The 56,280-nt window shown below is 60.4% G+C and carries 51 protein-coding genes and 1 tRNA gene; 25 read left to right on the top strand and 27 right to left on the bottom strand.

The annotated features are described in order from the left end of the window. The first annotated feature begins 92 nt into the window (after nucleotides 1–92). Nucleotides 93–518, top strand: a complete 426-nt coding sequence (locus B9N88_RS20955; protein ID WP_027605927.1) for a VOC family protein — start codon at nucleotides 93–95, stop codon at nucleotides 516–518. Between the two features lie 73 nt (nucleotides 519–591). On the opposite strand, the gene B9N88_RS20950 is transcribed toward B9N88_RS20955, so the two are convergent. The 5 genes from B9N88_RS20950 to rpsU all read right to left on the bottom strand — a co-directional run bounded on the left by B9N88_RS20950 (nucleotide 592) and on the right by rpsU (nucleotide 9,098). After that, a tRNA-Ile gene (locus B9N88_RS20950) sits at nucleotides 592–668 on the bottom strand. A gap of 15 nt (nucleotides 669–683) precedes the next feature. After that, on the bottom strand, nucleotides 684–4,427 hold the full coding sequence (locus B9N88_RS20945; protein ID WP_027605926.1) for an EAL domain-containing protein: 3,744 nt from the start codon (nucleotides 4,425–4,427) through the stop codon (nucleotides 684–686). Between the two features lie 121 nt (nucleotides 4,428–4,548). After that, entirely contained in the window at nucleotides 4,549–6,399 is a 1,851-nt protein-coding gene (rpoD, locus tag B9N88_RS20940) for an RNA polymerase sigma factor RpoD (protein WP_027605925.1), read from the bottom strand. A 67-nt stretch (nucleotides 6,400–6,466) separates the two neighbouring features. Beyond that, on the bottom strand, nucleotides 6,467–8,437 hold the full coding sequence (dnaG, locus tag B9N88_RS20935; protein WP_027605924.1) for a DNA primase: 1,971 nt from the start codon (nucleotides 8,435–8,437) through the stop codon (nucleotides 6,467–6,469). A 445-nt stretch (nucleotides 8,438–8,882) separates the two neighbouring features. After that, nucleotides 8,883–9,098 (bottom strand): 30S ribosomal protein S21, encoded by a 216-nt coding sequence (gene rpsU / locus B9N88_RS20930; RefSeq protein ID WP_002551877.1) that lies wholly within the window; start codon nucleotides 9,096–9,098, stop codon nucleotides 8,883–8,885. A gap of 203 nt (nucleotides 9,099–9,301) precedes the next feature. Between rpsU and tsaD the strand changes: the two genes are divergently transcribed. After that, complete coding sequence (tsaD, locus tag B9N88_RS20925; protein WP_027605922.1) at nucleotides 9,302–10,327, top strand: tRNA (adenosine(37)-N6)-threonylcarbamoyltransferase complex transferase subunit TsaD; 1,026 nt, start codon at nucleotides 9,302–9,304, stop codon at nucleotides 10,325–10,327. Nucleotides 10,328–10,360: 33 nt separating this feature from the next. Here tsaD and plsY read toward each other — a convergent pair whose 3' ends face one another. Continuing rightward, nucleotides 10,361–10,930: a glycerol-3-phosphate 1-O-acyltransferase PlsY gene (gene plsY / locus B9N88_RS20920; protein WP_027605921.1), complete on the bottom strand. Its 570-nt coding sequence runs from the start codon at nucleotides 10,928–10,930 to the stop codon at nucleotides 10,361–10,363. Nucleotides 10,931–11,002: 72 nt separating this feature from the next. On the opposite strand from plsY, the gene folB reads away from it, so the two are divergent. Beyond that, the gene (folB, locus tag B9N88_RS20915; protein WP_027605920.1) at nucleotides 11,003–11,356 is read left to right on the top strand and encodes a dihydroneopterin aldolase; all 354 of its coding nucleotides are present in this window, start codon (nucleotides 11,003–11,005) and stop codon (nucleotides 11,354–11,356) included. Further along, on the top strand, nucleotides 11,347–11,877 hold the full coding sequence (gene folK / locus B9N88_RS20910; protein ID WP_027605919.1) for a 2-amino-4-hydroxy-6-hydroxymethyldihydropteridine diphosphokinase: 531 nt from the start codon (nucleotides 11,347–11,349) through the stop codon (nucleotides 11,875–11,877). The genes folB and folK overlap by 10 nt, the downstream gene beginning before the upstream one ends. On the opposite strand, the gene B9N88_RS20905 is transcribed toward folK, so the two are convergent. The 11 genes from B9N88_RS20905 to B9N88_RS20855 all read right to left on the bottom strand — a co-directional run bounded on the left by B9N88_RS20905 (nucleotide 11,860) and on the right by B9N88_RS20855 (nucleotide 25,905). Continuing rightward, nucleotides 11,860–13,092 (bottom strand): multifunctional CCA addition/repair protein, encoded by a 1,233-nt coding sequence (locus B9N88_RS20905; protein WP_027605918.1) that lies wholly within the window; start codon nucleotides 13,090–13,092, stop codon nucleotides 11,860–11,862. The genes folK and B9N88_RS20905 overlap by 18 nt on opposite strands. Nucleotides 13,093–13,155: 63 nt before the next feature. Beyond that, nucleotides 13,156–14,721: a SpoVR family protein gene (locus B9N88_RS20900; protein WP_027605917.1), complete on the bottom strand. Its 1,566-nt coding sequence runs from the start codon at nucleotides 14,719–14,721 to the stop codon at nucleotides 13,156–13,158. Beyond that, nucleotides 14,718–15,989: a YeaH/YhbH family protein gene (locus B9N88_RS20895; RefSeq protein WP_027605916.1), complete on the bottom strand. Its 1,272-nt coding sequence runs from the start codon at nucleotides 15,987–15,989 to the stop codon at nucleotides 14,718–14,720. Before B9N88_RS20895 ends, B9N88_RS20900 begins: the two co-directional genes overlap by 4 nt. 113 nt (nucleotides 15,990–16,102) lie before the next feature. After that, nucleotides 16,103–18,025, bottom strand: coding sequence for a PrkA family serine protein kinase (locus tag B9N88_RS20890; protein ID WP_003194732.1), 1,923 nt, complete (start codon nucleotides 18,023–18,025; stop codon nucleotides 16,103–16,105). 285 nt (nucleotides 18,026–18,310) lie between these two features. Next, the gene (gene glpE, locus B9N88_RS20885; RefSeq protein WP_027605915.1) at nucleotides 18,311–18,640 is read right to left on the bottom strand and encodes a thiosulfate sulfurtransferase GlpE; all 330 of its coding nucleotides are present in this window, start codon (nucleotides 18,638–18,640) and stop codon (nucleotides 18,311–18,313) included. A 9-nt stretch (nucleotides 18,641–18,649) separates the two neighbouring features. Then, nucleotides 18,650–19,501 carry a symmetrical bis(5'-nucleosyl)-tetraphosphatase gene (locus tag B9N88_RS20880; RefSeq protein ID WP_027605914.1) on the bottom strand — a complete coding sequence of 284 codons (852 nt, stop codon included), beginning with the start codon at nucleotides 19,499–19,501 and terminating at the stop codon, nucleotides 18,650–18,652. After that, on the bottom strand, nucleotides 19,501–19,881 hold the full coding sequence (apaG, locus tag B9N88_RS20875; protein ID WP_027605913.1) for a Co2+/Mg2+ efflux protein ApaG: 381 nt from the start codon (nucleotides 19,879–19,881) through the stop codon (nucleotides 19,501–19,503). Before apaG ends, B9N88_RS20880 begins: the two co-directional genes overlap by 1 nt. A 103-nt stretch (nucleotides 19,882–19,984) precedes the next feature. Further along, nucleotides 19,985–20,797, bottom strand: a complete 813-nt coding sequence (rsmA, locus tag B9N88_RS20870) for a 16S rRNA (adenine(1518)-N(6)/adenine(1519)-N(6))-dimethyltransferase RsmA (protein WP_027605912.1) — start codon at nucleotides 20,795–20,797, stop codon at nucleotides 19,985–19,987. Next, entirely contained in the window at nucleotides 20,794–21,783 is a 990-nt protein-coding gene (gene pdxA, locus B9N88_RS20865) for a 4-hydroxythreonine-4-phosphate dehydrogenase PdxA (protein ID WP_027605911.1), read from the bottom strand. The genes rsmA and pdxA overlap by 4 nt, the downstream gene beginning before the upstream one ends. Then, a complete protein-coding gene (locus B9N88_RS20860; protein WP_027605910.1) occupies nucleotides 21,780–23,120 on the bottom strand; it encodes a peptidylprolyl isomerase in 1,341 nt (446 codons plus the stop codon). Before B9N88_RS20860 ends, pdxA begins: the two co-directional genes overlap by 4 nt. Beyond that, nucleotides 23,095–25,905 carry an LPS-assembly protein LptD gene (locus B9N88_RS20855; RefSeq protein ID WP_027605909.1) on the bottom strand — a complete coding sequence of 937 codons (2,811 nt, stop codon included), beginning with the start codon at nucleotides 25,903–25,905 and terminating at the stop codon, nucleotides 23,095–23,097. The genes B9N88_RS20860 and B9N88_RS20855 overlap by 26 nt, the downstream gene beginning before the upstream one ends. A gap of 130 nt (nucleotides 25,906–26,035) precedes the next feature. On the opposite strand from B9N88_RS20855, the gene B9N88_RS20850 reads away from it, so the two are divergent. The 3 genes from B9N88_RS20850 to B9N88_RS20840 are packed head-to-tail and all read left to right on the top strand — an operon-like array spanning nucleotide 26,036 to nucleotide 28,501. Beyond that, nucleotides 26,036–27,061: an aminoglycoside phosphotransferase family protein gene (locus tag B9N88_RS20850; protein ID WP_027605908.1), complete on the top strand. Its 1,026-nt coding sequence runs from the start codon at nucleotides 26,036–26,038 to the stop codon at nucleotides 27,059–27,061. Next, on the top strand, nucleotides 27,058–27,732 hold the full coding sequence (gene murU, locus B9N88_RS20845; RefSeq protein ID WP_027605907.1) for an N-acetylmuramate alpha-1-phosphate uridylyltransferase MurU: 675 nt from the start codon (nucleotides 27,058–27,060) through the stop codon (nucleotides 27,730–27,732). The genes B9N88_RS20850 and murU overlap by 4 nt, the downstream gene beginning before the upstream one ends. 1 nt (nucleotide 27,733) lies before the next feature. Further along, nucleotides 27,734–28,501 carry a TerB family tellurite resistance protein gene (locus B9N88_RS20840; RefSeq protein WP_027605906.1) on the top strand — a complete coding sequence of 256 codons (768 nt, stop codon included), beginning with the start codon at nucleotides 27,734–27,736 and terminating at the stop codon, nucleotides 28,499–28,501. A gap of 44 nt (nucleotides 28,502–28,545) precedes the next feature. Here the strand turns inward: B9N88_RS20840 and B9N88_RS20835 are convergent, their stop codons facing one another. Then, complete coding sequence (locus tag B9N88_RS20835; protein ID WP_027605905.1) at nucleotides 28,546–29,520, bottom strand: alpha/beta hydrolase family protein; 975 nt, start codon at nucleotides 29,518–29,520, stop codon at nucleotides 28,546–28,548. Nucleotides 29,521–29,597: 77 nt separating this feature from the next. Here B9N88_RS20835 and B9N88_RS20830 point away from each other — a divergent pair, with 77 nt between their 5' ends. The 14 genes from B9N88_RS20830 to B9N88_RS20765 all read left to right on the top strand — a co-directional run bounded on the left by B9N88_RS20830 (nucleotide 29,598) and on the right by B9N88_RS20765 (nucleotide 44,571). Further along, on the top strand, nucleotides 29,598–31,592 hold the full coding sequence (locus B9N88_RS20830; RefSeq protein WP_027605904.1) for a PAS domain-containing sensor histidine kinase: 1,995 nt from the start codon (nucleotides 29,598–29,600) through the stop codon (nucleotides 31,590–31,592). A gap of 18 nt (nucleotides 31,593–31,610) precedes the next feature. After that, nucleotides 31,611–32,240, top strand: a complete 630-nt coding sequence (locus B9N88_RS20825; protein WP_027605903.1) for a response regulator — start codon at nucleotides 31,611–31,613, stop codon at nucleotides 32,238–32,240. 225 nt (nucleotides 32,241–32,465) lie between these two features. Further along, complete coding sequence (locus B9N88_RS20820; protein WP_027605902.1) at nucleotides 32,466–33,578, top strand: ABC transporter ATP-binding protein; 1,113 nt, start codon at nucleotides 32,466–32,468, stop codon at nucleotides 33,576–33,578. A gap of 43 nt (nucleotides 33,579–33,621) precedes the next feature. Then, nucleotides 33,622–34,662, top strand: a complete 1,041-nt coding sequence (locus tag B9N88_RS20815; protein WP_027605901.1) for an ABC transporter substrate-binding protein — start codon at nucleotides 33,622–33,624, stop codon at nucleotides 34,660–34,662. Between the two features lie 95 nt (nucleotides 34,663–34,757). Next, nucleotides 34,758–36,005, top strand: a complete 1,248-nt coding sequence (locus B9N88_RS20810; protein WP_027605900.1) for an ABC transporter permease — start codon at nucleotides 34,758–34,760, stop codon at nucleotides 36,003–36,005. A 12-nt stretch (nucleotides 36,006–36,017) separates the two neighbouring features. Continuing rightward, nucleotides 36,018–36,842 (top strand): ABC transporter permease, encoded by an 825-nt coding sequence (locus tag B9N88_RS20805; RefSeq protein ID WP_017739612.1) that lies wholly within the window; start codon nucleotides 36,018–36,020, stop codon nucleotides 36,840–36,842. A 119-nt stretch (nucleotides 36,843–36,961) separates the two neighbouring features. After that, complete coding sequence (locus tag B9N88_RS20800; protein ID WP_027605899.1) at nucleotides 36,962–38,110, top strand: iron-containing alcohol dehydrogenase; 1,149 nt, start codon at nucleotides 36,962–36,964, stop codon at nucleotides 38,108–38,110. 84 nt (nucleotides 38,111–38,194) lie between these two features. Then, nucleotides 38,195–38,869, top strand: a complete 675-nt coding sequence (gene rpe / locus B9N88_RS20795) for a ribulose-phosphate 3-epimerase (protein ID WP_027605898.1) — start codon at nucleotides 38,195–38,197, stop codon at nucleotides 38,867–38,869. After that, nucleotides 38,866–39,684, top strand: coding sequence for a phosphoglycolate phosphatase (locus B9N88_RS20790; RefSeq protein WP_027605897.1), 819 nt, complete (start codon nucleotides 38,866–38,868; stop codon nucleotides 39,682–39,684). Before rpe ends, B9N88_RS20790 begins: the two co-directional genes overlap by 4 nt. Nucleotides 39,685–39,754: 70 nt before the next feature. Then, nucleotides 39,755–41,236, top strand: coding sequence for an anthranilate synthase component I (gene trpE / locus B9N88_RS20785; RefSeq protein ID WP_027605896.1), 1,482 nt, complete (start codon nucleotides 39,755–39,757; stop codon nucleotides 41,234–41,236). 10 nt (nucleotides 41,237–41,246) lie between these two features. Next, the gene (locus B9N88_RS20780; protein WP_024077700.1) at nucleotides 41,247–41,840 is read left to right on the top strand and encodes an aminodeoxychorismate/anthranilate synthase component II; all 594 of its coding nucleotides are present in this window, start codon (nucleotides 41,247–41,249) and stop codon (nucleotides 41,838–41,840) included. 9 nt (nucleotides 41,841–41,849) lie between these two features. Next, nucleotides 41,850–42,899, top strand: a complete 1,050-nt coding sequence (trpD, locus tag B9N88_RS20775) for an anthranilate phosphoribosyltransferase (RefSeq protein WP_027605895.1) — start codon at nucleotides 41,850–41,852, stop codon at nucleotides 42,897–42,899. Then, on the top strand, nucleotides 42,896–43,732 hold the full coding sequence (gene trpC, locus B9N88_RS20770; protein ID WP_027605894.1) for an indole-3-glycerol phosphate synthase TrpC: 837 nt from the start codon (nucleotides 42,896–42,898) through the stop codon (nucleotides 43,730–43,732). The genes trpD and trpC overlap by 4 nt, the downstream gene beginning before the upstream one ends. 143 nt (nucleotides 43,733–43,875) lie before the next feature. After that, nucleotides 43,876–44,571 carry a lipoate--protein ligase family protein gene (locus tag B9N88_RS20765; RefSeq protein ID WP_027605893.1) on the top strand — a complete coding sequence of 232 codons (696 nt, stop codon included), beginning with the start codon at nucleotides 43,876–43,878 and terminating at the stop codon, nucleotides 44,569–44,571. Here B9N88_RS20765 and crp read toward each other — a convergent pair. Next, nucleotides 44,568–45,212, bottom strand: coding sequence for a cAMP-activated global transcriptional regulator CRP (gene crp / locus B9N88_RS20760; protein WP_027605892.1), 645 nt, complete (start codon nucleotides 45,210–45,212; stop codon nucleotides 44,568–44,570). The two genes, B9N88_RS20765 and crp, sit on opposite strands and share 4 nt — an antisense overlap. Before the next feature lie 244 nt (nucleotides 45,213–45,456). On the opposite strand from crp, the gene B9N88_RS20755 reads away from it, so the two are divergent. Next, nucleotides 45,457–45,879, top strand: a complete 423-nt coding sequence (locus B9N88_RS20755) for an OsmC family protein (protein ID WP_005792019.1) — start codon at nucleotides 45,457–45,459, stop codon at nucleotides 45,877–45,879. A 62-nt stretch (nucleotides 45,880–45,941) separates the two neighbouring features. Here the strand turns inward: B9N88_RS20755 and coq7 are convergent, their stop codons facing one another. The 6 genes from coq7 to hemJ form a co-directional block, all read right to left on the bottom strand. Continuing rightward, a complete protein-coding gene (coq7, locus tag B9N88_RS20750) occupies nucleotides 45,942–46,589 on the bottom strand; it encodes a 2-polyprenyl-3-methyl-6-methoxy-1,4-benzoquinone monooxygenase (protein WP_027605891.1) in 648 nt (215 codons plus the stop codon). Nucleotides 46,590–46,706: 117 nt separating this feature from the next. Next, the gene (locus tag B9N88_RS20745; RefSeq protein ID WP_010206940.1) at nucleotides 46,707–47,045 is read right to left on the bottom strand and encodes a histidine triad nucleotide-binding protein; all 339 of its coding nucleotides are present in this window, start codon (nucleotides 47,043–47,045) and stop codon (nucleotides 46,707–46,709) included. A 46-nt stretch (nucleotides 47,046–47,091) separates the two neighbouring features. Continuing rightward, nucleotides 47,092–47,880: an SDR family NAD(P)-dependent oxidoreductase gene (locus B9N88_RS20740; protein ID WP_027605890.1), complete on the bottom strand. Its 789-nt coding sequence runs from the start codon at nucleotides 47,878–47,880 to the stop codon at nucleotides 47,092–47,094. 62 nt (nucleotides 47,881–47,942) lie between these two features. After that, a complete protein-coding gene (locus B9N88_RS20735) occupies nucleotides 47,943–48,905 on the bottom strand; it encodes a DUF805 domain-containing protein (protein ID WP_027605889.1) in 963 nt (320 codons plus the stop codon). A gap of 69 nt (nucleotides 48,906–48,974) precedes the next feature. Further along, nucleotides 48,975–49,937, bottom strand: a complete 963-nt coding sequence (locus tag B9N88_RS20730; protein ID WP_027605888.1) for an NAD(P)H-dependent flavin oxidoreductase — start codon at nucleotides 49,935–49,937, stop codon at nucleotides 48,975–48,977. 23 nt (nucleotides 49,938–49,960) lie between these two features. Next, nucleotides 49,961–50,389, bottom strand: coding sequence for a protoporphyrinogen oxidase HemJ (gene hemJ, locus B9N88_RS20725; RefSeq protein ID WP_027605887.1), 429 nt, complete (start codon nucleotides 50,387–50,389; stop codon nucleotides 49,961–49,963). A gap of 135 nt (nucleotides 50,390–50,524) precedes the next feature. Between hemJ and argC the strand changes: the two genes are divergently transcribed. Then, nucleotides 50,525–51,559, top strand: a complete 1,035-nt coding sequence (gene argC / locus B9N88_RS20720; RefSeq protein ID WP_027605886.1) for an N-acetyl-gamma-glutamyl-phosphate reductase — start codon at nucleotides 50,525–50,527, stop codon at nucleotides 51,557–51,559. A 165-nt stretch (nucleotides 51,560–51,724) separates the two neighbouring features. Beyond that, nucleotides 51,725–52,075 (top strand): iron-sulfur cluster insertion protein ErpA, encoded by a 351-nt coding sequence (gene erpA / locus B9N88_RS20715; protein WP_003176443.1) that lies wholly within the window; start codon nucleotides 51,725–51,727, stop codon nucleotides 52,073–52,075. Nucleotides 52,076–52,166: 91 nt separating this feature from the next. Here erpA and B9N88_RS20710 read toward each other — a convergent pair whose 3' ends face one another. Together B9N88_RS20710 and B9N88_RS20705 are read right to left on the bottom strand one after the other, a co-directional pair. Further along, nucleotides 52,167–53,258 (bottom strand): anhydro-N-acetylmuramic acid kinase, encoded by a 1,092-nt coding sequence (locus tag B9N88_RS20710; RefSeq protein ID WP_027605885.1) that lies wholly within the window; start codon nucleotides 53,256–53,258, stop codon nucleotides 52,167–52,169. A gap of 3 nt (nucleotides 53,259–53,261) precedes the next feature. Further along, the gene (locus B9N88_RS20705) at nucleotides 53,262–54,680 is read right to left on the bottom strand and encodes a peptidoglycan DD-metalloendopeptidase family protein (RefSeq protein ID WP_027605884.1); all 1,419 of its coding nucleotides are present in this window, start codon (nucleotides 54,678–54,680) and stop codon (nucleotides 53,262–53,264) included. A 208-nt stretch (nucleotides 54,681–54,888) separates the two neighbouring features. On the opposite strand from B9N88_RS20705, the gene tyrS reads away from it, so the two are divergent. Next, nucleotides 54,889–56,088, top strand: a complete 1,200-nt coding sequence (gene tyrS / locus B9N88_RS20700; protein ID WP_027605883.1) for a tyrosine--tRNA ligase — start codon at nucleotides 54,889–54,891, stop codon at nucleotides 56,086–56,088. The last annotated feature ends 192 nt before the right edge of the window (nucleotides 56,089–56,280 follow it).

Here is a 56,280-nt window from a genome sequence, read left to right as displayed (position 1 = left end):
AATTTTTTGAGCTCGACGCAAAAACTATCGTCTTTTCATCGTTGGGAGCAAGGCTAAACTCGGCTAACTAACGCCCATAGAGGTTTGAACTGATGACACTCGCGCCCTTTCACCTGGCCATTCCGGTATTCGATCTCGCCGCTGCACGGCACTTCTACGGCGACGTCTTTGGGTTGGAGGAGGGCCGCTCCAGCGAACACTGGGTCGACTTCAACTTCTTCGGCCATCAACTGGTGATTCACGAACACCCGAAAACCGCCTCCCAGGAAGCCGCCCACACTAACGCTGTCGACGGCCACGACGTGCCCGTGCCGCATTTTGGCGTGGTGCTGGGCTGGGAAGATTGGCACGCCCTGGCAGACCGTTTACAGGCGCGGCAGACGACGTTTGTGTTGGAACCGCATATTCGGTTCAAGGGACAGGTGGGTGAGCAGGCGACCTTGTTCCTGTTCGACCCGTGCGGCAATGCGTTGGAGTTCAAGGCATTCAGGGATATTGGGCAGTTGTTTGCGAAGTAAGGTTGTAGGCCGCCCCCCACGCAAAACGTCTGTGCCAGACACACAAAAGCCGCGCAATGCGCGGCTTTGGAGTTGGTGGGCCCACACGGACTTGAACCGTGGACCAAAGGATTATGAGTCCTCTGCTCTGACCAACTGAGCTATAGGCCCTCAGTAGGTCGCGGATTATAACGATGGTTTCTCCACTGTGCTATCCGAAAAATCCTCAATGCTCCTGCGAAGGAAGGTCGTCGCAAAAAGCTCGGGCGGTAGCGGCAGGCTGACGATGTAGCCCTGCATCTGTTCGCAGCCTTCAGCAGTCAGGAAGGCTTGCTGCGCGGGGTTCTCCACGCCTTCTGCGATGATGGTGAATTGCATGCTGTGGCCCAGCGCGATGATGGCGCGCACGATGGCTGCGTCGTGGGGGTCGTCAGGCAGGCCGCGGACGAAGGACTGGTCGATCTTCAGGAAATCCAGTGGCAGGCGCTTGAGATAGCTGAGGGACGAATAGCCGGTGCCGAAATCGTCGATCGCCAGCTGTACGCCCAGGCGCTTGAGTTGGTGCAGGACTGCCAGCGCTTCTTCGGCCTGGCTCATGATGAAGTTTTCAGTGATCTCCAATTGCAGGCAGCCCGGTTCGAGGCTGTAGTCGCGCAGTAGCTGTTCGATACGAGCCAGTAAACCAGGGTGGCGCAGTTGCGCGCCGGCGAGGTTGACCGATAGTGGGCCAAAGTCATCGAAAGTGCTTTGCCAGGTGTGCATTTGCCGACAGGCGTGCTCCAGCACCCAGTCGCCAATCTGCAGGATCATGCCGTTCTCTTCGGCCAGGGCAATGAAGTGTTCGGGCGAGACGTCGCCAAAGGTGGGGTGGTGCCAGCGGATCAAGGCTTCGGCGCCGATCAATTCTTGTGTCAGCAGGCTCAGTTTTGGCTGGTAATACAGGACCAACTCATCACGTTCGATGGCTCGCCGCAGTTCGTGCTCCAGTGCCACGCGCTCGTTGGCCTGGGCTGTCAGGTCGCGGGTGTAACTTTCGACCCGGTTACGGCCCTTGGCCTTGGAGCGGTACATCGCGGCGTCGGCGTTCTTGACCAGGGTGGCCACGTCGGTACCGTCCTGGGGGTACAGGCTGGTGCCGATGCTGGCGCTGATGAAGAACTCGTGTTCGCCGGCCTGGAACGGTGGGGTGAAGCAGGCCAGCAGCTTATTGGCCAGTTGCTCGGCGTCGCTGGCGTGTTGCAGGCCGGGTAGAAGGATGATGAATTCATCGCCGCCCAGGCGCGCGACGGTGTCGATGTCACGCAGTTGCTCCTTGAGGCGTACGGCGATGTCTTTGAGCAGCAGGTCGCCGATCGGGTGGCCGAGGCTGTCATTGATGTGTTTGAAACGATCCAGGTCGAGAAACAGCACCGCGCCTTGTTTGCCGGTTTCCTGATGGCCGTTGAGGGCCGCCTGCAGCCGACTTTCAAACAGCGTGCGGTTCGGCAGGCCGGTCAGTGGGTCGTGGTGCGCCTGATAGTCGAGGCGCGCCTGGGCCAGCTTGAGGCTGGAGATGTCGGCAAACACCGCGACAAAATGCGTGATCAACTGGTCGCGGTTGCGCACGGCGCTGATGGTCAGCCAGCTGGGGTACAACTCGCCGTTCTTGCGGCGGTTGGAGATTTCGCCCTGCCAATGACCTTGGGCCGTCAACTGGTGCCACATGGCGGCGTAGAAGGCGCTGTCATGCAGGCCGGAGGCGAGCAGGCGCGGTGTCTGGCCCAGGGCTTCGGCTTCACTGTAGCCGGTGATCTCGCTGAAGGCGCGGTTGACGGCGCTGATGTTCTGGCGCGTGTCGGTGATCAATACGCCCTCGGCGGTACTCTCGAATACCGTGGCGGCCTGTTGCAGTTTTTCCTGCATCAGCTGGCGCTCGGTGATGTCCCGGGCGATGGTGAGCATGCAGTCTTCACCGGCAATTGGCAGTGGGCGGCTGGAGACTTCGCACAGCCGGATCTGCCCGTCGCTGCGGCGTATATGGCAGATGAAGTCACGCACGTATCCATCTCGATGCATCAACTCCAGCATGTGCTTGCGTTCGTTAAGATCGACCCAGATGCCCAGGTCAAGGGTCGATTGGTCGAGGGATGTCGTACTGTTGAAGCCGGTGATGCGACTGAAACCATCGTTCACTTCAATCAGCAGGCCATCCCGCTGGCGGCTCAGCAGCAAGCCATCGGGAGAGGCGTGGAAGGCCTTGGCGAATTTCTCTTCGGAGATTTGCAGTTGTTGCTGGGTTTCCTTGAGTTGGGTGATGTCGCGGACCACCACCACAATGGCTTCGGTGGTGTCGAGTTGAAACGGTTCGGCGGAAATCAGCCCGATAAAGGCCTGGCCATTGCTGCGCAGAAAGGGCATTTCCAGGTTGCGAATGCTGGTGGTTTGCACGCGTTTCAACAGATCGGGGCCGATACCGGGGATGCCCCAGATATTCAGGGCGGTCGCGGTTTTTCCGATCACCTCTGCGGCTTTCAGGCCCACTTGGTCCTCAAATGCTTTGTTGACCTCAAGCAGGCAGCCATCGGACAGTCGCGCGATCACCAGGATGTCGGGGCATTGCTGAAACACGGAAGCAAACTTTTGCTCGGAAAGCTGCAGCGCCTCTTCAGTACGTTTGGCTTCGCTGATGTCGATCATCAAGCCCCGCAACACTGGTTCATGGCCGTGTTCGATCAGGCTCACAATGTCACGCACCCAAAGGCAGCGGCCGTCCGCCGTGATCACCCGATAGTCGATGCTGTGGTCGCGGTTGGCGCGGGTTTCCCGGTAGCAATAGGCTTCGGTGCGGATGAGGTCGGCGGGGTGAATGATGTTGCGCCAGAAGCCCGGAATCAGCCAATGGGCGCGCGGGTAACCGAGCAGGTCCTCGGCGTGGGGTGACACATAGCTGTAGGTGAAATCGGTAACGCTGGCTTCCCAGGCGATGGCGGACAGGCTCTCCACCAGGCCGCGATAATGGTATTCGCTGCTGCGCAGTTCCTGTTCGAGGGCGACGCGGCGGGAAATTTCCGAACTCAGCCGGCGATTGATCCGAATGACGATGGCCAAAACGGTGCTCAACAACAGCACCGCGGGCAGGCCGTACATCAGCAGGTCGGTCCAGAACGTACGATGGTCGGTGAGGCTGCCCACCCAGTGTTGCTGGATGGCTTCTGTTTCAGCAGGGCTGAGGTCGGCGAGAACCTTGTCCAGGATACCCACCAGTATTTTGTTGTCCCGTGGTACGCCCATCGCCAATTGATAGCGGTACGGCGTTTCGCCACTTACGTACAGGCCATCGAGCTTGAGCTGGCGCAGACTCCAGACGCTCGACGCGAGGTCGCCCACCACGGCGTCGACTTCGTCGGTGGCCAAGGCCTGCAGCGTCGAACTGACATTGGGCAGGGCCACCAGGTTGAGGTCTGGATGGTGGGTGCGTAGCAGTTCATGGGGGGCATAGTTTTCCACCACGGCAATCTTCAGCCCATAAAGGTCATTGAGGTTGCGTGGTCGGGCGCCGCCTTCATGGGCGAGGATGACAATGGGAAAGTCCAGGTAAGGGCGTGTGAATGCCATGAAGTCCTGGCGTTCGGGGGTAGACATGATGCCCGGCAGCAGGTCGAGTTGGCTGTGGCGTGCCTGCTCCAGCAAGGCACTCCAATTGACCGGCTCAATCAGTTTGATCCTGACCCCCAGGCGTTCCTGGATCAGGCGTACGTAGTCCGCCGCCAAGCCTTGGTAGCGGCCCTCTTCATCACGGTATTCGAAGGGTGGCCAGGAGGCGTCCACCCCCACGCGCAACTCCTGATGGTCCGCCAGCCAGCCACGCTCATCATCGCTAAGAGTCAACGCGCCAGCCGTTGCGGTCCAGGTCAGCAGCGACAGCAGTAACACAGTCGGCAATCTGGGCATAACGGTCTCGTTATGGCACGGGGAATGTTTCGAGTGTAGACGGGCATTGCGGGGGAGGGGATTTGCGCAGGATTTTATCTGTACAAAGCAAAACCCCCGGCCTGGGCCGGGGGTTCTGGTGTCACTCGTCGAGGAAGGAGCGCAGATGCTCGCTTCGCGTCGGGTGGCGCAACTTGCGCAACGCCTTGGCTTCGATCTGGCGGATCCGCTCGCGGGTCACGTCAAACTGCTTACCGACTTCCTCAAGGGTGTGGTCGGTATTCATGTCGATGCCGAAACGCATGCGCAGTACCTTGGCTTCACGGGCAGTGAGGCCGGACAGTACGTCGCGGGTCGCTTCCTTAAGGCTCTCAACAGTGGCGACATCGATTGGCGACTGCATGGTCGAGTCTTCGATGAAGTCACCCAGGTGGGAGTCTTCGTCATCACCGATCGGGGTTTCCATGGAGATCGGCTCTTTAGCGATCTTCAATACCTTGCGGATTTTATCCTCAGGCATTTCCATGCGTTCGCCCAGCTCTTCCGGGGTCGGTTCGCGACCCATTTCCTGCAACATCTGCCGGGAAATACGGTTGAGCTTGTTGATCGTCTCGATCATGTGCACCGGAATACGGATGGTGCGGGCCTGGTCGGCGATCGAGCGAGTGATCGCCTGACGGATCCACCAGGTGGCATAAGTCGAGAACTTGTAGCCGCGACGGTATTCGAACTTGTCCACCGCCTTCATCAAGCCGATGTTGCCTTCCTGGATCAGATCGAGGAATTGCAGGCCACGGTTGGTGTACTTCTTGGCGATGGAGATCACCAGACGCAAGTTCGCTTCAACCATCTCTTTCTTCGCGCGGCGGGCCTTGGCCTCACCGATCGACATGCGACGGTTGATGTCCTTGATCTCGGCAATCGTCAGACCGGTTTCGGTCTCGAGTGCGGTCAGCTTCTGCTGGCAACGGATGATGTCCGGCTGCAGGCGGCCAATGGCTTCAGCGTACTTCGCCTTACCTTTGGCCAGGGCGTCGCTCCAGCTTTCGTCAACTTCGTGGCCCGGGAACTGGCGCAGGAAGTCGGTACGCGGCATGCGCGCATCACGGACACAGAGCTGCATGATCGCACGCTCTTGTGCACGCAGGCGTTCAAGGGCGCTACGAACACGTTCAACCAGGCCTTCGAATTGCTTCGGTACCAGCTTGATCGGCATGAACAGCTCAGCCAGCGCCAGCAGCTCGGCAATTGCCAGCTTGTTGGAGCGACCGTGCTTTTTCAGGGCCTTGCGGGTGATTTCCATTTGATCGGAAACCGCGCCGAAACGCTGGGCAGCAATGATCGGGTCTGGGCCGCTTTCGACTTCATCTTCGTCGTCGGTGCTGGCTTCGGCATCGTCGTCTTCGGTGTCATCGTCCGCTTTCGCGGCTTTGGCATCGACAGGCGGCGGTACTTCTGCAGCAGGCGGCGCGATGCCGTCGTCCGGGTCGATATAACCGCTCAGGACGTCGGACAGGCGGCCACCTTCGGTGGTGACGCGAGTGTACTCGGAGAGAATGTGGTCAACCGTGCCAGGGAAGTGCGCGATTGCGCCCATCACTTCACGGATACCCTCTTCGATACGCTTGGCGATTTCGATCTCGCCTTCGCGTGTCAGCAACTCGACGGTACCCATTTCACGCATATACATGCGCACAGGGTCAGTCGTGCGACCGATGTCGGTCTCCACCGCGGCCAACGCGGCAGCGGCTTCTTCAGCGGCTGCCTCGTCGGTATCGGCGTCGGCCAACATAAGGGCGTCCGCATCCGGAGCACTCTCGTGTACGGGGATCCCCATGTCATTAATCATGCGGATGATGTCTTCCACCTGCTCTGGATCTGAAATATCCTCAGGCAGGTGATCGTTGACCTCTGCGTAAGTCAGATACTTCTGCTCACGACCAAGGGTGATCAACTCTTTGATACGAGACTGCTGTTGCGCTTTTCCGGACATAACACCCTATCCACTGAAGGTCTTGGCGGGCAAAAAACAAGCCGAGGATTATACCCGAGCTATGACCTCACACGCCAGCTGAGGTCGGGTTTGATGCGGAAACATTCTGTTTTAAGAGGTCGCGCATCTGTTTTGCTATCTGAATTTGCTCTTCAGCCGATAATCCCGGCTGTCTTGCTCTCTTGATGAGTTCATCGAGGGTCTGCGTGTGCTGGCCCGCGGATAACCTAGTAATGGTGTCTAAAAACTGTTGTTCAAGGTTATCGCCGTCAATTAGCCACTCCTTTTCCGCGAGCGCCTTCAACAAACGACCCTGTTCTGTGCCATGCCAGCGAGCCATCAGCTGAATGGAGTTTAGCTTAGGATTTTTCTGCACGGCCTCGATCAGTGCGATCAGCACCTGAGCGTAGGTATTGCTCGCGTTGGCAAAATGGTCGGCGCTTTCAACCTTGCTCGCTAATTGCGGGTGGTGGATAAGCGTGCGCAGGGCAATCAATGTGGGCGCTTCTACGGCGACCGGTGTGCGCGGGGCATAGGCTTCATCGCGATCGCCGCGCTTGCCGTTTTTGCTCCAGGGTTTCTTGTCCCATTTCTTGCCGCCGGCACCGGGCTTCTTCGGCGTCCATTCCTGCTGGGGGGCATACGCCTCCTGGGGTTGATGGAAGTCGGCATAGTCCGGCATGGCGTCATAATCCATGCCGGGGTCGTAGGCAGGCGGCGCGTCCTGCGGCGCGCTGTGCACCAGCTGGCTGACGGCCTCGCCACTCAGCCCGGTAATTTCCAGCAGGCGTTGGCGCATCAGGGTGCGCAGGTTCGCGCCTGGAACCTTGTCGATCAAGGGTGCCGCGAGGGTGGCCATATGGGCCTTGCCTTCGAGGGAGCGTGGGTCGGCTTCTTCGGTCAGTTGCTGGAAGAAATAATCCGCCAACGGTTGCGCATGTTGATTGATGCGGGCGCGGAATGCGTCGGTGCCTTCGGAGCGCACCAGGGTGTCCGGGTCTTCCCCTTCGGGCAGGAACAGAAAGCGCGCGCGGCGCCCATCCTGCAGGCTCGACAGGGTGGCTTCGAGCGCGCGCCAGGCGGCGTTGCGGCCGGCCTGGTCGCCGTCGAAGCAGAACAGCACGCTTGGCACGACGCGAAACAGGCGCTTCAAGTGTTCTTCGCTGGTGGCGGTGCCGAGGGTGGCCACGGCGTTGCGCAAACCTTGCTGGGCCAGGGCGATCACGTCCATATAGCCTTCGACCACGATGATTTCATCGAGGTTTCGATTGTTCTTGCGCGCCTCGAACAGGCCATAGAGTTCCTGGCCCTTGTGGAATACCGGGGTTTCCGGGGAGTTCAGGTACTTGGGCTTGTCATCCCCCAGCACTCGGCCGCCGAAGGCGATGATGCGACCACGGCTGTCGCGGATCGGGAACATCACGCGGTCGCGGAAGCGGTCGTAGCGCTTGCCGGTCTCGGCGTTCTCAACCAGGAGGCCGGCGTCGATCATGGCTTTTTGCTGCAGGGTATCGCTGCTCAGGTGTTTGTACAGGTTGTCCCAGCCAGGTGGAGCAAAGCCGAGGCCGAAGTCCCGGGCGATTTCGCCGGTCAGGCCGCGCCCTTTCAGGTAGTCGACGGCGGCCTTGCGCTGCGGATGGCTTTTAAGGGCTTGACGGTAGAAGTCGGCAGCGGCAGTCAGCAGGGGGTACAGCGGCGAGTCGGTGGGTTGCCGTGGTTTATGCGGGCGGCCACTTTCTTCGCGGGGGACTTCCATGCCGGCGGCTTTCGCCAGGTCCTCGATCGCCTGGGGGAAGTCCAGGTTGTCGTGGTCCATCAGGAAGCCGAGGGCGTTGCCGCCTGCGCCGCAGCCGAAGCAGTAGTAGAACTGCTTGTCGGGGCTGACGCTGAACGACGGGGTTTTTTCCTTGTGGAACGGGCAGCAGGCCGTGTAGTTTTTGCCGGCTTTCTTCAATTGCAGGCGCGAGCTGACAACATCGACAATGTCGGTGCGGTTCAGAAGGTCGTCAATAAAGCTCTGGGGAATCAGCCCGGCCATGGCGTTCTCGTCATCACTGCGTGTAAATGAGTGCCCGTGAAGTGCTCAAGCGCACGTATCGAATGGCTTGACCATCAATCGTCTGCTTGGGCTGTCAGGAAGTGTATCTGCCGAACATTCACTGACGTTAGTTTCAATCAGTGTGTCGGCCTGGAAATGTTGCCCTCGAGTCCGGCGCCGGCCAATCGTGGCCTCGGATGCTCGTCGCTGGGCACAGCCGATACAGTTGATCGCCTGCTTATAAAATGAGTGTGCTCGTCAGTAGCCTTGTTAGGCTCGTCAGAAGAGACGTGCACCGCTGGCAAAAGAGCCAGTCCTGACGTTTGAAGCAGGTGTATCAGTCGCGTGTGCGGCGTCAACGATGAAGCATCAAGCGATATCCGCAAATGCCAACAGCCCGGCTGAGGGCCGGGCTTGGCAGAAGCTTGCTACGAACGTCTGTGTATTAGTACAGACGAACGGCGCGGCGCTGTTCGCGCTGAACTTTCTTGGCGTGACGCTTAACAGCGGCTGCTGCTTTACGCTTACGCTCAGAAGTTGGCTTCTCATAAAATTCGCGGCTACGAACTTCAGCCAGAACACCGGCTTTTTCGCAGGAGCGCTTGAAACGACGCAGAGCTACGTCGAAGGGTTCGTTCTCTTTTACTTTGACGGCTGGCATCCAGAGCTACCTTCTTTCATTACCGGGAATCAACGTTCTCGTCGCAAAAAATTCGCGGCTGAGGTCGTCGGTTTTTAAGGGTTGCGGATGTTAACCCCTCATTGGCAGGAATGCAAAGCCTCTGATCGAAAACCGCTAGTCGGGAGGGGGAGTGGCGACTATTATGCGCGCCTTCGAATTCAGCCTCTACAAGGCGCAAACCCATGCTAGTACTGGGACTTGAAACCTCCTGCGACGAAACCGGTGTCGCACTTTACGACAGTGAACGCGGGCTTTTGGCCGATGCACTGTTCAGTCAGATCGACTTGCATCGGGCCTATGGCGGCGTTGTGCCGGAGCTGGCCAGTCGTGATCACGTCAAACGTATGCTGCCGTTGATTCGCCAGGTGTTGGACGAGGCCGGTTGCGTGCCGACCGAGATCGATGCGATTGCCTATACGGCGGGCCCCGGATTGGTCGGAGCCCTTCTGGTTGGCGCCTCTTGTGCCCAGGCGCTGGCTTTTGCCTGGGGCATTCCGGCCCTCGGCGTGCACCATATGGAAGGCCATTTACTGGCGCCGATGCTGGAAGAAAACCCGCCGCAGTTCCCGTTCGTCGCTTTGTTGGTTTCGGGCGGGCATACGCAGCTGGTCCAGGTCGACGGAATCGGTCAATACACGCTGTTGGGCGAGTCCTTGGACGACGCCGCCGGCGAAGCTTTCGACAAGACCGCGAAGATGATGGGCCTCAATTACCCGGGTGGGCCGGAAATTGCCCGCCTTGCCGAAAAAGGCGTTGTCGGTCGCTACACCTTCCCGCGCCCGATGTGCGATCGCCCTGGCCTGATGTTCAGCTTCAGCGGCTTGAAAACCTCCGCATTGAATACCTGGCAGCACAGTGTCAGCGCCGGGGACGACAGTGAGCAAGCCCGTTGCGACATCGCGCTGGCGTTCCAGCAGGCCGTGGTGGAGACTTTGACCATCAAGTGCAAGCGCGCCCTGAAACAGGCCGGCATGAAGCGCCTGGTGATCGCCGGTGGCGTCAGCGCCAACAAGGCGTTGCGCAGTTCATTGGAAAAGATGCTCGGTGATATGAAGGGTGATGTGTTCTACGCCCGCCCTGAGTTCTGCACCGACAACGGCGCGATGATCGCCTATGCCGGTTGTCAGCGCCTGCAGGCGGGGCAGCACGAAAGCCTGGCGATCAGCGTGCAGGCGCGCTGGCCGATGGAGCAGCTGCCGCCCTTGTAAGTGTGCAACATGAGTCGGGCTCATTGGCGGTATTTAAAAATGCCGTTCGCGCCCGGCAAACAGGTCGCGTAGATTGCCCCGGTGTCGCCAGACGATCAGCAGTGTCAGCACGCTCATCGGCAGCAGCGCCGCCGGTTCCTGCCAGGCCAGCAACGGCAGGGTGAGCGGTGTGGCGATCAGAGCTGCCAGCGAGCTGGTGCGGGTCAGGTAGAACGTCAGCAACCAGGCGAGCACGGCCAGCAATGCCGCCGGCGGGTAGATCCCCAGCAGCATGCCGGCTGCCGTGGCGACACCTTTACCGCCGCGAAAACGGAAGTACAGGGGAAACAGATGGCCGAGGACGGCGCACACGCCCACCCAGGCCTGCTGCTGCAGGGGCAGGCCGGCGAGGTTGGCGATCAGTACGGGCAACAGGCCCTTGCATACGTCGCCCAGCAGCGTCAGTACGGCGAGCTTCTTGCCGGCCAGGCGCAACATATTGGTGGCGCCGGCATTGCCTGAACCACTCATTCGCGGGTCGGGATTTCCCGTCAGGCGGCTGAGCAAAATGGCGAAGGACAGCGAGCCGAGCAGGTAGGCGAGAATCGCCAGTGACCAAAACATGCTAACTATTCCGGGCGAGGATGCCCTGATTCTAACGGGGCATCGCGCCCTTGTCGTGCTGCGGAGAAGAGCTTGGACAGAGTGTTTATCGAAGGCCTGGAAGTCGACACCGTGATCGGGGCCTACGACTGGGAGCGCGGGATCCGCCAATGCCTGCGCCTGGACCTGAGCTTCGCTTGGGATAACCGCCCGGCTGCGGCTGGCGACGACCTGGCCCTGGCCCTGGATTACGCCAGCGTGTCCGCGCGGATCCAGGCCTTTGCCGAGCAGTCCCAGTACCAGCTGGTCGAGACCTTTGCCGAACGCCTGGCCGAAGTGCTGATGAGCGAGTTCCAGATTCCCTGGCTGCACCTCAGGCTGACCAAGCCCGGCGCAGTGCCGGCTGCCAAGGGTGTAGGCGTGGAGATTGAGCGCGGATGTCGCTGACTCAGGTTTACCTTGGCCTCGGTAGTAATATCGAGCGCGAGCCCCACCTGCGCGCCGGGCTCGACGCGTTGGCGAGTTTCCTGACGGATATGCGCTGCTCGGCGGTGTTCGAGAGCCAGCCGGTGGGCATCAAAAGCGGGCCCTTCTTCAATCTGGTGGTGTCGGCCTATACCGACCTGTCATTGATGGAGTTGGATCGTCGTTTGAAATCCATCGAGGCTGACAATGGCCGCTATGCGCCGGATCGCAAAGGCCTGCCGCTGGATATCGACGTGCTGCTGTATGGCGAGTTGGTGGGTGACTTCGATGGTTTGATCCTGCCGCGGGCGGAGATCCTGAAAAATGCCTTTGTGCTGTGGCCGCTGTCGATGATGGCGCCGGATCGGGTGCACCCTGAAGCGGGCAAGACGATGGCTGCGTTGTGGCGTGATGCTCAGATTGATCAGGTGCTGGCGCCTGTCGGGTTTGAATGGCAGGGCCAGCAACTCACCCCGGACTCGCTCCTACAAGGGTTTGTGTAGTTCCTTGTAGGCTTTGAGTGCTCTGAGTCGTTCACGCTTGAGCGCCTCGCCCAACTCCGGCCCCTTGAATCCCCGCTCAAGCAGTGGCGCAACTGCAACCTCGCGCGCTGCTTTCGCCGCGCCGCGTAAGTAATCCGCCTGTGGGTAACTTCTTCGCTCCAGCCCCTTGCGGCCCCGGGCATCCATTTCGCAGGCGACCACAAACTCCTCAAAGCGCTGTGGCCTGCGGTATACGTCAAAACTTTGCAGCAACTCCAGCAGCGTCGAGGCTTTCAGCTCCAGCGCGCGATGACCGTGGGTGTGATACTGGCCCACCAATAGCGCCAATTCCTGGCAATCCCTTGGCACTTTGAAGCGCTCATTGACGGCCTTGATCAGCTTCAAGCCTCGATGCTCATGAGCGATGTGCTGCGGTAACTTATCCACAGGCGTCAGGCCCTTGCCCAGGTCATGCAGCAGGCAGGCCCAGCGTACGGTCAGGGGCTGTTTGTGCACGGCAGCTTGTTCCAGCACGCTCAAGGTGTGCACACCCGTGTCGATCTCGGGGTGATGGGCCTCGGGTTGTGGCACGCCAAAGAGTGCGTCCACTTCCGGCATCAAGATCTTCAGCGCATTACAGTCCCGAAGTACCTGGATAAACACCTCTGGCTGATCTTCCATCAACGCCCTGGAGATTTCTTTCCAGCTGCGCTCTGGGGTCAGGGCTTCCAATTCACCGGACTCGCTGAGTTGACGCATCAGCTCCAGCGTCTCCGGTGCTACCGTAAAACCCAGGTGTGCGTAGCGCGCGGCAAAACGGGCGACACGGAGAACTCTGAGTGGATCTTCGGCGAATGCGGGGGAAACGTGACGAAGTATGCGGGACTCAAGGTCGCGCTGGCCGTGATACGGATCAGTCAGGTTACCGTCGTCGTCTTCGGCCATGGCGTTGATGGTCAGGTCGCGACGGATCAGGTCTTCTTCCAGCGTCACCTCGGGGCTGGCGTGAAACACAAAACCACCGTAACCCCGACCACTCTTGCGCTCGGTGCGGGCCAGGGCGTACTCATCGCCGTTTTTCGGGTCCAGGAACACCGGGAAGTCCGAACCCACTGGCTTGAAACCCTTGGCGAGCATCTCTTGGGTGCTCGCGCCGACGACCACGCGGTCGACATCGGTGACCTTGATGCCCAGCAGGCGGTCACGCACGGCGCCGCCGACTTTGTAGATTTTCATGAAAAAGCCTCCATTAGCGGCACAGGATACCGCCTGTGCCTGGCCAATGGAGGCTTTGCTGTTTCAGAGATGAACGACGGCCAGGTCCAGGCGGCCGTAGTCGTTGTCGTTGTGATCGTTGCGCGGTGGCACATGGTGGGTCTTCATCACTTGGTCGCCTTGCAGGGTTTCCAGGTGGATGTCGAAGCCCCAGAGCCGATGCAGGTGCTTGAGCACTTCTTCGGTGGATTCGCCCAGGGGTTTGCGGTCGTGCTGCTGGTGGCGCAGGGTCAGAGAGCGGTCGCCGCGCACATCGATGCTGTAGATCTGCACGTTGGGCTCACGGTTGCCCAGGTTGTATTGCGCCGCCAGGGTTTCACGGATGGTGCGGTAGCCGGGTTCATCGTGGATGGCCGGCACCACCAGGTCATCCTTGAGGTCATCATCCAGGATGCTGAACAGTTTGAGGTCGCGGATCACCTGGGGTGAGAGGTACTGCAGGATAAAGCTCTCATCCTTGAAGCTGCTCATGGCGAACTTGATCGTCGACAGCCAGTCACTGCCGGCGATTTCCGGGAACCAGCGGCGGTCTTCATCGGTGGGGTGTTCGCACATGCGCCGAATATCGCGGTACATGGCAAAACCCAGCGCGTAAGGGTTGATCCCGCTGTAATACGGGCTGTCGAAGCCGGGTTGGAACACCACGCTGGTGTGGGATGTCAGGAACTCCATCATGAAGCCGTCGGTGACCAGGCCTTCGTCGTACAGGTCGTTCATCAGCGTGTAGTGCCAGAACGTCGCCCAACCTTCGTTCATCACCTGGGTCTGGCGCTGTGGGTAAAAGTACTGGGCGATCTTGCGTACGATACGCACGATTTCCCGTTGCCACGGCTCCAGCAGCGGTGCGTGCTTTTCCAGGAAATACAGGATGTTTTCCTGGGGTTCGGCGGGGAACCGCGCGTTGTCCTTGTCGCTGTTCTTGCCGGCGCGTTTGGGAATGGTGCGCCACAGGTCGTTGATCTGCTTCTGCAGGTGCTCCTCGCGCTCCTTCTGGCGCAGGCGCTCTTCCTCGGCAGAAATAGGGTATGGGCGCTTGTAGCGGTCGACGCCATAGTTCATCAGGGCATGGCAGGAGTCGAGCAAGTCCTCCACGGCGTCGATACCGTGGCGCTCCTCGCACTGCATGATGTACTGCTTGGCGAACACCAGGTAATCGATGATCGAGCTGGCGTCGGTCCAGGTGCGGAACAGGTAGTTGCCCTTGAAGAAACTGTTGTGCCCATAGCAGGCATGGGCCACCACCAGCGCCTGCATGCAGATGGTGTTTTCTTCCATCAGGTAGGCGATGCACGGGTCGGAGTTGATCACGATCTCGTAGGCCAGGCCCATCTGGCCCCGGGTGTACGACTTTTCGGTACTGAGGAAGTGTTTGCCGTATGACCAGTGGTGGTAACCCAGGGGCATACCGACGGAGGCGTAGGCATCCATCATCTGTTCGGCCGTGATCACTTCGATCTGGTTGGGGTAGGTGTCCAGGGCATAACCCGCCGCGATGCGGCTGATTTCCCGGTCATAGGCCTGGATCAGTTCAAAGGTCCACTCGGAGCCGGTGGAAATGGGTTGGCGCTTAGTCTCTTTTTTGGCGGTCATGTCACTAACCTGCGCTGGAAGAGTTCACGGAAGACCGGATAGATATCGCCGGCCGAGACCAGTTGCTGTTGTGCGAACGTGTCGGCAAAGGCTTCGCCGATGCGCTCGTATTCGAACCACAGTGCCTGGTGCTCACGGGGGGTGATTTCGACGTAAGTGTAGTACTGCACAAACGGCATGATGTGGTTGATCAGGATGTCGCGGCAGATCGGCGAATCGTCGTTCCAGTTGTCGCCGTCGGAGGCCTGGGCCGCGTAGATATTCCACTCGTTGGCCGGGTAGCGCTCGGCCATGATCTCCTGCATCAGCTTCAAGGCGCTGGACACGATGGTGCCGCCGGTTTCCCTCGAGTAGAAGAACTCCTCCTCATCCACTTCCCGTGCGCTGGTGTGATGGCGGATGAACACCACGTCGATCTTGTCGTAGTTCCGCTTCAGAAACAGGTACAGCAGGATAAAGAAACGCTTGGCGATGTCCTTGGTCGCCTGGGTCATCGAGCCTGACACGTCCATCAGGCAAAACATCACGGCTTTTGAGCTGGGGTTGGGCTGCTTGACCAGCAGGTTGTACTTGAGGTCAAAGGTATCGAGGAACGGTACGCGGTGGATGCGCGCGCTGAGTTTCTCTATTTCCACCTCGATTTCCTGGATATCGCCGAAGTTGTCCGGCTCTTCGCGCTTTAAACGCGCCAACTCTTCCTTCGCCGCCCTCAATTTGGCGCGGCTGCTGCCCGACAGGGCGATACGCCGCGCATGGGCCGAGCGCAGCGTGCGGATGATGTTGATTCGAGAGGGGTTGCCTTCGTTGCTGATCCCGGCGCGTACGGTCTTGAAGGTATCGGTGCCGGTCAGGTTACGTTTGACCAGGTTGGGCAGTTCCAGGTCTTCGAACATGAACTCGAGGAATTCTTCCTGGGTGATCTGGAACACGAACTCGTCCATGCCTTCGCCGGAGTTGCCGGCCTTGCCCGGGCCTTTACCGCCGCCACCGCCCTGCGGGCGCTGGATATGCTCGCCGGTGGTGAACTCTTTATTGCCGGGGTGCACGACAGTCTGCTTGCCGCCCCGGCCGTGGTGCAGCACCGGTTCGTCGATGTCGCGTCCGGGAATGCTGATTTGTTCGCCATGCTCCATGTCTGTAATGGAACGGCGGCTGACGGCCTCTTCAACGGCCTTTTTGATGTGGTCACGGTAACGCCGCAGGAAACGCTGGCGGTTTACCGTGCTCTTGTTCTTGCCATTAAGGCGTCGGTCGATCACATAGCTCATGAGGAGCCCTCCGGGCAGCTTCACGTTACAAGCTTCAAGCGGCGAGCTGGAAGCTTAGAGACAAGCGGTCAACTGCCAGGTCCATGACCTGGCAGTGGACGCCCATCGCTGCCTTACTGCGATTTGCGCACCCGCAGGTACCACTCGGAGAGCAGTCGTACCTGTTTGTCGGTGTAGCCGCGCTCGACCATTCGTGTGACGAAGTCGTTGTGTTTTTGCTGGTCCTCCTTGCTGGCCTTGGCATTGAAGCTGATGACCGGCAGCAGATCCTCGGTGTTGGAGAACATTTTCTTCTCGATGACCACCCGCAGCTTCTCGTAGCTGAGCCAGGTAGGGTTCTTGCCGTTGTTGTTGGCGCGGGCACGCAGTACGAAGTTGACGATTTCGTTGCGGAAATCCTTCGGATTGCTGATGCCGGCGGGTTTTTCGATCTTCTCCAATTCTTCGTTGAGGGCTACGCGGTTGAGGATTTCGCCGGTTTCCGGGTCGCGGTATTCCTGGTCCTGGATCCAGAAGTCCGCATACAGCACGTAGCGGTCGAAGATGTTCTGGCCGTACTCGCTGTAGGACTCCAGGTACGCGGTCTGGATTTCCTTGCCGATAAACTCGATGTAGCGCGGCGCGAGGTATTCCTTGAGGAAGCGCAGGTAGCGTTCGCGGGTTTCGGCCTGGAATTGTTCCTGTTCGATCTGCTGCTCCAGCACATACAGCAGGTGCACCGGGTTGGCCGCGATCTCATGGGGGTCGAAGTTGAAGACCTTGGACAGGATCTTGAACGCAAAGCGCGTCGACAGGCCGTTCATGCCTTCATCCACGCCCGCTGTGTCGCGATATTCCTGGATCGACTTGGCCTTGGGATCGGTGTCCTTGAGGTTCTCGCCGTCGTAGACGCGCATCTTCGAATAGATATTCGAGTTTTCCGGCTCCTTGAGGCGCGACAGCACGGTGAACTGGGCGAGCATCTTCAGGGTGTCGGGTGCGCAATGGGCCTTGGCCAGCGAGCTGTTGAACAGCAGCTTGTCGTAGATCTTGATTTCATCGCTGACCCGCAGGCAGTACGGCACCTTGACGATGTAGATCCGGTCGATGAAGGCTTCATTGTTCTTGTTGTTGCGGAAGGTGTGCCATTCCGATTCGTTGGAGTGGGCCAGCAGGATCCCGGTGAACGGAATCGCGCCCAGGCCTTCGGTACTGTTGTAGTTGCCTTCCTGGGTGGCGGTGAGCAGTGGGTGCAGCACCTTGATCGGCGCCTTGAACATTTCCACGAATTCCATCAGGCCCTGGTTGGCCCGGCACAGTGCGCCCGAGTAGCTGTAGGCGTCGGCGTCGTTCTGCGGGAATTCTTCCAGCTTGCGGATATCGACCTTGCCCACCAGCGCCGAAATGTCCTGGTTGTTCTCGTCGCCCGGTTCGGTCTTGGCCACGCCGATCTGGTTGAGGATCGACGGGTAGAGTTTCACCACGCGGAACTGGCTGATATCGCCGCCAAACTCGGCCAGGCGCTTGGTGGCCCAGGGCGACATGATGGTGTTGAGGTAGCGTCGTGGGATGCCGAAGTCTTCTTCGAGGATCGCGCCATCTTCCGTGGCGTTGAACAGGCCCAGGGGCGACTCGAAGACCGGTGAGCCCTTGATGGCGTAGAAGGGCACCTTTTCGATCAGTTGCTTGAGTTTTTCGGCCAGGGACGATTTACCACCGCCAACGGGGCCGAGCAGGTAGAGGATCTGTTTCTTCTCTTCCAGGCCTTGGGCGGCATGGCGGAAGTAGGAGACGATCTGGTCGATGCATTCTTCCATCCCATGGAAGTCTTCAAAGGCCGGATAGCGGCGGATCACCTTGTTGGAAAATATTCGCGACAGGCGCGAATTGTTGGCGGTTTCCACCAGCTCCGGCTCGCCGATCGCCAATAACAGGCGTTCGGCGGCAGATGCGTAGGTGCTGCGGTCCTGCTTGCACAGCTCGAGATACTCTTGCAGCGTGAGTTCTTCCTGCTGTGTGGACGCGAAGCGTTGTTGGAAGTGGCTGAAAATACTCATGACGTCGTCACCTCGCTCGATACGTGGAGCCGACGCCGGATCTATCAGTCGATGCTGGCAGTCATTGACGAACGCCAATGGCTGTTTTCCCCCCAGAACACCCTGAAACGCTACCGATGACCCGTACGCCGGTGTACCGGCTCTCCCCTGATTCGGATGGCCTGCGCTTAAGGATAGTTCGGAATCTGAGAGGGCAAGGCGCGATGCGCAATTAGTTTGACTACGCCGTTCGTCAGAAACGGCGCGAGCCCAAGCGTCACGCGGGGTAGCGGGGTGTGAAAAAAATTATTGCGAATCGCCGGAGGCAATTTCTGCAGGATACGTCGTACGCCACAGCTCAAAGCCACCATCCAGGCTGTAGACGTCGGAGAAGCCCTGGCTGACCAGGTAGGCGGCTGCGCTCTGGCTGGAATTGCCGTGGTAGCAGGCCACGATCAGCGGTGCATCAAGGTCGGCGGTACGGATGAAATCGGCGATGTTGACGTTGTCCAGGTGCTGGGCGCCAGAGATATGGGCGGCGGCGTAAGTAGGCTGGTCACGGATATCGACCACCACTGCACCTTGCTCGCGCAGGGCCTGGGCTTGTTCGGGAGGGATACGTTTGAATTCGCTCATGGTGGGCTCCTATGGCCTGGCTGCAGCCGGCAGGGTAACGGGAAGAGTGGGTGGGCACTGGCAGCCGTGACGCTCGCCGGTGTCGATGTTCATCAGGGTCATGGCGCCGCCCCATACGCAGCCGGTGTCGAGGGCGAATACGCCCGGTTCGTCGCACTTGCCTTCAAGGGCTGCCCAGTGACCAAAGATTATCCTGGTGTCGCGGGTCTTGCGTTCCTTGTGGGCAAACCATGGTTTGTAGCCGGGCAGTGCCGTGTCGACGCCTTCCTTGCTCTTGAGGTCCAGCTTGCCCTCGGCGGTGCAGAAGCGCATGCGTGTGAAATAGTTGGTAATCACCCGCAGGCGGGCGACGCCGGTAAGGTCGTTGTCCCACTTCACTGGCTCGTTGCCATACATGCCGTCGAGGTAGGCGGTGTACAGGCTGTCATCGGCCAGGGCGTTTTCGACTTCGGCGGCGCACTTGAGGGCTTTTTTCAGCGTCCACTGCGGCGGGATACCGGCATGGACCAAGGCCATATTGCGGCTTTCGTCGTAATGCATGATCTTTTGTCGACGCAGCCAGTCAAGCAGTTGTGCACGATCTGGCGCCTCGAGGATTTCCCGCAGGGTATCGCCCTTTTTCAGGCGCTCGATGTTATTGCCGGCCGCCAGCAGGTGCAGGTCATGGTTGCCCAGTACGCACACCAGGGAATCCCGCAGGCTATACAGGTAACGTAGCGTTTCCAGGGACTCGGGGCCGCGATTGACCAGGTCGCCTACCAGCCACAGGCGATCGTTCGCCGGGTCGAAGGCCACCCGTTCAAGCAGGCACTTGAGAGGCTCCAGACAGCCTTGCAGGTCGCCGACCGCGTACGTTGCCATCAGTGCAGGGCGCCTGGTACGGCGAGGCGGAAAGGCTTGATGATGGCGTCGAACAGTTTGCCATCAGTGGCTTTCATCTGATACGAGCCTTGCATGGTGCCGACCTTGGAGGTCATTACCGTGCCGCTGCTGTAAGTGTGGCTGGCGCCAATGTCGATCAACGGTTGTTGGCCGACAACGCCTGCGCCGCGAACTTCCTCGACCTGACCGTCACCGTCGGTGATCACCCAGTGGCGTGACAGCAGCTTGGCCGGCACCTGCCCGTTGTTTTTCACCGTGATGGTGTAGGCAAAGGCGAAGCGGTTCTGTTCAGGTTGCGATTGGTCCGCGAGGAAGCGGGTGACGACGCTGACGTCGATCTGGTAGCGAGGATCGGACATGCAAGAGGCCTTAAAAGCAAAAGCGGAGGACAGCAGATGCGGATCAGTCTAGGCCAAGAGGTGGGCACTAGGCCAGACATGTGTCTGGCCATGCCTGGGGGTTTCAGTCGGCGACTGGCGCAGGCTGGATGGCAAGTTGGTCGGCCAGGCGCACGAACGCGGCGAGGTCCAGTTGCTCGGGGCGCAGGCTGCCGTCGACGCCGGCTGCTTCGATCTCGGCGTTGCTCAGCAGGGCCTTGAGTGTGTTGCGCAGTGTCTTGCGGCGCTGGTTGAACGCTTCACGCACCACGCGTTCCAGCAATTTGTGATCCTTGGCCGGGTGTGGCAGCACGGCGTGAGGCACCAGGCGCACGATGGCCGAATCGACCTTCGGCGGCGGGTTGAATGCGCCCGGGCCGACATTGAACAGGTGTTCGACGCGGCAGTGGTACTGAACCATGATCGACAATCGGCCCCAATCACCACCACCAGGGCCGGCAGCCAGGCGTTCCACCACTTCTTTTTGCAGCATGAAGTGCATGTCGCGGATGATCCCGGCGTTGTTCAGCAGGTGGAAAATCAGCGGTGTGGAGATGTTGTACGGCAGGTTACCCACCACACGCAGGCTATTAGGCGCGGCGTTGAGGGTATTGAAATCGAACTTCAGTGCATCGCCCTGATGCAGGTTGAAGTTGGGCTTGTCGGCGAACTGCTGGTTGAGGATCGGGATCAGGTCCTTGTCCAGTTCCACCACGTCCAGTTGGCCGCCACTGGCGAGCAAGCCTTGGGTCAACGCGCCCTGGCCCGGGCCGATTTCCAGCAGGCGGTCTTCTGGCTTGGCATGGATGGAGCGCAGGATACGGTCGATCACGCCGGCGTCGTGCAGGAAGTTTTGCCCGAAGCGCTTGCGCGCCCGGTGTTGGTAATGCTCGGTCATATACGGGTCTCGGCCATCTGATAGGCGGTTTCCAGGGCCACGTGCAGGCTGCCGGTATCGATCTTGCCGCTGCCTGCCAGGTCCAGGGCGGTGCCATGGTCGACGGAGGTGCGGATGATCGGCAGGCCCAGTGTCACGTTGACTGCGGCGCCGAAGCCTTTGTATTTCAGCACGGGCAGCCCCTGGTCATGGTACATCGCCAGCACTGCGTCGCAGTGCTCCAGATATTTGGGGGTAAACAGAGTGTCTGCTGGCAGTGGGCCACGCAGGTCCATGCCTTCTTGGCGCAGACGCTCCAGGGTTGGTTCAATGATGTCGATTTCTTCATGGCCCAAGTGTCCGCCTTCGCCGGCGTGGGGGTTGAGCCCGCAGACCAGGATGCGCGGTTGGGCGATGCCGAATTTTTGTTGCAGGTCGGCATGCAGGATGCGCGTAACGCGCTCCACACGCTCGGCGGTGATGGCGTCGGCAATGTCGCGCAATGGCAGGTGCGTGGTCACCAGGGCGACCCGCAGGCCGCGTGTGGCCAGCATCATGACGACTTGAGCGGTGTTGGTCAGCTCGGCCAGGAACTCGGTGTGGCCGGAAAACGCAATGCCCGATTCGTTGATCACGCCCTTGTGGACCGGCGCGGTGATCATGCCGGCGAAGTCGCCGTCGATGCAGCCTTGCCCCGCGCGGGTCAGGGTTTCCAGGACGAACGCCGCGTTGGCCTTGTTGAGTTGCCCGGCAACGACCTTGGCTTGCAGCGGGGTGTTCCACACATACAAGCTGCCGGCGGGCGCCGGCAGGTCGGGCCAGTTGCCCGGTCCCACGTCCAGCAGATTGACGACCACACCCAGCTGCGCGGCCCGCTCAAGGAGCAGGTCGCGGCTGGTAATGGCAATCAGGGGGTGCGGCTGGGGGTGCGAGGCGAGCAGCAGGCACAGGTCTGGACCAATGCCGGCCGGCTCGCCGGGTGTCACGGCGAAACGCTGGGGTTTCACGGAGCTGCCTGGTCGGTGCCTGTTTGCTCGGCGCCTGGCAGCTTGTTTTCCACGTAGGCTTCGTCACGGATCTGACGCAGCCAGGTCTGCAGCTCTTCGTCGTATTTGCGGTTACGCAGTACGTTCAGCGCCTGCTGCTCGCGGGCCTGGCTGGTGTTGTCGGTGGCGCGACGACCAAGGACTTCCAGTACATGCCAGCCATATTGGGTCTTGAACGGCTTGGACAGTACGCCTTGCGGAGTATCGGCCATTACCTGCTGGAACTCAGGCACCAGGGCTTTCGGGTCGATCCAGTTCAGGTCGCCACCGTTGAGGGCGGAACCCGGGTCTTCCGAGAAGCTCTTGGCCAGGGTGGCGAAGTCTTCACCGCTTTCGATGCGGTCATAGATCTTCTGGGCCAGTTCCTTGGTTTGGGCCTCGGTGCGGATTTCGCTTGGTTTGACCAGGATATGACGAACATGCACTTCGTCTTTCAGCGAGGTCTCGCCACCGCGACGTTCCAGCAACTTCAGGATGATGAAGCCGCCTGGGGTGCGGGCTGGCTGGGTGATGCCACCCACTTCCATGGCACTCAGTTCACGGTCGAACGGAGGTGGCAGTTGAGCCGCTTTACGCCAGCCCATATCACCACCTTCAAGGGCGTTGTCGCTGCCGGACTGGGCAATGGCCATCTGGGCAAAGTCAGCGCCGGCTTTCAGGCGATCATAGATAGCCTGGGTTTTCGCCGCTGCCGCATTCAGCTGCTCGGAGTTGGCACTGTCCGGGGTCGGGATCAGGATATTGGCCAGGTGCAGTTCTTCGGAAAGCTGCATCTTGCCCAGGTCCGAGGCCAGGAAGTTCTTCACTTCCTGCTCGGATACCTGGACCCGCTCGGCAACGCGACGCTGGCGCACACGGCTGATGATCATTTCGCGGCGGATCTGGTCACGGGCGTCTTCATACGAAAGACCGTCGTGGGCCAGGGCCGCGCGGAATTGATCAATGCTCATGTTGTTGCGCTGAGCGATGGTGCCGACCGCCTGGTTCAGTTCTTCGTCCGAAATGCGGATGCCGGAACGCTCGCCGATCTGCAGTTGCAGGTTTTCGACGATCAGGCGTTCCAGTACCTGCTGGTCCAGCACGCTGGTCGGTGGCACGCCGCCGCCACGCTTGGCGATGGTTTGCTGCACTTCCTTGACGCGCTGGTCCAGTTGGCTTTGCATGATCACGTCGTTATCGACGATGGCCACGACTTTATCCAGTTGCTGAACCGCAGCGTGAGCCGATACGGTGCCCAGGAACAGCGCGCCCAGCACTAGCGGGCGCAGACAATCAGAAAGCTTGGTCTTCACGTTCACGATAACCTTCAATGCCTTTGTCGAGGAAGCTCTCTACCTTGGCGCCGGTCAGGCCGCCGAGTCCTTTGAGGACGATCTGCAGGAAGAGCCCGTGGTCACCCTTTTCGTTAAGCGGGGCGATCTGGCTGTATTCGTCGTTGGAAACCCAGTAACGGTTGATGACGCGCAGTTTCCAGCAGCAGTTGTCGTACTCGAAACCACCGAAGGCTTCCAGGGTACGGTTGCGAGCGTAGTCATACTGCCAGCGGGTGATCAGGTTCCACTGGGGAATGATCGGCCACATCATCGAGAAGTCGTGTTGTTGGATTTTGTAGTAATCCTTCACGTAGTTCGGATCGCCTGGTTGACCGTAGTCGCCACCGAACTGCCATTTGCCGGTCAACTGGTTGTAGACGACCTGGTCGTTACGATAGCGATAACCGACGTTGATGATCTTGTTCGGGTTGTCTTCCGGCTGGTAGTGAAGCATCGCGCTACCGGAACGAGGGCTGTGCTCCTCGGTATCCCAGTTGTAGTCGGCAGTGGCGCGCCAGTCGCGGTTGAAGCGGAACTCGTAGTCCAGGGCAACGGGCGATACGTCGGACTGTGCATCGGCACGGTCGGCCGCCAGGATGCCAGGCAGTTGTACTTCACGATCCTTGAAGTACACAGCCTGTCCCACGGATACGCGTTGACGCTCGAAACCGTTCTCTTCGATCCACCGGCTGGTCAAGCCCAGGGACAGCTTGTTCTCGTCGCCGATACGGTCGGAGCCGCTGAAGCGGTTGTCGCGGAACAGTGACGCGTAGCTGAACGAGTATTCGCTGGTGTCGAAGACCGGGATATCGGCCTGGTCCTTGTTCGGCACGTACAGGTAGAACGCACGCGGCTCGAGGGTCTGGCGATAATCCTTGCCGAACCAGTTGGTGTTGCGATCGAAGTACAGGCCGCTGTCGACGCTGGCCACCGGAACCGCACGGTCCTGGGAGCTCTTGAAGGTGCCGCCCGCGTACGGGTTGGCTGCGGTTGCCGCATTCTGATCAGCAATGATCTGGTTCTTGCCGATGTTATCCAGGTCCAGATCGTACTTGGTGTACACGTACTTGAGCTTCGGCGTTACAAAGCCGTAGGTCCAGTTCATCGGGTACTCGACAGCCGGCGCTACGTTCAGGCGCGTGCCATTGGCACGGGTAAGACCGCGGACATAAGTGTCGAGGCGGCGCTCGATGTCCCCGTTCTCATTGCTGAAATTGCCGTTTTCCAGGTCACGATCAAAGCGTACGGCTTCGGTCTCATAGCTGAAGTTCAAGCCACCCGGATGATAAGGCAGGGTACCGTTGAAGGTGATCTGCGGCAGGCGGTTATACGGCGTGACCTGGGAGATCGTCGCCAGTTGGTAAGCCTGCAGGTTCAGGCGTGCCTGGAAGGTGTCACCGCGATAAGCCACGGAGCCCTGCTGGTTGACGTAGTCGCGGCTCTCGACACCTTCCTGGTAGGACTTGAGGTCCTGGAAGTAGTAAGGGTCACTGATCGTGGTGTAGTCGACCTGGGTCAGTACACGCGAATCCAGCCCGCCCTTGTGCTGCCAATTGAGCATGTAGCGGGTTTTTTCGTAGTCGGTCTGCTTCTTGCGTTCGTCGTTGTCGTCGTTCAGGTACGCGCCGCCGAACTGGCCTTCGCTGGACTTGGTGAGGTAGCGGAATTCGCCTTCCATCATCATGCCGCGCTTGGTCATGTATTGCGGGTACAACGTGGCATCGTAGTTTGGTGCCAGGTTGAAGTAGTACGGCGTGACCAGGGTAAAGCCGGTTTCGCTGCCGGTGCTGAAGCTCGGTGGCAGGAAGCCGGACTGACGACGGTCGTCGATCGGGAAGTAGATGTAAGGGGTGTACAGGATCGGAATGTTCTTGATCCGCAGCGTCGCGTTGGTGGCAGTACCGAAACCGGTGGCCGGGTTCAACGTGATGTTGTTGCCCCTGAGCTGCCAGGCGTTGCTGTCCGGCTCGCAGGTGGTGTAGGTACCGTCCTTGAGGCGGATGATCGCGTTTTCGGCGCGCTTGGCGTACAGCGCGTTACCGCGGATACGCGACTTGTGCAGCACGTATTCGGCGTTGTCGATCTGCGCAGCGCCGGTATCCAGTTGAACCTGGGCGTGGTCGCCGACGATCAATGCACCGTTGTCGCGCAGTCGCACGTTACCGTTCAGCTCGCCCCGGTTCTCGGCCTGGTACAGGCTGGCTTCTTCCGACTCCAGCTGCATGCTGCCCTGGCGCATGACGACGTCACCGGCCAGGGTTGCGACTTGTTGTTCCTGCTCGTAACGAGAGGCCTTGGCACCGATGAAGGTGGGCGCATCGCTCTTGTTCGTCTTGTCGTTCATGCCAGGACGAGTTGGCTCGATGTACGCACCGCCGCAGTAAGGACCGGTTTCCGCCAGCTGGGCTGCGGTCAACTTTTCGCGAGGCACCCAGTCCAAGTGGCTGTAGTCGGCGCTGCGCGAACGCAGGCCACGGCCCTTGGACTCGGTGACCAGTGCGGTCTTCGGCTCGGCTTCGGCACTGCCGCCAGCGTCGGCCTGCGCCGTGCTGTTGGCCGAGCTGACGGCTGCGCCGTCATGCACCGGGCGCGGTGGCAATGGGGCGGCGGCGGTCTTCGGCGCGCAGTCCCAGGCACCCGAAGCAGAGACTGAGCAGTCATACTGTTCCGCGGCGACCACGAATGAGGTGGCGAAGGGTTGCATGACCAGCAGACTGCCGGTTACCAGCAACGGAAATTTTCTACGAAACGCGGGGGATTTCAATGCCATCTTATTAGTCCGGGCTTCCTGCGTGCCATCTGCCCGCGGTTTGGGCCGCACGCCTCTCGATGGTCTGAAAAAGATGCGTGATAATAAAGCATGACCCGCTTGACGGCTAGCGCCGTCGGAGACCCTTGTAATGCCCGAGCAAGATCTACGTTTACAGCAGCTGGAAGTCTGGCTGGATGAGCAGTTGCCGATCCTTTTCAACGCTCAAGGCTGGGGTGCCGTACCCCCGGCCACATTGACCGCGGCCAGCAGCGACGCGAGTTTCAGGCGCTATTTCCGTTGGGAAGGCGGCGGTCGGACTTTCGTGGTAATGGACGCGCCGCCCCCTCAGGAAAACTGCAAGCCTTTCGTCGATATCGCTTATTTGTTGTCGACGTCGGGAATAAATGTTCCAAAAATTTATGCACAAGACTTGCCGCGAGGCTTTCTTTTGCTCAATGACCTGGGCAGAAAAACCTACCTGGACGTGATAAACGACGAAAACGCCGATCAATTGTTTGCCGATGCCATTGACGCCTTGCTGGCTTATCAGCAGTTGCCGATGGACGCACCACTGCCCAGCTATGACGTCGCCTTGCTGCGCCGTGAACTCGAATTGTTTCCCGAATGGTACGTGCGCCGACACTTGGGTCTCGAGCTGGATACCCGGCAGCAGGCACTTTGGCAGCGTGTCAGCGATCACTTGATCGACAGCGCCCTGGCGCAACCCAAAGTGCTGGTGCACCGCGACTATATGCCACGCAACCTGATGATCAGCGAGCCTAACCCTGGCGTGCTGGATTTTCAGGACGCGGTGTATGGTCCGGTCACCTACGACATTACCTGCCTGTTCAAGGACGCCTTTCTCAGCTGGCCCCAGGCCCGTGTGCGGGAATGGCAGCGCGACTACTGGGAACGTGCGGGCCAGGCCGGCATTCCGGTACAGCCGGATTTCGAAGACTTCCTGCGCGCCAGCGACCTGATGGGCGTGCAGCGCCACCTCAAGGTCATCGGTATCTTTGCACGCATCTGCCATCGCGACGGTAAGCCACGCTACCTGGCCGACGTACCGCGCTTCTTTGCTTATATAGAGGCGGTGCTGGCCGATCGTCCGGAGTTGAGCGAACTGGCTGAGTTACTGACCAGCCTGCGGCAGCCCGCAGAGGCCGGCGTATGAAGGCCATGATCCTGGCCGCCGGCAAAGGCGAGCGGATGCGTCCGCTCACCTTGCACACGCCCAAGCCGCTGGTGCAGGCCGGCGGCAAGCGCCTGATCGAGTACCACCTGGAGGCGCTGGCCAAGGCCGGATTTACCGATGTGGTGATCAACCATGCCTGGCTCGGCCAGCAGATCGAGCGCTACCTGGGGGATGGCGCGCAGTTCGGCTTGCGTATCCGCTATTCCCCGGAGGGCGAACCGCTGGAAACCGGCGGCGGGATTTTCCAGGCGCTGCCGCTGCTGGGGGATGAGCCGTTCCTGGTGGTCAACGGCGATATCTGGACCGACTACGACTTCACCCGACTCAAGCAGCCGCTTAAGGGCCTGGCTCATCTGGTGATGGTCGACAACCCGGCACATCACCCCTCGGGCGGTGATTTCTACCTTGATCAGGGCTTGCTTCATGATGCGGCGCCCGGTGCCGATAACCTGACCTTCAGTGGCATTTCAGTGCTCGACCCCCGGCTGTTCGAGGGTTGCAGCGCCGGTGCCTTCAAGCTGGCGCCGCTGCTGCGTGCGGCCATGGCGAAAGGTTTGGTAACGGGGGAACACATGGCGGGACGCTGGATTGATGTCGGCACGCTGGAGCGCCTGGCGCACGTCGAAACCCTGCTGACAGCGGGGCAGTAGCATGTTGTGGCCAGGGACGCTGATCGGCGCCGGGGCTGGCTTTGCCATTGCCAGTATTCCGGGGGCCTTGTTGGGTGCGCTGTTGGGGCAGGCGCTGGATCGCCGCCTGCAACTGCACAGTTGGGCACAGTTGCGCGAGCGCTTGGGCGGGCGTCCGGCGTTACGCAATGACGAGTTATTGTTTGTGTTGCTCGGGCGCCTGGCCAAAAGCAACGGGCGTGTGGTAGACGGGCATATCCAGCAGGCGCGGCAGGAAATGCGCTCACTGGACATGACCGAGTCGGCCCAGCGCCGCGCGATTGCGGCGTTCAACCGCGGCAAATCCGGTTCCGACCGGGTACGCCGCTACCTGCGTGTGCTCAAGGCCCAGCCCCATGCGGCGGAAGGGGTGTTGCGGGCGTGCTGGCGGATGGTCTGGGCGGACGGCAAGGCGGATGCCGCCGAGCGCGACTTGATCGACCTGTGGGGGAAGTGGTTGGGCTGGACACCGCAACAGCTCCAGGCGTTGGCGGCCGACTACACACCTGAGCGCAAGCCGCTGGTCAATCGTGGCACGACCTACCAGGAAGCGTTGCGCTTGCTCGGCGTGACAGCTACCACCGAGCCGTCGGTCATCAAGCGTGCCTATCGCCGCCTGCTGAGCCGTCACCACCCGGACAAGGTGGCCGGCAGTGGCGCCAGCCCCGCGCAAGTGCGTGAGGCCACCGAGCGCACCCGTGAATTGCACAATGCCTATTCATTGATTCGCGAGCGCCGGGATTTTCGTTAGAGGCCAGTCTTTCACGGATAACCACATTGGTTCTGTGCTGATCCTCAGTCGGCGCTGGCCTGCGGGCTCAACCAGCCGCGAACCCGGCGATACAACTGTTCCTGCTCGGCGGCGCTGTTGCCGGGCAGGGTCTTCAATGACACCTGCTTATAGCCGTCATTCTTCAAGCGCTTCGCGGCCTGGGCGCGCGCCAGGGCGTTGTTGCGTGCTTGAGCGTTGTCTTGATAGAAGACGTCGGCCGTCGGCAGCTTCAGCGCCGGCGCCAGTTGCTGCACATCCGGATGACGCCCGGCAGGCGTCTGGGCGGCAACCATCACGAGCTTGTGCACCTGGGAGGGTTGTTTTTCAGTCAGGTAACGCGCCGCCCACCAGGCGCCAGTGCCATGGCCCACCAGCACCACCGTGCGTGCGCTCTGGGTCTGGGCAAAAGCCACGGCGGCATCGATGCGCGCGAAGATGCGCGAGGCGTCGGTCTTGTCCTGTTCGTCGGCACCCGGGACCACCGCCGGGTCGGTGCCTTCCGCCTCGGCGCTGGCGGCTTGCTCGATCGGCTTGTCGGCGGTGCTCGCGTCTTTACTGCTGGTGTCGACGGTGGCGTTGGGTGCTTCCATGACACGCGGTGGCAGGGTGTCCATGCTCACGTCCGGTAACGACAGGCTGAGGCTGCCCCAATTGGCATCCGGCAATTTACGTCGCAACGGGCCGATTGCTTGCGGCCAGTCAGCATTTTCGCCGGCGCCCGGTACGATAATCACCACGCCTTCGGGTTCGGCGCTGTTGGCCGGTTTCCACAGGGCAAGGAATGAATCACTGCCGGCCTGCAACTGTTGCTGCTCTTGCTGCGGGATTTTGCGTTCCAGGGCGCTGGCCTCTTCCTGGCTACGCTCGGGCAGGGGTTGGCGTTCGACGGGTTTTTCGGCAGCCGGTGCCGGTGCGTCTTCAGCCTGCACAGAAAAGGCACTGGTAAACAGCAGTGACAGGCACAATGCTGGCAGTGCCGAACGGTTTCGATAGGACATCGTTGATTTCCGGCCAGAAGTGATTCCAGCAGCCTAATGGGTTGGTCAGTATTTGTCAGTGATGTGAGACGTGGATCATGGGTTTTCGCTGTCTGCTGGTTATCGGCTGTTTGTGCCTTGCCTTGATGGCAAACGCCTCCCCCGCGCCCGCCACACCGCAGGCGCAGCTGAATGCGCCGCAGCGCGAATGGCTGGCCCGGCACCCGGAGTTGCGGGTGGGCGTGGTGTTGCAGGCGCCTTACGCGCAATACGACCGACGCCTGCAGCGCTTGTCCGGGGCGAATGTCGAGTTGATGCAGTGGCTGGCCAAGGCGCTGAATATCGAGCTGACCTGGCGCAACTTCCCTGATCAGGAGCAGTTGGAGGCGGCCGTACGCGATGACGAGGTAGACATTGCCCCTGGCCTGCAGCAAACCCCGGCCGGTTTGCGCCTGTGGCAGTTCACCGACCCGTATATGCGTGTGCCTCAACACATTGTCGGCATCCGCGAGGGCGGTGGTGCCGTGGAGCTGGAGAAGCTCGACGGTCAATCCCGGGTTGCCGTGCGCATGCCCAGCGCCGTGGCCGATTACCTGCGCAGTACCTATCCCGGCCTCAACCTGCAAGGCGTGCCCATGGAGCGCCAGGCCTTGCAACTGTTGGTCAGCCAGCAGGCGCGTTATGCCGTGGTGGATGAAGCGCAATTAAGCCGCTTGTCTGCAGAGGCCGAGTTCAGCGGGCTGGCGGTGGTCGGGGACATCGGCCTGCCGCAATTGCTGCGGGTCGCCACGCGCCGGGATTGGCCGGAACTGGCCGGCATCATGGAAAGTGCCCTGAGCGCGATCCCGGCCCGCGACCTGGATCAACTGCACAGTCGCTGGCTGCAACCCAAATACCCACGTTTATCCGAATCCAAAGGCCTTTGGCAGAACCTCAGCCTGCTGCTCGGCCTGTTGCTGCTCGCCAGCCTGGCCGTGGTGTTCTGGCAGCGCCGCCAGCAACGTGTGCTGGAGCATGGCTTGCTGGCCGCCCGCGAAGAAAGCGCCGCCCGTGCCGCCGGTGCCGAAGCGTTGCGCTTGACGCAGTTCTCCATCGACCAGAGCACCGTCGGCATCCTGTGGGTCAACTGGGACAGCCACGTGCGCTACGCCAATCGTGCGGCCGAGAGCATGCTGGGTTACGAGCCCGGTGCACTGATCGAACGGCCGCTGGTCGACCTCGACCCGACCCTGGATATGGACCGCTGGCTCAATTTGTGGAAGCGCGCACGGGCCAGCGAGGAGGGGCCGCAGAATTTCGCCACCGATTGTTTGCGCGCCGATGGCAGCATCCTGCCGGCCAACGTGTCCTTGAGCTTTGTGCGATTTGCCGAGGCTGAATACCTGGTTGTCTACCTGAACGATGTCACCGAACTGCGCCGCACCCTGGCCGCCTTGATGCAAAGTGAAGCGCAACTGCGCGAGTTGTCCGCTCACCTGGAAACCGTGCGCGAAGAAGAAAAGGCGCGCATCGCCCGGGAAGTTCACGACGAACTCGGGCAAATGCTCACGGTGCTCAAGCTGGAAACCTCCATGTGCGAGCTGTCCTATGCGCAACTGGATCCTGGCCTGCACGAGCGCTTGAACAGCATGAAGCGCCTGATCGCCCAACTGTTCCAGTTGGTGCGGGACGTGGCGACGGCGCTGCGCCCGCCGATTCTCGACGCCGGGATTGCCTCGGCGATTGAATGGCAAGCCCGGCGTTTCGAAGCGCGCACGCAGATTCCCTGCCTGGTGCAGGTACCGGATAACCTGCCGACCTTGAGCGATGCCAAGGCCATCGGCCTGTTCCGTATCCTGCAAGAGGCGCTGACCAATGTGATGCGCCATGCCCAGGCGCATACTGTCGAACTGACCCTGGCGGTGGAAGGCACCGACCTGCGGCTGACCATCAGCGACGATGGCGTCGGTTTCGTCCAGGCCCAGGGGCGCCCGGTATCGTTTGGCCTGGTGGGGATGCGCGAGCGCGTGCTGATCATGGGCGGGCAACTGAGCCTGGACAGTCAATTGGGCGAGGGCACCACCCTGAGTGTCACCGTTCCGTTGGATGCATAACGATAAGAGGAAGCCCTTGTGATCCGTGTACTGGTAGCCGAAGACCACACCATCGTTCGTGAAGGCATCAAGCAATTGATCGGCCTGGCCAAGGACCTGCTGGTGGTGGGGGAGGCGAGTAATGGCGAGCAGTTGCTCGAGACCTTGCGCCATGTGCCTTGCGAGGTGGTGTTGCTGGACATCTCGATGCCAGGCGTGAATGGCCTGGAAGCGATTGCGCGCATTCGTGCGCTGAGCAATCCGCCGGCGATCCTGGTGCTGTCGATGCACGATGAGGCGCAAATGGCCGCCCGCGCCTTGAAGGTGGGCGCTGCGGGCTACGCCACCAAGGACAGCGACCCGGCGCTGCTGCTGATGGCGATTCGCAAGGTCGCCGCCGGCGGGCGTTACATCGACCCGGACCTGGCGGACCGCATGGTCTTCGAGGTCGGCCTGACGGATTCAAGGCCCTTGCATTCGCTGCTGTCCGAGCGTGAATTTTCGGTGTTCGAGCGCCTGGCCCAGGGCGCCAACGTCAATGACATCGCCCAGCAACTGGCGTTGAGCAGCAAGACCATCAGCACCCACAAGGCGCGGCTGATGCAAAAGCTCAATATCACCTCCCTGGCGGAGCTGGTGAAGTACGCCATGGAGCACAAGCTCCTCTAACCACATACCCAATAACGACAACCCCAAAACACCGCCGAACCCATTCTTGCCGCGTGCAGCTCGCCTCTTGCCGCTGCCCTGTCCCATCCCCGCCATCCGTGTAGGGCGATCCCTACCCCAAACCTTCCATCCGGCTGATGCCATTCTCTCCTGGCCCCCGATTTCCGGGGGCTCGCGCCTGGACTACGCTTGTGCCACAGCAGTCCAAAATATAAAGGTGCGGGTATGAGCGAGGTGGATTCAAATGATGTGCTGGTCAGCTTTCGTGGCGTGCAGAAGAGCTACGACGGCGAGAACCTGATCGTCAAAGACCTCAACCTGGAGATTCGCAAGGGCGAGTTCCTCACCCTGCTCGGGCCTTCCGGTTCGGGCAAGACCACCAGCCTGATGATGCTGGCCGGCTTCGAAACGCCGACCGCCGGTGAAATCCAGCTGGCCGGACGCTCGATCAACAACGTGCCGCCGCACAAGCGCGACATCGGCATGGTGTTCCAGAACTACGCGCTGTTCCCGCACATGACCGTTGCCGAGAACCTCGCGTTCCCGCTGTCGGTGCGGGGCTTGAGCAAGACCGATATCAGCGAGCGGGTCAAACGCGTGCTGAGCATGGTCCAGCTCGATGCCTTCGCCCAGCGCTACCCGGCGCAACTGTCCGGCGGCCAGCAACAGCGCGTGGCCTTGGCCCGGGCGCTGGTGTTCGAGCCGCAACTGGTGCTGATGGACGAACCCCTCGGCGCCCTCGACAAGCAACTGCGCGAACACATGCAGATGGAGATCAAGCACCTGCACCAGCGCCTCGGCGTGACCGTGGTGTACGTGACCCATGACCAGGGCGAAGCCTTGACCATGTCCGACCGCGTGGCGGTGTTCCACCAGGGCGAGATCCAGCAGATCGCCGCGCCACGTACCTTGTATGAAGAGCCGAAGAACACCTTCGTCGCCAACTTCATCGGTGAAAATAACCGCCTCAATGGTCGCCTGCACAGCCACACCGGCGAGCGCTGCGTGGTGGAGTTGGCGCGCGGCGAGAAGGTCGAGGCGCTGGCGGTGAACGTCGGCCAGATCGGCGGCCCGGTGACCCTGTCGGTGCGCCCTGAGCGTGTCAGCCTCAATGGCTCCAGCGAAAGCTGCGTCAACCGTTTCTCCGGGCGGGTGGCGGAATTCATCTACCTGGGCGACCACGTGCGCGTGCGCCTGGAAGTCTGCGGCAAGACCGATTTTTTTGTGAAACAACCGATCGCCGAGCTGGACCCGGCGTTGGCGGTCGGCGACGTGGTACCGATTGGCTGGCAAGTCGAGCACGTTCGCGCACTCGACCCACTTCTAGAGGCGAATTGATCGCCCCATGGCTTCACCAACCCTGCACGTGGAGAGAACAACAATGTTGAGATCCCTGAAGTATTCCGTCCTGGCCCTGAGCTTGATGGGCGCGACACAGGCCATGGCTGGCCCGGACCTGACCGTCGTGTCCTTTGGCGGTGCGAACAAGGCTGCACAGGTCAAGGCTTTCTATGCACCTTGGGAAAGCGCGGGCAACGGCAAGATCGTCGCCGGCGAGTACAACGGTGAGATGGCCAAGGTCAAAGCCATGGTCGACACCAAGAGCGTGTCCTGGGACCTGGTGGAAGTGGAGTCGCCGGAACTGTCCCGTGGCTGTGATGAAGACATGTTCGAGCCGCTGGACCCGAAACTGTTTGGCAACACCGCCGACTACGTGAAGGGCGCGATCCAGCCGTGCGGCGTGGGCTTCTTCGTATGGTCGACCGTTCTGGCCTACAACGCGGACAAACTGGCTTCTGCGCCAACCAGTTGGGCGGATTTCTGGGACACCAAGAAATTCCCGGGCAAGCGCGGCCTGCGCAAGGGCGCCAAGTACACCCTGGAATTCGCCTTGATGGCCGACGGTGTTGCACCGAAGGACGTGTACAAAGTGCTGGCCGGCAAAGATGGCCAGGACCGTGCGTTCAAGAAACTCGACGAACTCAAGCCCTCGATCCAATGGTGGGAAGCCGGCGCACAACCGCCGCAATACCTTGCCTCGGGTGACGTAGTGATGAGCTCGGCCTACAACGGCCGCATCGCCGCGGTGCAAAAAGAAAGCAACCTGAAAGTGGTGTGGAACGGCGGCATCTACGACTTCGACGCGTGGGCCATCCCTAAAGGCCTGTCCAAGGAACGTGCCGAAGCGGCGAAGAAATTCATCGCCTTCTCGGTGCAGCCGCAGCAGCAGAAGACCTACTCGGAAAACATCGCCTACGGCCCGGCCAACACCCAAGCCGTACCGTTGCTGGCCAAGGACATCCTCAAGGATATGCCGACTACGCCGGAAAACATCGCCAACCAGGTGCAGATCGACGTGAGCTTCTGGGCGGATAACGGCGAGCAGTTGGAGCAGCGCTTCAACTCCTGGGCTGCCAAGTAACACTGCATAACCCTGGGGGAGGGGGCTTGCCCCCTCCCACAAGGGATTTCTTGTGTGTGAAAGATTGCATTCATTTTCAAGATTCGGAGTCAGCCATGGCCATCGCCGTTCCCTCAAACGAGGTCAACAGCCCCACCCTCAAGCAGCGCCTGGCGCGTGCCGAGCGGCTCAATCGCTGGAAGGCCCAGGCCTTGATTGCGCCGCTGGTGCTGTTTTTGCTGCTGGTGTTCCTGGTGCCGATTGTTGCGCTGCTGTTTAAAAGCGTCGGCAACCCGGAAGTGGTGGGCGGTCTGCCGCGTACCGTGGTGGCGGTGACGGCCTGGGACGGTCGTGGTCTGCCGGGTGAGCCGGTGTACCAGGCCCTCAGTGAAGACCTGGGCGAGGCGCGCAAAAACCAGACCCTGGGTGATCTGTCCAAACGCTTGAACATGGAACTGGCCGGCTATCGCAGCCTGCTGACCAAAACCGCGCGGGCGCTGCCGTTTACCGAAGCGCCCGGCTCTTATAAAGAAGCGCTGGAAAACCTCGACGAACGCTGGGGCGACCCGGCGTACTGGCAGGCGATCCGGCGCAATACCAGCAGCCTGACACCGTTCTACCTGCTGGCGGCCGTCGATCACCGCATCGACGACCTCGGCGAAGTGGCCCCGGCCACCCCGGACCAGGCGATTTACCTGGACATCTTCGCCCGCACCTTCTGGATGGGCCTGGTGATCACCGCCATCTGCCTGCTGCTGGCTTATCCGCTGGCGTACTTGCTGGCCAACCTGCCGGCGCGCAAAAGTAACCTGCTGATGATTCTGGTGTTGCTGCCGTTCTGGACCTCGATCCTGGTGCGGGTGGCGGCGTGGATCGTGCTGCTGCAATCCGGCGGGCTGATCAACAGTGCGCTGATGGGCATGGGCCTGATCGACAAACCCCTGGAGCTGGTGTTCAACCGCACCGGGGTCTACATCTCCATGGTGCATATCCTGCTGCCGTTCATGATTTTGCCGATCTACAGCGTGATGAAAGGCATTTCGCCCACCTACATGCGTGCGGCGATCTCCCTGGGCTGTCACCCGTTCGCCAGCTTCTGGCGCGTGTACTTCCCACAGACGTACGCCGGTGTCGGCGCCGGCTGCCTGCTGGTGTTCATCCTGGCGATCGGTTACTACATCACCCCGGCACTGCTGGGCAGCCCGAACGACCAGATGGTCAGCTACTTCGTGGCTTTCTACACCAACACCAGCATCAACTGGGGCATGGCGACGGCGTTGGGCGGCTTGCTGCTGCTGGCGACCGTGGTGCTGTACCTGATCTACAACCGGCTGGTGGGCGCCAGCCGCCTGCGCCTGAGCTGAGGAGACCTTGCGATGCTGAGTCCTTATATGTCACCGGTGGAGCGGGTGTGGTTCTACAGCTTGCGGATCCTCTGCGGCTTGATCCTGTTGTTCCTGATCTTGCCTGTGCTGGTGATCATCCCGCTGTCGTTCAACAGCGGCAGTTTCCTGGTGTACCCGTTGCAAGGCTTCTCGCTGCACTGGTACCAGGATTTCTTCGCCTCGGCGGAATGGATGCGTGCGTTGAAGAACAGCATCATCGTCGCCCCGGCCGCCACGGTATTGGCCATGGTGTTCGGCACCCTGGCGGCGATCGGCCTGACCCGTGGGAATTTTCCCGGCAAGGCGTTGGTGATGGCCCTGGTGATTTCGCCGATGGTGGTGCCGGTGGTGATTATCGGTGTGGCCAGCTACCTGTTTTTTGCGCCATTGGGGCTGGGTAACAGTTTCTTCTCGCTGATCGTGGTGCATGCGGTGCTTGGGGTGCCGTTTGTGATCATCACCGTGTCGGCGACCTTGCAGGGTTTCAACCATAACCTGGTACGGGCGGCGGCCAGCCTGGGTGCCTCGCCCTTGACGGCGTTTCGCCGGGTAACCTTGCCGTTGATTGCACCGGGGGTGATCTCCGGCGCGCTGTTTGCCTTCGCGACGTCGTTCGATGAAGTGGTGGTGACCCTGTTTCTCGCCGGCCCCGAGCAAGCGACCTTGCCGCGCCAGATGTTCAGCGGCATCCGCGAAAACCTCAGCCCGACGATTGCGGCGGCGGCGACCTTGCTGATCGCCTTCTCGGTGTTGCTGTTGCTGACCCTGGAGTGGTTGCGTGGGCGTAGCGAGAAACTGCGCACGGCCCAGGTCTAAAGACCAGTACAGCCCCCCTCCCACAGGGGGGGGTTTGACCATTCAGCGCCTGAATGGAAGACAACCCGATCCAGTCAGCTACTCTTGTGCCAGCCCATCACCGATAAGAGGCCGCGCACATGAGTACTTCCTCATTCAAGATCGCCCACAAACTGCTGACCGGCGCTGGCGCCATCGAGCAACTTGCCGCCGAGCTGACGCGCCTGGATGTGGATAACCCGTTGATTGTCACCGATGCGGTGCTGGTCAAGTCAGGCACGGTGGCGCTGGCACTTGAGCATCTGGGCGAGCGCTCTTATGAGATCTTTGATCGCGTGCTCCCCGACCCGGAAATCTCCATCGTCGAAGACTGCATGCAGGCGTACCGCGACGGTGGCCACGACGGCCTGATCGGCCTGGGGGGCGGCAGTGCCATCGATATTGCCAAAAGCGTTGCCGCCTATGCCGGTTACCACGGCGCCCTGGCGGACTTATTCGGCGTCGACCAGGTGCCGCGCAAGGGCCCGCCGCTGATCGCCATCCCGACCACCGCCGGCACTGGCTCGGAAGTGACCAATGTGGCGATCCTCTCCGACAAGGTCGCGCAGTTGAAGAAGGGCATCGTCAGCGACTACCTGCTGCCGGACGTCGCGTTGATCAGCCCGCAAATGACCCTGACCTGCCCGCGCAGCGTCACCGCCGCCAGTGGCGTGGATGCGCTGGTACATGCCATTGAGTCCTACCTTTCCCTGAACGCCTCGCCGATCACGGATGCCCTGGCCATTGGGGCGATCAAGCTGATCGCCAAGGCGCTGCCCAAGGCCTACGCCAACCCGGCCAACCTGCAGGCCCGCGACGATATGGCCACCGCCAGCCTGATGGCCGGCATGGCCTTCGGTAATGCCGGGGTGGGCGCCGTGCATGCGTTGGCCTACCCGCTGGGCGGGCGGTTCAATATCGCCCATGGCGTCAGCAATGCGCTGTTGCTGCCCTATGTGATGCACTGGAACAAACTGGCCTGTGTCGAGCGTATGCAGGACATTGCCCAGGCCATGGGCGTGAATGTCAGCGGCCTGAGTGTCAACGATGCCGCCGACCAGGCCGTCGAGGCGATGACGCGATTGTGTGCCGCCGTGGAGATTCCTTCCGGCCTGCGCAGTTTCGGGGTTCCCGAGGACGCCATCCCGGCCATGGCCACGGAAGCGGCGGGTATCGAGCGCCTGATGCGTAACAACCCGCGCAAGCTCAGCGCGGCCGATATCGAGAAAATCTATCGGGCGGCGTACTAGCCGTTGAGTTAGGTCACGGTGCGCAGGGCAAAGCATGAGGTATACAATGCGCGCCATCGTGATTTAGCTCAAAAAAGGTGCGTCATGCAGCCCTTCGTTATTGCTCCATCGATTCTCTCCGCCGATTTCGCCCGCCTGGGTGAGGAAGTGGACAAGGTGTTGGCCGCCGGTGCCGACTTCGTGCACTTCGATGTCATGGACAACCACTACGTGCCCAACCTGACCATCGGTCCGATGGTCTGCGCGGCGCTGCGCAAGTACGGCATCACCGCGCCGATCGATGCGCACCTGATGGTCAGCCCGGTGGATCGCATCATCGGTGATTTCGTTGACGCCGGCGCGACCTACATCACCTTCCACCCGGAAGCCTCGCTGCACGTCGACCGCACCTTGCAACTGATCCGCGAGGGCGGTTGCAAGGCCGGCCTGGTGTTCAACCCGGCCACCCCGCTGGACGTGCTCAAGTACGTGATGGACAAGGTCGACATGGTGCTGCTGATGAGCGTCAACCCAGGCTTCGGCGGGCAGAAGTTCATCCCCGGTACCCTCGACAAGCTGCGTGAAGCCCGTGCGCTGATCGATGCGTCGGGTCGCGACATCCGCCTGGAAATCGACGGTGGGGTCAACGTCAACAATATCCGTGAAATCGCGGCTGCCGGCGCCGACACCTTCGTGGCCGGCTCGGCGATCTTCAACGCCCCGGACTATGAGGAAGTCATCGCCAGGATGCGCGCCGAATTGGCGCTGGCGCGTCCATGAGCGGCTTTGAGCAGCTGTTCCCCGGCAAACTGCCACGGCTGGTGATGTTCGATCTGGACGGTACCTTGATCGACTCGGTGCCAGACCTGGCGGCGGCGGTGGACGAGATGCTGCTCAAGCTGGGACGCAAGCCGGCGGGGCTTGCGTCGGTACGCGAGTGGGTCGGCAATGGCGCACCGATGCTGGTGCGCCGGGCCCTGGCCAATCACATCGATGCCGAAGGTGTCGATGAGGTTGAGGCCGAGCACGCCCTGGAACTGTTCAATGTTGCCTATGAGCGCAGCCACGAACTGACCGTGGTCTACCCCGGCGTACGCGACACCCTCAAATGGCTGAGCAAGCAGGGCGTGGAAATGGCCCTGATCACCAACAAGCCGGAGCGCTTTGTCGCGCCGCTGTTGGACCAGATGAAAATCGGCCGTTATTTCCGCTGGATCATTGGTGGCGATACCTTGCCGCAGAAGAAACCCGACCCGGCGGCGCTGTTTTTCGTGATGAAAATGGCCAATATTCCGGCGTCCCAGTCGCTGTTTGTCGGCGATTCACGCAGTGACGTGCTGGCGGCGAAAGCGGCCGGCGTGCAGTGCGTGGCCCTGAGTTACGGCTACAACCATGGTCGTCCGATCGCCGAAGAGTCGCCGTCGCTGGTGATTGATGATCTGAGACTGCTAATCCCCGGTTGCTTGGGAGCTGGCGCTGAGATAACGTTGCCCGACATCGATCCGTCCCCTTCTGGAAATTCCATCGTGGTGGTCACTCGCAAACTCTGGATGAAAGTCATCAAGGCCCTGGCCCGCTGGCGTTGGCGCGCCTGACTGATCCTGGCCGCGCCATGCGGCACGTTTGCATACCTGACTGTTAGACCCTCACGCCACGAGGCACCTCATGATCCGCGAAGAATTCCTGCGTTTGGCCGCTGCCGGCTATAACCGTATCCCCCTGGCCTGCGAAACCCTGGCCGACTTCGACACGCCGTTGTCGATCTACCTGAAACTGGCCGACCAGCCCAACTCCTACCTGCTGGAGTCGGTACAGGGCGGCGAGAAATGGGGCCGTTACTCGATCATCGGCCTGCCATGCCGCACTGTGCTGCGGGTGCACGACCATCATGTGAGCATCACCCATGATGGTGTCGAGATCGAAAGTCATGAGGTCGAAGACCCGCTGGCCTTCGTCGAAGCCTTCAAGGCGCGCTACAACGTGCCGACCATCCCTGGCCTGCCGCGCTTCAACGGCGGCCTGGTGGGGTACTTCGGCTACGACTGCGTGCGCTATGTGGAAAAACGCCTGGGCAAATGCCCGAACCCTGACCCCCTGGGCGTGCCGGACATTCTGCTGATGGTCTCCGATGCGGTGGTGGTGTTCGACAACCTCGCCGGCAAGATGCACGCGATCGTGCTCGCCGACCCGTCCCAGGCCGACGCCTTCGAGCAAGGCCAGGCCAGCCTCGAAGCGCTGTTGGAAAAACTGCGCCAGCCGATCACCCCGCGTCGCGGCCTGGACCTCAGCCGTCCGCCGGCGGCTGATCCGGTGTTCCGCTCCAGCTTTACCCAGGATGACTATGAGCGCGCGGTCGATACCATCAAGGAATACATCCTCGCCGGTGACTGCATGCAGGTGGTGCCGTCGCAACGCATGTCCATCGACTTCAAGGCGGCACCCATCGATCTGTACCGGGCGCTGCGCTGCTTCAACCCGACGCCATACATGTACTTCTTCAACTTTGGCGACTTCCACGTAGTGGGCAGCTCGCCGGAGGTGCTGGTGCGTGTCGAGGACAACCTGATCACCGTGCGCCCGATTGCCGGCACACGCCCGCGTGGCGCGACCGAAGAAGCGGATCTGGCGCTCGAAGAAGACCTGCTCAGCGACGACAAGGAAATCGCCGAACACCTGATGCTGATCGACCTGGGCCGCAATGACACCGGGCGTGTCTCGGAAATCGGCTCGGTGAAGTTGACCGAGAAGATGGTCATTGAGCGTTATTCCAACGTGATGCACATCGTGTCCAACGTCACCGGCGAGCTGAAGGCCGGGCTGACTGCGATGGACGCGTTGCGGGCGATTCTGCCGGCAGGCACCTTGTCGGGGGCGCCGAAGATCCGTGCGATGGAAATCATCGACGAACTGGAGCCGGTCAAGCGCGGTGTCTATGGCGGCGCCGTGGGGTATTTCGCCTGGAACGGCAACATGGACACTGCCATTGCGATTCGCACTGCGGTGATCAAGGACGGGGAGCTGCACGTGCAGGCCGGTGGCGGGATTGTCGCCGACTCGGTGCCGGCCCTCGAATGGGAAGAAACCCTGAACAAGCGCCGCGCGATGTTCCGCGCCGTAGCGCTGGCTGAACAGACCCCCAATTCTTGAGGTTTCCCCCATGTTGCTGATGATTGATAACTACGATTCCTTTACCTACAACGTTGTGCAGTACCTGGGGGAGCTGGGCGCCGAGGTCAAGGTGGTTCGCAATGACGAACTGACCGTGGCCGAAATCGCCGCCCTGAACCCGGAACGTATCGTGGTTTCGCCGGGCCCCTGCACGCCGACCGAGGCGGGTATCTCCCTCGAAGCCATCAAGTACTTCGCCGGCAAGCTGCCGATCCTGGGCGTTTGCCTGGGCCATCAATCCATCGGCCAGGCCTTTGGCGGTGATGTGGTGCGCGCGCGCCAGGTGATGCACGGCAAGACCAGCCCGGTGTTCCATAAAGACCTGGGCGTATTCCAGGCACTCAATAACCCGGTGACCGTGACCCGCTACCACTCGCTGGTGGTCAAGCGCGAAACCCTGCCGGAATGCCTGGAGCTGACGGCCTGGACCCAGCTGGAAGACGGCTCCGTCGACGAGATCATGGGCCTGCGTCACAAGACACTGAATATCGAAGGGGTGCAGTTTCACCCTGAATCGATCCTGACCGAGCAGGGCTACGAGCTGTTCGCCAACTTTCTCAAGCAGAGCGGCGGCACGCGCTAAGGACTTTCCATGGATATCAAGACTGCCCTGAGCCGTATCGTCGGCCATCTGGACCTGAGCACCGCTGAAATGAGCGATGTGATGCGCGAAATCATGACCGGTCAATGCACCGACGCGCAGATCGGCGCTTTCATGATGGCAATGCGCATGAAGAGTGAAAGCATCGACGAGATCGTCGGCGCCGTATCGGTGATGCGTGAGCTGGCGGACAAGGTCGAGCTCAAGACCCTCGACGGCGTGGTCGACGTGGTCGGCACCGGCGGTGACGGTGCGAACATCTTCAACGTCTCGACGGCCTCGTCCTTTGTGGTGGCGGCGGCGGGCTGCACCGTGGCCAAGCACGGTAACCGCGCGGTGTCCGGCAAGAGCGGCAGTGCCGACCTGCTGGAAGCGGCCGGTATCTACCTGAACCTCACGCCGGTACAAGTGGCGCGCTGCATCGACAACGTCGGCATCGGCTTTATGTTTGCCCAGTCCCATCATGGTGCAATGAAGCACGCCGCCGGCCCACGCAAGGACCTTGGCCTGCGTACCCTGTTCAACATGCTCGGCCCGCTTACGAATCCGGCCGGTGTGAAGCACCAGGTGGTAGGCGTGTTCAGCCAGGCGCTGTGCCGGCCATTGGCTGAAGTACTCCAACGCATGGGCAGCAAGCATGTGCTGGTGGTGCATTCCAAAGACGGCCTGGACGAGTTCAGCCTGGCGGCGCCAACGTTTGTGGCGGAGCTGAAGGATGACCAGATCAGCGAATACTGGGTCGAACCGGAAGACTTGGGCATGAAGAGCCAGAGCCTGCACGGCCTGGCGGTGGAAAGCCCGGCGGCGTCCCTGGAGCTGATTCGCGATGCCCTGGGGCGTCGTAAGACCGAGAACGGTCAAAAAGCCGCGGAAATGATTGTTCTGAATGCTGGCGCGGCACTTTACGCAGCCGATCATGCCTATAGTCTTAAGGAAGGTGTCGAATTGGCCCACGATGCGCTGCACACCGGTCTGGCTCGTGAAAAGCTCGAAGAGCTGGGAGCATTCACCGCTGTATTCAAGATGGAGAATGAAGGATGAGTGTGCCGACCGTTCTGGAAAAAATCCTGGCCCGCAAGGCTGAAGAAGTCGCCGAACGCCGTTCCCGTGTGAGCCTGGCCGAGTTGGAAGCCCAAGCGAAAGCCGCTGACGCACCGCGTGGATTTGCCAAGGCACTGATCGCCCAGGCCAAGCTCAAGCAGCCGGCCGTGATCGCCGAGATCAAGAAAGCATCGCCGAGCAAGGGCGTGATCCGCGAAAACTTTGTACCGGCGGAAATCGCTCTCAGCTACGAGAAGGGTGGGGCGACGTGCCTGTCGGTACTCACTGACATCGATTTTTTCCAGGGTTCCGACCTGTTCCTGCAGCAGGCCCGCGCCGCGTGCAAGTTGCCGGTGATCCGCAAGGATTTCATGGTCGATCCGTACCAGATCGTCGAAGCCCGTGCCTTGGGTGCCGACTGTGTGTTGTTGATTGTCTCCGCATTGGATGACGTGAAGATGGCCGAGCTGGCGGCCGTGGCCAAAAGCGTTGGCCTGGATGTGCTGGTGGAGGTGCACGACGGCGATGAGCTGGAGCGCGCGCTGAAAACCCTCGACACACCGCTGGTGGGGGTCAACAACCGTAACCTGCACACCTTTGAAGTCAGCCTGGAAAACACCCTCGACCTGCTGCCGCGTATTCCGCGCGACCGCCTGGTGATTACCGAAAGTGGCATCGTCAACCGTGCCGATGTGGAGCTGATGGAAATCAGTGACGTTTATTCGTTCCTGGTGGGTGAGACCTTCATGCGTGCCGAGAATCCGGGGGCGGAACTGCAGCGTCTGTTCTTCCCGGAGCGTGGCGTGGCGGTCAGTGGTTCCACTCTCGATTGATTTGAAATGCGATCAACGTGTGGGAGGGGGCTTGCCCCCGATGGCGGCGGTTCAGTTGGAGCATTCTCGACTGACACACCGCTATCGGGAGCAGGCCCCCTCCCACATTTGGGGTTGTGTTTATTCAGATAGGTAGGTGCCCATTGATCCAGCCAGTGTCGATGCGTGTTGAAGCAGGCCTTGCCGCCGAGCAAGCCTTGTTGGCCGCCGTTTGCGCGGGTGAGCAGGCGTTTGGGTTGTTGTTCTGGCAGCCCAGCGACCAGGCACTGGTGATGCCGCGCCGCTTGAGCCGATTGCCTGCTTTCGATGTCGCCAGCCGCGTGTCTGCGGATGCCGGTTGGCCGGTGCTCTTGCGCGAAACCGGCGGCGAACCGGTGCCGCAGTCCAGCGCCACGGTCAATATCGCCCTGGTCTACGCTCCGCCGCGCAGTGAGGGTGATCAAGGTCGCATCGAAACCGGTTACCAGCGTCTATGCCAGCCGATCTGCGATTTACTTGTCGAGTTGGGCGGCGATGCCTCCGTCGGGGAAATCGACGGTGCATTCTGCGACGGTCGTTACAACGTCAACCTCAACGGGCGCAAAATGGTCGGTACTGCCCAGCGCTGGCGGCAAGGCGGGGGCCGCCCGGTGGGGTTGGTGCACGGTGCGTTGTTGCTGGATAACGATCGTGAAGAACTGATCGCGGCGGTCAACCGCTTCAACCAAGCCTGCGGCCTGGAGCAACGGGTTCGCGCCGACAGCCATATTGCCCTGCACGAAGCCTTCCCCGCGCCGGACGCAATCAGCCGGCTGGACACCTTGTACCGACAAATGCTGGCCAGCTTCCTGCCGGCTTAACGGGTACCGAACACCACCATCGTCTTGCCTTTGACGTGCACCAGGTTGCGCTCTTCCAGATCCTTGAGCACGCGGCCGACCATCTCCCGTGAACAACCGACAATGCGCCCGATTTCCTGGCGGGTGATCTTGATCTGCATGCCGTCGGGGTGAGTCATTGCATCGGGCTGCTTGCACAGCTCCAGCAAGCAACGGGCCACACGTCCGGTGACGTCGAAGAACGCCAGGTCGCCAACCTTGCGCGTAGTGTCTCGCAGGCGCTGGGCGATCTGACCACTGAGGGCGTAGAGAATATCGGGGTCCTGCTGGGCGAGTTCGCGAAACTTTGCGTAACTGATCTCGGCCACTTCGCACTCGACCTTGGTCCGCACCCAGGCGCTGCGCTCCTGCTCCTTGCCTGCTTGTTCAAACAGCCCCAGCTCGCCGAAAAAATCCCCGGTGTTCAGGTAGGCGATGATCATTTCGCGGCCGTCTTCATCCTCGATCAGGATGGTGACTGAGCCCTTGATAATGAAAAACAGTGTTTCGGAGCGCTCACCGGCGCAGATGATGTTGTGCTTGGCGGGGTGGCGCCGGCGCTGGCAGTGCATCAGCAACTTGTCGAGATTCTTGATCTTGGGTATGGGCGTAAGAGCAACCATGGTTGTATCCCGAAAGGCAGCGCGAGGGGGTTGGAGTTGTTGTACTCAGCGGTATCGGCATTGATACACGTTGTATAAGGGTGGCAATACGCCACTCCTTTGGCGCCAGCTTAACAGACACATTCTGACTCGATTAGCGAATTTTCCGAGTCAGCTCCGTTATTGATCGCTTTGATGGGAAGCGCGGTTGCGCCCGGGCCCTGTGCTAAGCTGGCGACCCTTTTTTAGCAGTGGAGTCTGGGCGATGAAGGCACGCATCCAATGGGCGGGCGAAGCCATGTTCCTCGGTGAGTCGGGCAGTGGCCATGTGGTGGTCATGGATGGCCCGCCGGAAGCCGGTGGCCGTAACCTGGGCGTACGCCCGATGGAAATGCTCCTGCTTGGTGTGGGCGGTTGCAGCAATTTCGACGTGGTCAGCATCCTGAAAAAATCCCGCCAGGCCGTGGAAAGCTGCGAAGCCTTCCTGGAAGCCGAGCGCGCCACTGAAGATCCCAAGGTGTTCACCAAGATCCACATGCATTTCGTGGTGAAGGGACGGGCGTTGAAAGAGGCCCAGGTCAAGCGTGCCATCGAGCTGTCTGCCGAGAAGTATTGCTCGGCGTCGATCATGCTCGGCGCGGCGGGTGTGGCCATCACCCATGATTACGAGATCATCGAGTTGGGTTGACCGCCAATCGGCAAAAGAAAAGGGCGCTTCGATAGCGCCCTTTTTTGCAGCCGCAGGTTTAGTCAGATGCGGTAGGTGCTTTTGGTCATGACCTTGGCCAGCAGGCTCATGCCGAATCGCACTGGCGCCGGGAAGCGGAAACCGCCGGCATCCAATGCACTTTCGGCGTGGTGCTCCTCATCAATACGCATCTGCTCAAGAATCGCCCGGGACTTTTCGTCATCGGCCGGCAGTTGCTCCAGATGTTCATCCAGGTGCTTGCACACTTGATGTTCCGTCGCGGCGACAAAGCCGAGGCTGACCTTGTCGCTGATCAAACCGGCAGCCGCGCCGATGCCGAATGACAAACCGTAGAACAGCGGGTTGAGCACGCTGGGATGGCTACCCAACTGGCGAATACGTTGCTCGCACCAGGCCAGGTGATCGATTTCTTCCTCGGCCGCATGCTCCATGGCCGCGCGCACCTGCGGCAGCTTGGCGGTCAGGGCCTGGCCCTGGTACAGCGCCTGGGCACAGACTTCACCGGTATGGTTGATACGCATCAGGCCTGCGACATGGCGGGTCTCGGTCTCGCTCATCTGCGCGTCAGGCTGCACGATGGCGGGCGACGGGCGGTACGGTTGGCCGCTGAAGGGCAGCAGTGTGCGCATGGCCATGTCGGCTTGCAGCAACAGACGGTCAATGGGCGAGTAGTGACGTTGGGTAGTCATGCTGACCTCCGGGAAGAATCTCGGCGGCCAGTTTACCGCAAGAGAGAGGAACGCGTTTGCCCTGAGTCAAGGGCATGGGGTCGCAGCCTTGGGCTGCGCCCCTTGTAGCGGGCTATTTCAGCCCGGCGGCCAGTTCATCTGGCGCTGGCCCAGCACATGCATATGGATGTGGTAAACGGTCTGCCCGCCTTTCGGGTTGCAGTTCATCACCACCCGGAAGCCTTCTTCACAGCCTTGTTCCACCGCCAGGCGCTGGGCAGTGAACAGAATATGGCCGGCCAGGGCTTTGTCTTCCTCGGTCAGGTCATTGAGGGTGGGGATGTGTTTTTTCGGGATGACCAGGAAATGCACGGGCGCTGCCGGGTGGATGTCCTTGAAGGCCAGGACTTGATCATCTTCATAGATGATATCCGCAGGTATTTCCCGGTTGATGATTTTGGTGAACAGAGTATCCACAGCTGTTTCTCCATTATGAAAGTGCAAGGTGAGTGTACCCAGGCGATCAGCGCGGGCAATAGGCCTTGTTGATCGCCCCGGCGATCTTGCGAGTCAACCAGCGCGGGCTGAAACGCGGGCTGAAGGCCAGCCAGCGATTACGTCGTCCAGGAATGATGATGGCTTTGTTCTTTTCCAGTGCGCGCACGGTATAGAGCGCCACTTCTTCCGGGCTCATCAATTGCTCGCTGCGCTCGAGTCTGGCGGTGTCCATCTGCGCCGTACCGAAGAAGGCGGTGCGCGTAGGACCGGGGCAAAGCACCGAGACCTTGATGCCACAGGTCTTCAGTTCTTCGCGCAAGCCTTCGGAGAAATGCAGCACGTAGGCCTTGCTGGCGTAGTAGCTGCTCATCCACGGGCCGGGTTGGAACGCGGCGACCGAGGCGACGTTGAGAATCTGCCCGCCACCGTGCAGCGCCATGGTGTTGCCCAGGGCGTGACACATGCGGGTGAGGGCAAGGATGTTGACTTCGATGAGGTCTTGTTCGGTCATCCAGTCCTGGGCCAGGAATGGCCCGCTGGTGCCAATGCCGGCGCAGTTCACCAGCAAATCGATCTGCCGCTCGCCTTCTTCCAGCTCCAGCAGGAACCCGGACAAGCGCAATGGCTCGCCGAGATCGCATGCCCGAAACAGCACCTCGACGCCGAAGCGTTGGGTCAATTCGATTGCAATGTTTTCCAACTGATCACGCTGGCGGGCCACCAGAATCAAGCTGCGGCCGCGACGGGCCAGGGCTTCGGCCAAAGCCAGGCCGATGCCGCTGGAGGCACCGGTGATCAGAGCGTAACGGGTCATGCCTTTCTCCATCGCAACACGCCGCGCCTGGGATGGAGGCATCGCAGGCGCGGCGCGTTTCTTTACTGTTCTGGAGAGTCTACAGGTTCGGCCGCGTCGTCAGCACTTTGCGCGTCTTCTTCGTCGACGATCACGCTTTGATCGGCGTCTTCATCGGAAGTGATGGAGCTGCTTTCGTAGCTGCTGTCCACGTTGGTTTCGAGTTGATCCAGGTAGCCGTTCATGCCCAGCGACACCACGATGATGAGCATCAGCGGGATGAATGCCAGCCACAGCGAGGCCAGGACCTTCACCGCGGTGGAGTTGCGCGGTGGCGGTGCGCCGTACTGGTTGGCGCCGGTGTTACCTGGCATGACCAACAGCAGCAGCGGGAAAATACTGTTCACCAGCGGTACCAGGTTCAGCAGGTACAACCAGCCGGACCAGCCCAGATCGTGCAGGCGCTGCACGCCGATCTGCACGCTCACGACCACAACCGCGACGAACAGCGCGAAGCCCAGCAGCGAGCCGAGGATAATGGCTATCGTCGGCGACGCGGTTGCGATGGCAAAGCCCACAGTACTGAGGATGCCGGCTGCGACGAGCATGGCGACTGTCAGTACCAGCGTCCATGCCAGGTACCGCAGACGACCAATACGGCCATTGATGGTGAAGACCTTGAGGGTGGCGTATTCCGGCAGGCTTTCACCTACGGCGGCACGCGGTGGTGCGTACGGCGAAGCCGCAGGACGGGAGAAGTCCGCAGCGCTGGAATCTGTTTCGTGGGTTTCGGCAAGGCTGAAGGCTACGGGCTGTTCGGCCTCGATACGCGCGTCGACCCCGGCGTTTTTCAGCGCGGTGAGGTAGGTTTCGGCGTCGGGGCGGGACAGGTCGCGTTTCAGTGCAACAACGCGGCCGGTGAAGAGTTTCTCGATGTCCTCGACCGTGCTCTTGAACAGTTCAGCCAGGTTCAGCTTGGCTGTGGTGCTTTCGACACCCGGGAGCAGGGCCCCATCAAACACAATCTTGAAACGGTTGTCGCTCATGCGGGCATCCTTGTCACTGAATCAGTGGGGTAGTGCAGGCCTGCTCGATCGGCAGGCCTTGCGGTTGGGTCAGCGTGGCCAGCGCAACTGTGTCGCCTGCTCGCGCGCCTTGCGGTATTCGGCATCCAGGCGGGCAACGAGTTCATCGACGCCGGGTAAATCATTAATCTCACCGACACCTTGGCCTGCAGACCATACGGTCTTCCAGGCCTTGGCTTCGTCGCTCAGCGGCTTGAGCTTGGAGCCGAAGTTTACTTCGCCTTTGCCCTGCAGGGCAGCGAGGTCGAAACCGGCATTTTCCAGGCTCTGGCGCATAAAGCTTGCGGGCACGCCGGAGACTGCGGGAGTGTGCACGATGTCGGCGGCGCGCGATGTGAGCAGCATCTCTTTATACGCATCCGGGGCGTGGCTTTCGGTGGTACCGATAAACCGTGTGCCGAAATACGCCAGGTCTGCCCCCAGCAACTGGGCGGCGAGTATCTCATGGCCGTGGTTAAGGCAGCCGGCCAGCAGCAGGGTTTTGTCGAAGAATTGGCGAATCTCCGCGATCAGCGAAAACGGGCTCCAGGTACCGGCATGGCCACCGGCGCCTGCGGCCACGGCGATCAGGCCGTCGACACCGGCTTCAGCGGCTTTTTCGGCATGGCGACGGGTAGTGACATCGTGAAACACCAGGCCGCCATAGCTGTGCACCGCATCTACCACTTCTTTCACTGCGCCCAGGCTGGTAATCACGATCGGCACCTTGTGCTCAACACAGATCGCCAGGTCAGCCTCAAGGCGAGGGTTGCTGTTGTGCACGATCAGGTTGACGGCGTAGGGGGCAGGATTGTCCAGCTGCGCCAGGCCCGCTTCGATTTCCTCCAGCCAGGCCTTGAAGCCACTGCTCTCGCGCTGGTTGAGCGCCGGGAAGCTGCCGACCACGCCGTTGCGGCAGCAGGCCAGCACCAATTGCGGATTGGAAATCAGGAACATCGGCGCCACCACCACGGGCAGGTGCAGACGTTGTTCAAGCAGAGTGGGCAGCGACATTGGAGGTACCCCGAGTAATGACGTTAGAACGGTTTGACCACGACCAAAATTACGATAGCCAGCAATATCAGAACCGGGACTTCATTGAACCAGCGATAAAAGACATGGCTGCGGGTGTTTTCGCCACGGGCGAAACGTTTTACCTGCGCGCCGCACATATGGTGGTAGCCAATCAGGAACACTACCAGGGTCAACTTGGCGTGGATCCAGGCGCCCGATTGAAAGATGCCGGGGTTAAGGGCTATCAGCCAGATACCGAACACCAGGCTGGCCAGCATCGCCGGGCCCATGATGCCGCGGTAGAGCTTGCGCTCCATGACGCTGAAGCGTTCCTTGCTGACAGTGTCCTCGCTTTGAGCGTGGTAGACGAACAGGCGCGGCAGGTAGAACAGCCCGGCAAACCAGCAGACGATGCTGACGATATGGAAGGCTTTGACCCATAGATAAAGCATTTTTAGTTATTCCCAGGTTCACGGTAGCGCAGATAGTAGTGGCTCATGCGCCCATACGTCACGTTGACGGTTGTCGCAGGACGATACGGCCCCTATTATCGACGGCTTTCCAGTGGGTTCGTTGAGGGCAGGTTTATGGTCAAGGTCGGTATCGTCGGCGGCACGGGTTACACCGGTGTCGAATTGCTGCGTCTGTTGGCCCAGCATCCGCAAGCTGAGGTGGTGGTCATTACCTCTCGATCCGAGGCCGGCCTGGCCGTGGCCGATATGTACCCGAACCTGCGAGGCCACTACGACGGCCTGGCGTTCAGTGTTCCGGACATCAACACCCTTGGTGCCTGCGATGTGGTGTTCTTTGCCACCCCCCATGGCGTTGCCCATGCGTTGGCTGGCGAACTGCTGGCCGCTGGTACCAAGGTCATCGACCTGTCGGCGGACTTCCGCCTGCAAGACGCCGACGAATGGGCCAAGTGGTACGGCCAGCCTCACGGTGCACCGGAACTGTTGGAAGAGGCGGTGTACGGCCTGCCGGAAGTCAATCGTGAGCAGATCAAGCAGGCACGCTTGATCGCCGTGCCGGGTTGCTACCCGACGGCGACGCAACTGGGCTTCCTGCCGTTGCTCGAGGCCGGGCTGGCGGATGCTTCGCGCCTGATCGCAGACTGTAAGTCGGGTGTCAGCGGTGCCGGTCGTGGAGCAGCGGTAGGTTCCTTGTACTCCGAGACGTCGGAAAGCATGAAGGCTTACGCAGTAAAAGGGCATCGCCATCTGCCGGAGATTCGTCAGGGGCTGCGTCGCGCCGCCGGCAAAGACGTAGGCCTGACCTTCGTGCCACACCTGACGCCGATGATTCGTGGCATTCATTCCACGTTGTACGCCACCGTGGTCGATCGTTCGGTAGACCTACAGGCGTTGTTTGAAAAGCGTTATGCCAACGAGCCGTTCGTCGATGTAATGCCTGCTGGCAGCCATCCGGAAACCCGCAGTGTGCGAGGCGCCAACGTGTGTCGGATTGCGGTGCATCGTCCGCAGGATGGTGACCTGGTGGTGGTGTTGTCGGTGATCGACAACCTCGTCAAGGGCGCGTCGGGCCAGGCGGTGCAGAACATGAACATCCTGTTTGGCCTGGATGAAAAGCTGGGTCTGTCCCACGCCGGCATGCTGCCTTAAGACGATTGGCAAAGTGTGCAAAAGGCCCGTTGATCGGGCCTTTTGTGTTTCTAATGGCGGCGATGCAGATTGATATACCGTAACAATAGTTGACCGCTTTTCTAGGAGAAGCGGATAATGCCCGCCATTACGCATATGGCGGCGCTACGCCGGGAGATTATCAGCATGAGCGTTGAATCCTTCACCCCCACGGCTTTGCAATTTACCCACGGTGCTGCGCACAAGGTGAAGAGCCTGGTCGATGAAGAGGGTAATGATCGCTTGAAGCTGCGCGTATTCGTTACGGGCGGCGGTTGTTCAGGGTTTCAGTACGGTTTCACCTTCGATGAAGATGTGGCCGACGATGACACCATCGTTGAGCGTGAGGGCGTTAGCCTGGTCGTGGACCCGATGAGCTTCCAATACTTGGCAGGTGCCGAGGTGGATTACCAGGAGGGTCTGGAGGGTTCGCGTTTCGTGATCAAGAACCCTAACGCGACCACCACCTGTGGTTGCGGCTCTTCGTTCTCGATCTGATCGACAGCCTGATCTACAACGAATAAAAACGCCGCGTGGCTTTGATCGGCCAAGCGGCGTTTTGCTGTCTGCGATTCTGGCGAGGTGTTCGTCAGGCGGGGTAGATCGCGCCAAGTACCCTTAGCCCGCGTGCGCCGGTGACACTGGGCCGGTTGGCGGCAATGCCTTCCAGGCAGCAGTGAGCCAGCCAGGCGAAGGCCATGGCTTCGACCCAGTCCGGGTCTACGCCGTGGGTGGCGGTGCTGCTGACTTGAGTGGATGGCAACAACGCGGCCAGACGATTCATCATTGTGGTGTTATGGGCGCCGCCGCCACAGACGAGTAACGTTTCTGTCTCGGGCTGCGCGGTTTGCAGGGCCTCGACGATGGTCAGGGCAGTCAGCTCCAGCAGGCTGGCCTGTACGTCCTGGGGTTCAAAGGCGGGCAGGCGGCCAAGATGCTGGTGCAGCCACTCGAGGTTGAACACTTCACGGCCGGTGCTTTTCGGGCCTTTGGTCAGGAAGAATGGATCGCTGAGTAGGGCCGTGAGTAGTTGAGGCTCGACCTTGCCACTACCCGCCCACTGCCCATCACGGTCAAAGTGTTCGCCGCGCTGCTGTTGAATCCAGGCGTCCAGCAGCACATTGCCTGGGCCGCAGTCGAAGCCGGCTACGGGCTTGCCGGTTTCGATCAAGCTGAGATTGCTGAAGCCCCCAATATTCAACACTGCACGGTTGCCGGTGCTTTCGCCAAACAACGCCTCATGAAAGGCGGGCACCAGAGGCGCGCCCTGGCCGCCAGCGGCAACGTCGCGGCTGCGGAAGTCGCTGACTACGCTGATGCCCGTCAGCTCCGCAAGCAATGCCGGGTTGCCGATCTGCACGGTAAAGCCTCGGGCGGGTTCGTGACGGATGGTCTGGCCATGGCTGCCGATCGCGCGTATGTCTTGAGGCTTGAGGTCGTGCTGGTCGAGCACCGTGTGAATGCCGTGGGCGGCGAGTGTGACCCAATGCTGCTGGGCTATCGCTGAGCGGGCAATCTCATCCGGGCCGCTGGCGCACAGGCTTAACAGCTCTGCGCGCAGGGTGTCCGGCATCGGTGTGTAGTGGGTGGCGATCAGATTGATCGCCGAGCCTTGTTCGATCAGGGCGATGTCCAGGCCATCGAGGCTGGTCCCGGACATTACACCTATATAGAACGGCATACCTTAACGCTTCGCCGAAGCAAGCAGGGTAGAGCGCTCCTGGTCCATGCGCGCCATCAGCGGCTGGCTCTGTTGCATAAAGCGTGCGCGCTCGGCCTTGGCAATCGGGTCGGCCATCGGCAGCTTCTGTCCCAATGGGTCAACGTGCACACCATTGACCTGGAACTCGTAGTGCAAGTGCGGGCCGGTGGACAGGCCAGTGGTGCCGATGTAACCGATTACTTGGCCTTGCTTCACGTTGCCGCCGGTTTTCACACCCTTGGCGAAACCTTGCATATGGCCATACAGGGTGCGGTAGGTGTTGCCGTGCTGGATGATCACCGTGTTGCCGTAGCCACCGCGGCGTCCTGCGAGCAGGACCTTGCCATCGCCGGCCGCCTTGATAGGCGTACCGCGTGGGGCGGCATAGTCGACGCCTTTGTGGGCGCGGATTTTGTTCAGAATTGGATGCTTGCGACCCATGGAGAAACGCGAGCTAATACGAGCGAAATCCACCGGGGTGCGGATAAAGGCCTTGCGCATGCTGTTGCCGTCGGCGGTGTAGTAGCTGCTGTTGCCTTGCTTGTTGGTGTAACGCACTGCGGTGTAGGTCTTGCCACGGTTGGTGAAGCGTGCGGAGAGAATGTTGCCGGTGCCGACCACTTTGCCGTTGGCGACTTTCTGCTCGTAGATCACGTCGAATTCATCACCCTGGCGGATGTCCTGGGCGAAGTCGATGTCGTAGCCAAACACGCTGGCCATGTCCATGGTCATGCTATGGGACAAGCCGGCGCGCGCGGCAGATTGCGACAGTGAGCTGTTGATCACGCCGTGAACGTAGGCAGAGCGCATGACTGGCTTGGTGGTAATACGGTTGAAGGCAAAGCCTTTGGCGCCCTTGGTCAGGGAGATGCTCTCGAGGTCACTGACGCTGGTGTGCAGGTTGTTCAGCTGACCGTCTGGTGTCAGTTCGAACTCCAGTTTCTGGCCGTGTTTGAGCTGGGTGAATTGCTTGGCTTGTTTATCGCTGGCCAGTACATCGTTAACGGTGGCTGCGGGAAGGCCTACCTTCTCGAACAGGGTCGAAAGCGTATCGCCTTTCGCCACGATCACTTCGCGGTGTTGAGGGTTCTTGGCAGTGTCTACTACGGGTTTTCTCTGTTCTTGAACGGCTTGCTGGGTGTCTTCCTGCGTGTTTTCGATCTGGGCAAACGGCGATTCAGTGGGAGCATTTGTGGCTTGTTGGGCGTCGGAAGCGTCTTGATCTTGTGTCAGTTGTTCAACTGGACTCTCCAAGTCAAGGCTCAGGGATGTTCGTTTGGCTTCTACGTCACTGGAAGGGAATACCAGGAGTGCCAGGCTGAGAAGGGCGGCGATACCACTTGCTGCGAGCAGGTGGGTCTTCGGGTAAAGCGGCGGCGCTTTAGACGGTTCAGTGGTCATAGGTAATTTGACTTTGAAGATGAAATGGAAAAGATGAATGACATGATGAAGATGAAATAACTGTATAAAATATAACCAAATCATCTGTGGCGCAAGCTCGCGAACGCTGGGCTTGCTGAACGGTGTCCGTGCGCAGGGCAAAACTTGTAATTAGTCCCTGATCTTGTATGGTTGGTTCCCTTTTGAATCTGAGCCTTGCGGGTCTGTTATGAAGTCGGTTGAAGAGCAGCTAGCGCTGATAAAACGTGGTGCGGAAGAACTGTTGGTCGAGGCCGAGCTGATCGAAAAGCTCAAGCGTGGCCAGCCCCTGCGTATTAAGGCTGGCTTCGATCCAACGGCGCCGGACCTGCACCTGGGTCATACCGTGCTTATTAATAAGCTGCGTCAGTTCCAGGAGCTGGGGCATCAGGTGATCTTCCTTATAGGTGATTTCACCGGGATGATCGGTGATCCGAGCGGTAAGAGTGCGACACGCCCGCCGCTGACCCGTGAGCAGGTTCTCGATAATGCCGAGACCTATAAGACCCAGGTATTCAAGATTCTTGATCCGGCCAAGACCGAGGTGGCGTTTAACTCCACCTGGATGGATCAGATGGGGCCGGCGGACTTCATTCGCCTCACTTCCCAGTACACCGTGGCGCGCATGCTTGAGCGTGATGACTTCGATAAGCGCTATTCAACCAATCAGCCGATCGCGATTCATGAGTTCCTGTATCCGCTGGTTCAGGGTTATGACTCGGTAGCGCTGCGCGCGGATGTTGAGTTGGGTGGTACCGACCAGAAATTCAACCTGCTGATGGGGCGTGAGTTGCAGCGTGCTTATGGTCAGGAGGCTCAGTGCATCCTGACCATGCCGTTGTTGGAAGGATTGGATGGCGTCAAGAAAATGTCCAAGTCCCTGGGCAACTATGTCGGCATCCAGGAAGCTCCGGGTGTGATGTACGGCAAGCTGGTCTCTATCCCGGATGCCTTGATGTGGCGCTACTTCGAACTGTTGAGCTTCCGCTCGATGGATGAGATCGATGCGCTGCGTGCGGATGTAGAGGCGGGTGCCAATCCGCGTGACGTGAAGATCAAGCTGGCGGAAGAGATCGTTGCGCGCTTCCATGGTGAAGAGGCTGCGGCCAGTGCTCACCGTGCGGCGGGTAACCGCATGAGAGATGGCGAGCTGCCGGATGATCTGCCTGAGATTGAATTGACGGCTACTGAGGCCATGCCGATTGCGGCAGTCCTTAATAAGGCTGGTCTGGTGAAGAACTCGGCGGTCGCGCGTGACCTTCTGGGGTCTGGTGGTGTGCGTATAGATGGTGAGGTGGTGGATCGCACCTTTATATACGAACTGGGTGCTACCCACGTTTGTCAGGCGGGGAAGAAGGCATTTGCGCGTATTACGCTCAAATCCGAATAAACCTGAAATTAAGTGTTGACGGCGAATTGTATCTGTCTATAATTCGCCCCACTTCCGGCGCAGTCGAAACGTAAAACTCCTTGCTAAACAATGAGTTATGCAGAATAAGACAGCGGATTGCTTCAGTTCATCGAAGCCCAGAAGGCGTTGGTAGAGTCGTGTTGTTTGGCGCTATTAACGATTCGATCTTCT

The organism is Pseudomonas sp. LAMO17WK12:I1 (genome assembly GCF_900177315.1).
GTDB lineage: Bacteria > Pseudomonadota > Gammaproteobacteria > Pseudomonadales > Pseudomonadaceae > Aquipseudomonas > Aquipseudomonas marginalis.
Note: the sequence above shows the minus strand (reverse complement) of the source record. Positions and strands in the feature narration are given on the sequence as shown.

Excerpts from the sequence above, each read along its gene's own strand:
- B9N88_RS20955 (WP_027605927.1), top strand. The coding sequence starts at position 93 with ATGACACTCGCGCCCTTTCACCTGGCCATTCCGGTATTCGATCTCGCC.
- B9N88_RS20945 (WP_027605926.1), bottom strand. The coding sequence starts at position 4,427 with ATGCCCAGATTGCCGACTGTGTTACTGCTGTCGCTGCTGACCTGGACC.
- rpoD (WP_027605925.1), bottom strand. The coding sequence starts at position 6,399 with ATGTCCGGAAAAGCGCAACAGCAGTCTCGTATCAAAGAGTTGATCACC.
- dnaG (WP_027605924.1), bottom strand. The coding sequence starts at position 8,437 with ATGGCCGGGCTGATTCCCCAGAGCTTTATTGACGACCTTCTGAACCGC.
- rpsU (WP_002551877.1), bottom strand. The coding sequence starts at position 9,098 with ATGCCAGCCGTCAAAGTAAAAGAGAACGAACCCTTCGACGTAGCTCTG.
- tsaD (WP_027605922.1), top strand. The coding sequence starts at position 9,302 with ATGCTAGTACTGGGACTTGAAACCTCCTGCGACGAAACCGGTGTCGCA.
- plsY (WP_027605921.1), bottom strand. The coding sequence starts at position 10,930 with ATGTTTTGGTCACTGGCGATTCTCGCCTACCTGCTCGGCTCGCTGTCC.
- folK (WP_027605919.1), top strand. The coding sequence starts at position 11,347 with ATGTCGCTGACTCAGGTTTACCTTGGCCTCGGTAGTAATATCGAGCGC.
- B9N88_RS20905 (WP_027605918.1), bottom strand. The coding sequence starts at position 13,092 with ATGAAAATCTACAAAGTCGGCGGCGCCGTGCGTGACCGCCTGCTGGGC.
- B9N88_RS20900 (WP_027605917.1), bottom strand. The coding sequence starts at position 14,721 with ATGACCGCCAAAAAAGAGACTAAGCGCCAACCCATTTCCACCGGCTCC.
- B9N88_RS20895 (WP_027605916.1), bottom strand. The coding sequence starts at position 15,989 with ATGAGCTATGTGATCGACCGACGCCTTAATGGCAAGAACAAGAGCACG.
- B9N88_RS20890 (WP_003194732.1), bottom strand. The coding sequence starts at position 18,025 with ATGAGTATTTTCAGCCACTTCCAACAACGCTTCGCGTCCACACAGCAG.
- glpE (WP_027605915.1), bottom strand. The coding sequence starts at position 18,640 with ATGAGCGAATTCAAACGTATCCCTCCCGAACAAGCCCAGGCCCTGCGC.
- B9N88_RS20880 (WP_027605914.1), bottom strand. The coding sequence starts at position 19,501 with ATGGCAACGTACGCGGTCGGCGACCTGCAAGGCTGTCTGGAGCCTCTC.
- apaG (WP_027605913.1), bottom strand. The coding sequence starts at position 19,881 with ATGTCCGATCCTCGCTACCAGATCGACGTCAGCGTCGTCACCCGCTTC.
- rsmA (WP_027605912.1), bottom strand. The coding sequence starts at position 20,797 with ATGACCGAGCATTACCAACACCGGGCGCGCAAGCGCTTCGGGCAAAAC.
- B9N88_RS20855 (WP_027605909.1), bottom strand. The coding sequence starts at position 25,905 with ATGGCATTGAAATCCCCCGCGTTTCGTAGAAAATTTCCGTTGCTGGTA.
- B9N88_RS20850 (WP_027605908.1), top strand. The coding sequence starts at position 26,036 with ATGCCCGAGCAAGATCTACGTTTACAGCAGCTGGAAGTCTGGCTGGAT.
- murU (WP_027605907.1), top strand. The coding sequence starts at position 27,058 with ATGAAGGCCATGATCCTGGCCGCCGGCAAAGGCGAGCGGATGCGTCCG.
- B9N88_RS20840 (WP_027605906.1), top strand. The coding sequence starts at position 27,734 with ATGTTGTGGCCAGGGACGCTGATCGGCGCCGGGGCTGGCTTTGCCATT.
- B9N88_RS20835 (WP_027605905.1), bottom strand. The coding sequence starts at position 29,520 with ATGTCCTATCGAAACCGTTCGGCACTGCCAGCATTGTGCCTGTCACTG.
- B9N88_RS20830 (WP_027605904.1), top strand. The coding sequence starts at position 29,598 with ATGGGTTTTCGCTGTCTGCTGGTTATCGGCTGTTTGTGCCTTGCCTTG.
- B9N88_RS20820 (WP_027605902.1), top strand. The coding sequence starts at position 32,466 with ATGAGCGAGGTGGATTCAAATGATGTGCTGGTCAGCTTTCGTGGCGTG.
- B9N88_RS20815 (WP_027605901.1), top strand. The coding sequence starts at position 33,622 with ATGTTGAGATCCCTGAAGTATTCCGTCCTGGCCCTGAGCTTGATGGGC.
- B9N88_RS20810 (WP_027605900.1), top strand. The coding sequence starts at position 34,758 with ATGGCCATCGCCGTTCCCTCAAACGAGGTCAACAGCCCCACCCTCAAG.
- B9N88_RS20805 (WP_017739612.1), top strand. The coding sequence starts at position 36,018 with ATGCTGAGTCCTTATATGTCACCGGTGGAGCGGGTGTGGTTCTACAGC.
- B9N88_RS20800 (WP_027605899.1), top strand. The coding sequence starts at position 36,962 with ATGAGTACTTCCTCATTCAAGATCGCCCACAAACTGCTGACCGGCGCT.
- rpe (WP_027605898.1), top strand. The coding sequence starts at position 38,195 with ATGCAGCCCTTCGTTATTGCTCCATCGATTCTCTCCGCCGATTTCGCC.
- B9N88_RS20790 (WP_027605897.1), top strand. The coding sequence starts at position 38,866 with ATGAGCGGCTTTGAGCAGCTGTTCCCCGGCAAACTGCCACGGCTGGTG.
- trpE (WP_027605896.1), top strand. The coding sequence starts at position 39,755 with ATGATCCGCGAAGAATTCCTGCGTTTGGCCGCTGCCGGCTATAACCGT.
- B9N88_RS20780 (WP_024077700.1), top strand. The coding sequence starts at position 41,247 with ATGTTGCTGATGATTGATAACTACGATTCCTTTACCTACAACGTTGTG.
- trpD (WP_027605895.1), top strand. The coding sequence starts at position 41,850 with ATGGATATCAAGACTGCCCTGAGCCGTATCGTCGGCCATCTGGACCTG.
- trpC (WP_027605894.1), top strand. The coding sequence starts at position 42,896 with ATGAGTGTGCCGACCGTTCTGGAAAAAATCCTGGCCCGCAAGGCTGAA.
- crp (WP_027605892.1), bottom strand. The coding sequence starts at position 45,212 with ATGGTTGCTCTTACGCCCATACCCAAGATCAAGAATCTCGACAAGTTG.
- B9N88_RS20755 (WP_005792019.1), top strand. The coding sequence starts at position 45,457 with ATGAAGGCACGCATCCAATGGGCGGGCGAAGCCATGTTCCTCGGTGAG.
- coq7 (WP_027605891.1), bottom strand. The coding sequence starts at position 46,589 with ATGACTACCCAACGTCACTACTCGCCCATTGACCGTCTGTTGCTGCAA.
- B9N88_RS20740 (WP_027605890.1), bottom strand. The coding sequence starts at position 47,880 with ATGACCCGTTACGCTCTGATCACCGGTGCCTCCAGCGGCATCGGCCTG.
- B9N88_RS20735 (WP_027605889.1), bottom strand. The coding sequence starts at position 48,905 with ATGAGCGACAACCGTTTCAAGATTGTGTTTGATGGGGCCCTGCTCCCG.
- B9N88_RS20730 (WP_027605888.1), bottom strand. The coding sequence starts at position 49,937 with ATGTCGCTGCCCACTCTGCTTGAACAACGTCTGCACCTGCCCGTGGTG.
- hemJ (WP_027605887.1), bottom strand. The coding sequence starts at position 50,389 with ATGCTTTATCTATGGGTCAAAGCCTTCCATATCGTCAGCATCGTCTGC.
- argC (WP_027605886.1), top strand. The coding sequence starts at position 50,525 with ATGGTCAAGGTCGGTATCGTCGGCGGCACGGGTTACACCGGTGTCGAA.
- erpA (WP_003176443.1), top strand. The coding sequence starts at position 51,725 with ATGAGCGTTGAATCCTTCACCCCCACGGCTTTGCAATTTACCCACGGT.
- B9N88_RS20710 (WP_027605885.1), bottom strand. The coding sequence starts at position 53,258 with ATGCCGTTCTATATAGGTGTAATGTCCGGGACCAGCCTCGATGGCCTG.
- B9N88_RS20705 (WP_027605884.1), bottom strand. The coding sequence starts at position 54,680 with ATGACCACTGAACCGTCTAAAGCGCCGCCGCTTTACCCGAAGACCCAC.
- tyrS (WP_027605883.1), top strand. The coding sequence starts at position 54,889 with ATGAAGTCGGTTGAAGAGCAGCTAGCGCTGATAAAACGTGGTGCGGAA.